Below are 44,317 nucleotides of genomic sequence, written 5' to 3'. Positions count from 1 at the left end.
TTGTTTCTTTGAAAACAAACCGGATGCATTGCAAGGATACTATATTGAGGACTCAAAACAACTGGCCTTATTCTAAACTTATCCCGAACTCAGGTATTTATTATGTAAATAGGCCATTATAAAATATTTTATTAATAAACCTGATTATCTCCATTTATGTACATATGTGAAGGGCGTGAAGAGCAAAAAAGCAACCAAATTTATTATAATCGATGTGGTAATACAAACAAACGCGGATTCATGCAATTATATCTGCACAAATCCGCGTTTACTTACCTAATTTATCTATTAAGAAAAATATGAACCTTTATTTATTCAGCTTCCAGGTAAATCCATCTTTTGTATCTTTGACTTCAAATCCCAAAGCAGCCAATGTATCACGAATCTTGTCACTGGTTGCCCAGTCTTTATTAGCCTTTGCCTGCATACGCTGTTCAAGCAACATATCTACCACTTTGCCAAACGCTTCTTCACGTGCAGCATTGTTTTCAGCCTCAGCCTTCAAGCCAAGAATATCGAATACAAATGTATGGAATACACTCTTCAATTCAGCAAGATCATCAGCACTGATAGTTGCTTTCTTATCGATTACGGTATTAATCATACGAATCGCATCGAACAAATGAGAAATTACAATCGGTGTATTCAGGTCATCGTTCATAGCTTCATAGCATTTTTCGCGCAATCCGGCCGGTTCAATGCCTGTAGTCGTCTTCGAAGGAGTAATACGTTCCAGATTCTTAACTCCTTCCATCAGACGTTCCAAGCCTTTTTCAGCAGCCTGAAGAGCCTCATTGCTGAAGTCAGCTGTACTACGGTAATGTGCCTGAAGAATAAAGAAACGAATCGTCATCGGTGAATAAGCCTGAGCAAGAAGTTTGTTCGATCCGGTAAAGAACTCATCGAGCGTAATGAAGTTACCCAGTGACTTACCCATCTTCTGGCCGTTGATGGTAATCATGTTGTTATGCATCCAGTAACGTACCATGTCATGTCCCTGTGAAGCTACACTCTGGGCAATTTCACATTCATGATGTGGGAAAATCAAGTCCATGCCACCTCCGTGAATATCGAACGTTTCACCCAGATATTTGCGTCCCATCGCAGTACATTCGCAATGCCAGCCCGGAAAACCGTCGCTCCACGGTGAAGGCCAACGCATGATATGTTCCGGCTGTGCACATTTCCAAAGAGCAAAATCGGCAGGATTATGTTTTTCCTGCTGTCCGTCCAGTTCACGGGTTGTATTGATAACATCATCCAGATTACGTCCGGAGAGCTTCCCGTAATGATGATCTTTGTTATATTTTGCCACATCAAAATAAACAGACCCCTGGCTTTCGTAAGCATATCCGTTCTTCAAAATTTCCTTTACCAACTGAATCTGTTCGATGATATGTCCCGATGCATGCGGCTCAATGCTGGGAGGAAGCACGTTCAATGCTTCCATAGCCTTATGATAGCGGTTCAGGTAATACTGAACAACTTCCATCGGCTCCAATTGTTCCAGACGGGCTTTCTTTGCAATTTTATCTTCACCATCGTCAGCATCATGTTCCAAATGTCCTACATCGGTAATATTTCGTACATAACGTACCTTATACCCCAGATGTGTAAGGTAACGGAAAAGAATATCGAATGTAATAGCCGGGCGAGCATGTCCCAAATGGGCATCACCATAAACAGTAGGCCCGCACACATACATGCCTACATGAGGAGCATGCAACGGAACAAACAGTTCCTTGCGACGGGTAAGCGTATTATAAATAGTCAGCTTATTTTCCATAATTATCTCTTTTAGTTAAGTCACAAAAATACAGAAAAAAGAAATAATAAGGAAACAGAGGGTCTTTTTTTTCTCAAACAAGCTGCCAGTGTGGCTTAGCTCCAATAAAAAATGACATACATTTGTCAAAAAAAGAAGCGACACTTTTAGTTAACAAACATAGAACAACGAGGCAAATTCTTAAATCATGTTATAAAACATAGTTTTTTAGTCGTAATATTTGCAGGTTTTCCAAAAGTCCGTACCTTTGCATCGTGTTTTTCATAGTATTAGATTTAAGGTTAACAAAGGTTGGAGTACAGCGGTACTCCTTTTTTTATGCCCATACGTAAAATAATATGCAAGAAAACAAGAAAGTTCTGTTAGGTATGAGCGGAGGAACAGACAGTTCGGTCGCTGCGTTGCTTCTGCAAGAGGCCGGATACGAAGTAACCGGCGTAACCTTCCGTTTTTATGAAAAAGATAACAATACAGAATATCTGGACGACGCCCGTGAATTATGTGAACGGTTACATATTCCCCACATAGCCTATGATGTACGGGAGAAATTCCGCCAACAAATTATTTCCTACTTTATCAATGAATACATGGCTGGACGTACTCCTGTACCCTGTACACTTTGTAACAATTACCTGAAATGGCCATTGCTGAAACAACTTGCCGATGAAAGAGGCATTTATCATTATGCTACTGGCCATTACGTACAGAAGCGGAATATTGACGGATACTGGCACATTACTACCGGGGCCGATAGCGACAAAGATCAGTCATTCTTTTTGTGGGGACTACCACAGGACATTCTGGAACGCATGTTGTTACCTATGGGAGCATTAACTAAAAGTAAAGTACGTGAAATTGCTGCCGAACGAGGACACCTGAAAGCCGCTCACAAACGTGACAGTCTGGGAGTGTGTTTTTGTCCTATGGATTATCGGACCTTCCTCAAGAAACATGTAGAAGCAACATTTATCAGTCCCGGAAATTTCTACGATGAATCCGGAAATTATATGGGAAAACATGAAGGTTATCCTTTCTACACCATCGGACAGCGCAGAGGATTAGGTATTTATCTGAACAAAGCCCTATTTGTTAAAGAAATTATTCCACAAACAAATAGCATTATAATCAGCGATACACTCAGTTCACTGGAACAAACAGAAATGTATCTCACCGATTGGCATGTAACAAATCCTGCTGCTTTATTCGAAACAACAGAGCAAATCATCGTAAAAATACGTTACCGTAAACAAGCCAACCGCTGTACAGTTGCTCCAACTTCCGACGGACGCCTGCACGTCAGGTTGCATGAACCACTGGCCGCCATCGCAGCCGGACAAGCTGCCGCTTTTTATCGGGATGACGTAGTTTTGGGAGGTGGAATCATTTGCTCGACTAAATGAAAAAGAGGAATGATTACTTTACTCTCCTGTTCAGCTGATTATTTGCTTTTTCAGGTTTTGATTTGCCAACACGTTTACCACTCGTTTTTTTCTTTCCTGACTGCTTCGCTTTCCAAGCAAAAGGATTTTTCTTATTCACTACCATATTATCTGTATTTTTTTGCAAAAATACAATTATAATCCATATAGGAAGAGGAAAACACTCTCCTCTCTTATCTTACTTATTGAAAATAACTAACTTTGTTTTTCAAGCTAAAATAAAGTATTATGAGTCTATCCGATTACACACATACCCTGACGCAGGCAGTAAGCGAACTATCCGACAATCGTTCATACGAAGGTTTGTTCCACCAATACAAAGATGGTGATCCATTGCCGTCAGGAAAATCACTCCGCCGTATTGTAGAATTAGCTCGTGAAATTCTATTTCCCGGCTATTTTGGAAACTCCACTGTTCATCGAAGAACGATCAATTACCATATTGGAGTCAATGTAGAAGAACTATTTAGTTTACTGACCGAACAGATTCAGGCAGGATTGTGTTTCGGACTGGAAAATAATCCTTCGGAAGATACAATAAAAAAAATTCCCGACCGAGATACAGCAGCCTCTATCGCAGCTCGTTTCATCAGCAAACTTCCCGAAATAAGGCGTATTCTTGCTACCGATGTAGAAGCGGCGTATTACGGAGATCCGGCAGCCACTTGCTTTGGAGAAATCATCTGTTGCTATCCTATTATTCGTGCAATTACCAATTACCGCATAGCTCATGAACTGTATATGCTGAATGTTCCTCTCATTCCTCGTATTATTACTGAAATGGCTCATTCGGAAACAGGAATTGATATTCACCCGGGAGCACAAATCGGACACCATTTTACAATCGATCATGGTACAGGTGTGGTAATCGGAGCTACATGTATCATCGGTAATAATGTAAAGCTCTATCAAGGAGTAACATTGGGAGCCAAGAGCTTTCCACTTGATGAGAATGGAAATCCGATAAAGGGTATCGCCCGCCATCCGATTCTGGAAGATGACGTCATCGTATATTCTAATGCGACCATTTTAGGACGTATCACTATCGGCAAAGGCGCAACAATCGGTGGTAATATTTGGGTAACGGAAAGTGTACCGGCCGGAGCACGTATTGTACAGCGAAGGGAATAAAAAAGAATCGAATTTACAATAATATCAAGATAAATTCCAAGGATAAGAATCTCTTCATTTAAACTCCTCATTGAAAAATAGCTCTATCAAATTCTTTTGGAAAATGATAGAGCTATTTTATATTTACATTTTATAATGTGACATTGGGGACGTCACTACCTAATGGTAAACTTAACGCAATCTCCCTATTCAATTTATATATTACTTTTCGTCCGGCACCACAGTTACTCCAAGCTCCTCCATTGCCATGACAGCAGGAGCATCATCCGGAGTTGTGGCCTCCAGCTTCACATAACGAACTATCGTTACTGACGGAAGAGCCACGGTCTGGGGCAACGGGTTATGCATGATGTTGCTGAACTCACCATCCGATACCAATACCTTCCACTCCTTTCCGTCCTCACTGACAGAGAACTGGTAATGATAAGCCATCGTCGGTTTTGCCTCTCCGTTCAAAGGAGCGTAGGTGAAAGCCTTCAGACGGACCGGCTTGCCCAAGTCTACTACAAGAGGAGAAGAGGACAGCTGGCTCCACGTACTGCGTGGAAGAGTATTCCAGTCAGCAGCCGAAGACTGGCTCGCAAGAGTTGGAGCATAATAAGCTGAAACATTCGATATATTCGCACAAAGACGACACGAATCAATGTGGACACAGATGGAATCAGCCGTCAGCTCCGGAAAACGAAGCATACGCTTATAACCGATGGTCGTACCTTCACCCAATGACTGCCAGCGACCGTCATGGTAAGCCTCAACCGTAAACTTCTCCACACGCTGACCTTTCGAGATATCTTCCTGAACTTGAACCACGTTCAGCCGACTCTCCGGACGAACAGCATAGGAACGGGATTCACCCGCACAAGCAGTCCACGAAACATTACCGTTCTGAATCTTATCATCCGAAAAGACCTGACGGCGGTAAGCTGCAAATTCCTTTAAACGGGCTACATCTGCTTCGTTCAGCAAACCCCGGCGGTCGGGAGGTATATTCAGCAAAAGGACCGAATTATAGCCTACTGACTGAAAATAAATATCCGACAGTTCTTTCAGGCTCTTCACCTTTGCATTTTCCTCTTCATGCCAAAACCACCCCGGACGAATCGATACATCCACTTCCGATGGATACCAGAAAAGTTCCGTTGCATCCTTCAGTATATTACGACTGCCCAAATCCTTCGCCTGCTGAGTGATATTCAACCGCTCGTTATTTGCGTTACTACGAGCATAGATACCCGGAGTAAGAACCGTTGCGCTCCATTCTGTTTCACGACCGATACCTTTCTCATTGCCAACCCAACGTACATCATCACCCATTATCGCCATCACAGCCTTAGGCTGCAAACGCTGGATCGTCTTATAAAAGGCATCCCAGTCGTACACCTGCTTCTTTCCGTTCGGGCCTTCACCGTTTGCACCGTCGAACCACACCTCATGCACCTCACCGTAATTGGTCAGCAACTCTGTAAGCTGTTCGATAAAGAACTTATTGTATTCAGGAGAATTACCGTAGCAGGAAGCATTACGATCCCAAGGAGACAGGTATACACCGAATTTCATGCCATACTTGGTACATGCATCACGAAGTTCACGTACCACGTCACCCTTGCCGTTCTTCCACGGAGAAGAAGCAACCGAATGAGAAGTCGTCTTGGTTGGCCACAGGCAGAAGCCGTCGTGATGCTTGGCTGTAAGAAGTACCATCTTGAAGCCACACTCTTTCAAGGTGCGTACCCATTGGTCAGCATCCAGTTCTGTCGGATTGAACAAAGAAGGATCTTCCGTACCATCTCCCCATTCACGACCGGTAAATGTATTAATTCCAAAATGCAGAAAGGCTGTCAACTCCATTTGCTGCCAGGATAACTGTTGCGGAGAAGGAACCAGACGGGCTGCCATCGCTACTTTCTGATCTATGCTTTCATTTCCAGAAAACTGTAAATGCTTTACAAAATAGGAAGTGTCCTGCTGAGCCTGTCCTATAACAGGAAAAGCACACAATGAACACGCTACAAGAAACTGATTAATCTTATTCATACAAACGTTATTTATTTAATTCAAAAATAAGAATTAAAACTCATTTTACCTATAACTGTTATTGATTAAGCAATTAACAAAAGTGTATTTTAAGAGCAATACCAATAAGTTCATCTATGAGTTTTTCTTATTTTTTATTCAAAGGCTTTTTTAATACCAATAATCAAAGGAATATACCGTCCCTCGTTGTTGTAACTTTATTCTATATCAAGAATTAAAAATGAGGAGTTATCATCTATCAAAAACATCGAGAAAATAAATTCAAAATCCTTCATAGGAAATTTTCCTCTTCTCATCACCTTTACGCAGCTTTTCAATAAACGCCTTTTCTATCTCGTGCATATCTTACCTTTCTCTGATATAAGTTTGTTTATCGGGACCTACTCCAGTAACTACTATCCGCTTCCAATGAGGAGGAAGTACTGAAGGGAGCTGCACGATGCCATTATCTGTAATCTGCAATCCACAGAAACCATTCAGCACAGCCTGCAGTAAACCTCCTGCTCCAGTCATAAAATAAGGATTGTTACTTGTCGGAGTTTCCGAAATAACTCCAAAAGGTGCTCTCAAATTTGGTTCATAACAACGGCGGAACATTTCATAAGCCTTGCCAGCTTCTCCCATACGAGCATACTGAACACAATAAACAGAATACGACATGGCAGGACCGTCTTTCTGGTCTATACGCTCAGCGTAATATTCCAAATCTTGTTTCTGCCGCTTTTCATCTGTTATCAAACCTAATGGATAAGCCAACAAATTGGCATCGGCTTGCTTTATCATCTCTCCTTTATAAGTAGCATGTTCACGAGTTACACCATTTTCAAACTGTAAAATGCGGATATTTTCTCCAACTTTCCGCCACGCTTCAGGAATTTTCTCACCACAAACTTCAGCAGCACGACAAGCGTACTGTAAAGCAAGTGAAGCTGCACCATTTGTAAAGGCATTATCAGTCACCCCATTTGCATATTCATCGGCCCCTGTTACGTTGTGAATAGAATACGAGCCATCGGGATTATAAGAAGAACGGCTTACCCAAAAATCAGCTATCTCTTTAAGCAGCGGATAACCTTCACGTTGCAACCAATGCATGTCATGAGTTATGCAATAATAATTCCAACAGGCAATTCCTATATCAGCTGTAATATGATGTTCAAACGGTCCGGTTAAAGCAAAAGTTGGAGTTGCCTCTTCACCAGAATCATCGCTTTCCCATGGAAACATAGCTCCCCGATAACCATAAGATAGTGCTTTCTTACGAGCAGCAGGGAGGCGATCGAACCGATAATCGAGCATAGACCGGGCTATATCCTGATTCAATAAAAGCATAGGAGGATACATCCACAACTCTGTATCCCAAAAAATATGTCCATTATATCCCTGTAACGAAAGCCCCATCGGTGGTATGCTCAACCTACTTCCAGCACGACACGAAGCATACAAATTGAATAAGGCAAAACGAACAATACGCTGTGCATTATCATCACCTTCTATACGCACATCGCTTTGCCACAGTTCATTCCACAAACGATAATGGGCCTGCATTAAAGCTTCCCGACCTTCGTGTATCGCATAAATTACCTGACGCTCCGCTTCATTAAAAGGATCAAGGAAATCACGAGAAGAGCAAACACTTCCAATCAAAGAAAAACAAAATGTTTCTCCTTCTTTAACCGAAAGTGAAAAATAAAGTTCATGAGTTGCCTCATCATATATTGGTTTTATTAGGTTACCTTCGAAAAGGAAAGAAGAAGTAGCAGCCACCCGACGATAACCCCAACGGGAAGTTGCATCCGATTCGAGCATGTACATAGGATGCCCCTCAGCCTCCATCTCTCGATAACGGACTGCAGATTTGGCATAATCATCAGGAATATCCATCGCAGAACGGACTTCGAGCATCATATTTTTACGAGCCTGAATCCTTACATGAATCAAACCAGCATATGGCAAATTACGTAATGCACATAATTCATAAGAAATATTTGCCTTGTTCAATGCAGACAAGTCGGTACGATGTATGGCACGGCGCATATCTATTATCTGATGCCAACTGGATATGTTCGACGTATCAACCGCTTCTCCATCTATTTTTACCGATAAACAGAAGGGGTTAATTCCTCTCATCACTCGACTCACCACATGAGGAGCAGCTGCATCAAAAACATGATTCAGCATAACGTGCTCTACTTTAAAAGGCTCCTTCTGGGGCAAAATACCAATACTTCCATTGGCCATCGGAGCCGGAGCATACGGCGCATGAATATCAACAGCTTCCAGCTGCCACAAACTTTCCTCGTCGGCTTTCACCACTGCAACCGACAACAATATACCCAATACCAAACATAAAGTACGTATTCTCATGCTCTAAATTTTTAATATTCCGTATATTCTTATTTGCCAAAACTTACAAAGTACTTATTCCGACTATCAGATTCTTCATTTGCATTACTTTCGGCTAATAATCATGTTTCGACAAAGATACATTTTTTTCTTCTGATTACTAAAATATCAAAACCAACTTCACTCGAAGAAAAACATTCTAAAAGATTTTTTCAATATAAAATGCCATAAACTAAAAAAGAAAATAACAGGCTTGTCAGAAAAAGTATTTTAAACCTTGTCAAACAGTTGACTGACTGACTGAAAATTCATATTTTTGCACAAATAATTGAAATTACGTAATTTAATTAAAATGAATCAAGAATTCGAGCTTATCGCCAAAACCTTCCAGGGACTGGAAGAAGTACTGGCACAAGAACTCACCGAACTGGGAGCCGGAAACATCGAAATCGGACGCCGTATGGTTTCCTTCACAGGTGACAAAGCAATGATGTATCGTGCTAACTTTTGTCTACGCACAGCTATCCGCATCCTGAAACCGATCAAGCATTTTACAGCAAAAACAGCCGATGAAGTATACGACGCTGTCAAAAGTATTGCCTGGGAAGATTACTTAGATAATATGAGCAGTTTTGCTGTCGATGCCGTAGTATTCTCGAATGATTTCCGCCATTCAAAATTTGTTGCCTACAAAGTGAAGGATGCTATAGTCGATTATTTCCGTGAAAAAACAGGCAATCGTCCGTCTGTTCGCATTAGCAATCCGGATTTGGCCATCAACATTCACGTTGCAGAAGACCGTTGTACACTTTCACTCGACAGCTCTGGAGAATCGTTACACCGCCGTGGATATCGCCAGGAACAAGTAGAAGCCCCACTGAATGAGGTATTGGCAGCAGGTATGATTCTGATGACAGGATGGAGAGGTGAATGTGACTTAATTGATCCGATGTGTGGTTCTGGAACAATTCCTATTGAAGCAGCACTGATTGCACGTAACATCGCCCCAGGTGTATTCCGCAAAGAATTTGGATTCGAAAAATGGCGAGATTTCGATCAGGATTTGTTCGACTCAATTTATAATGATGACTCGAATGAACGTGACTTTAAGCATAAGATTTACGGATATGATAATAATCCAAAAGCAAACGAAATTGCTACCCATAATGTGAAAGCAGCCGGAGTTAGCAAAGATGTTATTCTGAAAATACAGCCGTTCCAGCAGTTTGAACAGCCTAAGGAAAAGAGTATTATCATAACCAATCCACCCTATGGAGAACGAATTTCATCGGACGACTTGCTGGGATTATATCAGATGATTGGCGAACGCTTGAAACATGCCTTCTGTGGAAATGATGCCTGGATATTGAGTTATCGTGACGAGTGTTTTGATCAAATCGGTTTGAAACCATCGGTTAAAGTTCCTTTATTCAATGGCTCTCTGGAATGTCAATTCCGTAAATATCAGATTTTCGACGGAAAATACAAGACTTTCCGCAGCGAAAACAGTGACAAAGAATTTAAGCCCAAGCGGGAAGGAAACGAAGCACGTCCACGAAAACGTGCAGAAAGAGTGGAATACAAAGGAGATAGAAAACCTGGGTTCCGGACAGAACGTAAAGAAAATGATAAGAAAAACTTCTCTCGTGAGAACCGCCCTTCACGCCCATCTACCGATGACGGACGTCCAAAGCAGGCACCGGCACCTCGTTATATGCACCGTCGCCGTCCAAATGAAGAAAATACAGAGAACGAATAACTAAAAAGATGAAACGAATTTTTCAAATTATAGCTTTATTCTGTATGATTGCAACTGGCTCATCTGCCCAGGAAAAAAAAGCTTTTACTCTTAACGATGTCATACCGGGTGGAAGCAATTACTATAATCTTGTGCCGAAAAGTCTGCCAGGCTTACAGTGGTGGGGAGATGTATGCGTACGTGCAGATATAGAAAATATCAAAAAAATAGATTCTAAAAGCGGAAAAGAAACTATAATAGTTACTTTGGAAGAAGTAAACAAGGCTTTAACAAACAGTGAAATGCCTTATAAACTTACAGGACATATTAAACCGCTTCGCACCCTGATGTATGCTTCACTTCCATGGAGTGACCGTAATGTAATTACTTTTACACAGTATGATGATTGTACTCCCGGACAGAAATACATGGTGTGGTATGATTTCGATAAAAAGAAAATTGTCAACCTATTCAAAATACAAGGAGAAGGAGCGACTAATTTTGACTTCTGTAAGGAGAATGGTTACATGGCCTATACCATCGGAAATGATTTATATATAGCACATGAAGGAGACTTCAGCAGCATGGTTAATTCTAAAGTTGCAGAGAATCAAGAATCAGAGAAGAATGTTGTATATGGTCAGGCCGTTCATCGCAATGAGTTCGGCATCATGAAGGGGACTTTCTGGAGTCCGAAAGGTACATATCTGGCTTTCTATCGTATGGACCAAAGCATGGTAACCGATTATCCACAGGTAAATACGACAGCCCGTATTGCAGAACTTGTGCCCGACAAGTATCCAATGGCCGGCATGACAAGTCACAAAGTAACAGTCGGAATATATAATGTAAAAAATGGTAAGACTATTTATTTACAGGCCGGCGATCCTACTGACCGTTATTTTACCAACATCAGTTGGAGTCCTGACGAAAAGAGTGTATTTGTAATTGAATTGAACCGTGATCAGAACTATGCACAGCTCGTTCAGTACGATGCTGTAAGCGGAAAGAGAACTGGTATACTCTACGAAGAAAAGCATACACGCTATGTAGAGCCTCAGCACCCTCTGATATTTCTACCTTGGGATGACAGTCAATTTATTTACCAGACTCAACGTGATGGCTTCAATCATTTGTATCTTATGGATACAAAAACTAAATTGAAAGGTGAGTGGAAGACTGGTAAGGATAACGAAGACCAATATTGTGAATACTTGAAAACGACTCCACTTACAACTGGCGATTGGCTGGTTCAGGATGTTTTGGGCTTCAATACTTCACGTAAGGAAATAATCATTGCAAGTACAGAAATATCTCCTTTGCAGACTAATATATTCAGTCTGAGTGTAAAAAATGGGAAACGTACATTGATTGGCATAGCAGACGGTACTCATCAGGCCAAACTATCAGCCAGTGGAACCTATCTTATCGATTACTTTACTTCGAATGATGTTCCACGTGAAATCAGTATTCTTCCTACAACAGGGAAAAAAGGTATAACCCTCTTTACTGCAACCGATCCGTTGAAAGAAGGCTATAATTTACCTGAAATTACTATAGGAACAATTAAAGCAGCGGATGGAGAAACAGATTTGTATTATCGTTTGATAAAGCCTGTCAACTTCGATCCGAACAAAAAATATCCGGCTATCATTTACGTATACGGAGGTCCGCACGCACAGATGATACACAATACTCGTTTTTACGATGCACGTGGATGGGATCTTTACATGGCACAACAAGGTTATGTAATGCTGACCGTTGACAACCGCGGAAGTGATAATCGAGGTATCAAGTTTGAAAATTGTACGTTCCGCCATTTAGGAGTAGAGGAAATGAAAGACCAGGTAGAAGGTGCCAAGTTCCTGCAGTCACTCCCCTACGTTGATGCCGACAAGATTGGTGTTCATGGATGGAGCTTCGGAGGATTTATGACAACAAACCTGATGCTGACTTATCCGGATATCTTTAAGGTAGGAGTAGCTGGCGGTCCAGTTATTGACTGGCAGTTCTATGAAGTGATGTACGGCGAGAGATATATGGATACTCCAGAAACAAACCCTGAAGGATATAAAGGTTCTAATCTGCGGTTAAAAGCAGGAAACCTGAAAGGTCGTTTAGAAATCATTATCGGGGGAATGGATCCGACTTGTGTTCCACAGCATAGCATCAGTTTCCTGCGTGCTTGTATCGATGCAGGTACTCATCCTGACTTCTTCATCTATCCTGAAGACGGACATAACATGATGGGACGTGATCGCGTTCATTTGCATGAGCATATTACCCGTTACTTCCTTGATCATTTGAAATAAAATAAAGACAACAAATCATAACATTATAAGAATATGAAACTTTTACTGTTAGGCTCAGGCGGACGAGAACATGCACTGGCTTGGAAAATTGCCCAAAGTCCGAAAATCGAAAAGTTATACATTGCACCGGGTAATGCTGGTACACGTGAAGTTGGCGAAAATGTAGCTATAAAAGCTGATGATTTCGAAGCTATCAAACAATTCGTTTTAGCAAATGATATCAACATGGTAGTAGTAGGTCCTGAAGATCCATTGGTGAAAGGTGTCTACGATTTCTTCAAGAACGATGCAGCTTTAGCAAATATTCCAGTAATCGGTCCGTCAAAAGCAGGTGCCGTACTCGAAGGTAGTAAAGAATTTGCCAAAGGCTTCATGCAGCGTCATCATATTCCAACTGCCGGATATAAAAGCATTACTTCTGCCAATCTGGAAGAAGGTCTTGCTTTTCTCGAAACCTTACAAGCTCCTTATGTACTAAAAGCTGACGGCCTATGCGCTGGTAAAGGTGTACTGATAGTTCCGACACTGGAAGAAGCTAAAAAAGAGTTGAAAGAAATGCTGGGTGGCATGTTCGGCAACGCTTCAGCAACAGTTGTCATCGAAGAGTTTCTGAGCGGCATCGAATGTTCTGTTTTTGTGCTGACTGACGGAAAGAATTATAAGATTCTACCTGAGGCTAAAGACTACAAACGTATTGGCGAAGGAGATAAAGGCCTGAACACGGGTGGTATGGGATCGGTTTCACCTGTACCTTTTGCAGACGAAATCTGGATGAAAAAAGTAGATGAGCGCATTATTCGCCCCACTATAGAAGGTCTTGCAGCAGAAGGCATTGACTATAAAGGTTTTATTTTCTTCGGACTGATTAATGTAAAAGGTGAACCTATGGTTATCGAATACAATGTCCGCATGGGTGATCCAGAAACAGAAAGTGTCATGCTACGTATCAAGAGCGACCTTGTAGAATTGTTTGAAGGAGTAGCTGCAGGCAACCTTGATGAAAAAATACAGGAAATTGATCCACGTTCAGCTGTATGTGTTATGCTGGTATCAGGCGGATATCCGGAAGCTTATGAAAAAGGCTATCCGATGACAGGTATCGAAGATGCAAAAGCTGGAGGCAGTATTGTATTCCATGCTGGAACAGCCTTGAAAGACGGTCAGGTTGTCACTGCCGGAGGACGTGTCATCGCTGTCAGCTCGTATGGAGCCAATAAAGAAGAAGCATTAAAACAATCATTTACCAATGCTGGAAAAATTTCGTTCGAGAAGAAATATTTCCGTTCTGATATCGGCTTCGATTTATAATATATAGTTCACCACAGATTACATAGGTATACCAATAGTTCTATATTAACTAAAATAACCTGTGTAATCTGTATAGTGAATTTCCTGTAATGAAACATGCCGTAATATGATCCAGACAAAAAACAGATTCCAATATGAAGCATCAACGGGACGTATCACATTACCCGTAGTAGCTATACTGACACTATTCTTATGGACCATATCTACTCCACAACTATGGGCAAATATAGGTTCTTTATTAAGTTTCGGCCTTGCTACGTATCTGCTTGTAGAGATTGACACAAAGTTTGCACTAATACGTACCCGAACTTCACTTCCGGCATCTTTGTTTCTCTTGTTTTATGCAGCAACACCTTTCTTGCATACATGGAATATAGAACTGTTACTTCCTGTTTTTTTTATATGTATGCTATATTCATTATTTCAAAGTTATGAATCATTGCATGCTTCAACTCCCATCTTTCACGCATTTTTCTGGATGGGATTAAGTAGTTTTATTGTCCCTTGTATCGCTTGGATAGCCCCATTGCTATATATCCACATGATTAATCTTCGTTCACTCGAAGGGAAAACATTCTTTGCCGGCATTATAGGCTTTACCTTACCATACTGGTTTCTGTTTGGATACTATCTATATTCTAACCAAGCTGCAGAGTTCTACGTTATAGCCTCACGACTTATACAGTTTGACTCTATTGACTATACAACAATAGATATCAGCCGTTACGTCTTATGGGCTACAATAGTTGTACTTTGGATTATATACAGCATACCTTACCTGCGAACCGCTTACAAGGATAAAGTACAAACCCGCATTTTATTGCAAGTCATACTCTTTATGGGAATATGGATCAATATCCTTATTGCTATACAGCCCTCACACATTGATGCATTATTACCTCTATCTATTATTCCAATGGTATTTATGGGAGGACATCTGTTTCCACTAACCTTTACACGGTTTACTCGTATATTATTCATTGCAACCCTATTAATATGGCTTGTACTTTGCTTATTTAATTTATGGATACATTTCTTCAACTTCTAACCGAATGGGGGTACATTGGCATGTTCCTGTCAGCTTTTTTGGCAGGGACCATACTCCCTTTCAGTTCTGAAGCTGTCTTGCTTGCATGCGTAGGATTAGGACTTGATCCTATATGGTCCACAATTTCTACAACGGCCGGTAACGTATTAGGCGGACTAACATGTTACTGGATAGGGCATCTCGGAAAAATGAAATGGATAGAAAAATATTTTGGAGTGACTCCTCAACAGATGGAACGTGCTACCCGATTCATTCACGGAAGAGGAGCATGGATGGCATTGTTTTCTTTCCTTCCCGTTGTAGGGGATGCTATCTTAATTGTGTTGGGACTAATGCGTGCACACATCGGTATTGTCACTTTATCAATAACTATCGGGAAGTTAACTCGCTATGCCATACTGGTAGCCGCGACATTAGGAGTCATTAGTCTTTTCTGATACTATTTTTATATCAAAAAATTATGATAAAACTGGAACAAACTGCCGACGGGAGTTATACTCTTTTCGTTCCTGAACTGGATGAACATTATCATTCCATAAAAGGAGCATTGACTGAGTCGGAACATATTTTTATAAACATGGGCTTGAAACACCATCCGTCCTCCACCCCGCGAGTATTGGAAATCGGTTTTGGAACAGGCTTGAATGCCTTTTTATCCCTTCTGGAAGCTGATTCGAGCCAACGAAATATACATTATACCACAATCGAACGTTATCCAGTGTCTGACGACATTATTCATCATTTGAAATATCCAGAATTGATTTGTCCTGAACGCAGTAACGATTTTTATGCATTACATTCTGCCGAATGGAATACTGATGTAATGATTACTCCACACTTTACATTACATAAAATAATGGATGACTTCACAAAGTATGATTTTCAAGGGGAATACGACGTTATTTACTTCGATGCATTTGCTCCAGAAAAACAGCCGGAAATGTGGAGTCAAGAACTTTTTAATACACTATACAGCCGACTTTCTTCTAATGGAATTCTCACAACATACTGTGCCAAAGGTGTAATACGCCGTATGCTGCAAACAGCAGGTTTTACAGTAGAACGTCTTCCTGGCCCTCCGGGCGGTAAGCGTGAAATTTTAAGAGCTTCAAAATAAATAAAAATCCCTTTATGTTCATTACCATCTGAACCGGTTAATGCCATAAAGGGATTTTATTATATATCTATAGAAGATAATTTATCACTTCACAATATCCTTCAATTTTACACATTGGAAAGTCATATGTGCCGCACTACTTTCATAAAGAATACCTATTGTTTCCTTATCAATCATTGTAAGGCACGAATATCCCCAATTCTCTCCTTCATCCAAAAGTAGCTGATGCTCCGGACTCCAACTATTTCCTCCATCAAGACTTATTTTGATTGTAATATCCTTACGGGCGCTGGTCGTATTAGGATTAGAGAAAACCAAGATATCCTTACCCAGAACATTATCAGCAGCTTTCACACTGATAAGACTTGCCATACAAACAGGTTCTGGCAGTGCCGTACGCGATGATTCGTGTTCTTTCCATGTCATACCCAAATCAGAAGTTGTATACACGGCACGACTTCCACCACGATTATCTCTCATATTCAGCATCAGCGTTCCAGGACTCACTTCCACTACTTGTGCTTCGGTAGTATTAGTACGAGCATGATTGTGAATTGTCCATGTTTTTCCACCATCTTTGCTATACATGATTCCAGCATTAGGAATACGGTCCTTACCTATATATTGAATAGGAAAGACCAAGGTACCATCACTCATTGTTATTCCTCTACCCGGTCCTTGAAGCAAGAAGTACCATTCCGGGCGCTTCACCTGTTCAGTAATATTAATCGGTTCCGACCAAGTCTTACCATCATCTGTACTCTTTACAAGAACTAACTGAGCCGTATGATTTAAATCCATACCCTGCTGCGAGCTCCACCATGCCCGCTGATTACCCATACCATGTGTCCATGCAGCAACAATCCAAACTGTATTTGTTTTAGTATCAACTAAAATAGAAGGATCTCCCACACCGTTTTGAGCAGACGGAAGACCACCATATTCACCGAAAGCTAAAGGCAAACGCATTTTTTCCCAAGTCTTTCCACCATCAGTACTTCGACTTAGTCCCACATCCACATGCTCCTGCAAGTCAACACTGTTATTATAGCGAACATCATATACCCCCAACAGAGTCCCTTTATTTGTTGTTACTAATCCAGGTATTCGAAAAGCTGCTGCTCCATCATCTCCTGCATGACGTACTCCTACTCCCATTCGACGTACAACATCCGGTGCAGATACACACTTAACAGGTAACGACTTACCCTCAGCTTCCACGCGAGTAATCTGAGCCGTTACCTTTGTCAGTAATGAAGCATCCTGGTTCATTTCGATACTAACCCAGAAAAAATTAGTACCTGGAAATAAATTCTGATTGCCTGTCAACAACACGGTATTTCCCTCTGGGGCAGTTTCAGACTTTTTAATAGCATACGAAGGATTAGCTGACAATGTTTTACCCGGAGTATGACTGGAAATATAATCAACAGGAGCAAAACGTTTTTTCCCTCTGTCCTGAAAAGCCTCTGTTCCTCCATAATATAACTTGACAGATTTAATCTGTGATAAAGGTACATTTTTTCCAAAGGTTACTGATACATTATCTAACACTTTACTTTCTCGTGCGTCAAGACGCATGTAGAACAAAACATTATCATGCCGTTCTATCAAGACCGGCACCTGAGGTGCTTTTATATAAACAGTATCTGTAGCCTTTAATCCAGCGACAGACATAAATCCAACTAAAAGAACAAATAATTTTCTCATAGCAAATAAAAATTTATGAAACTATCCTGCAATAGTTTCTGTTAATACCAAGGTTTCAAACAATAAAAGTCAGGAGTCGAAACAGATAAAAGGATTATTATTTTAGCACTCTCCTAAAATCTGTTTTGACTCCTGGCTGAAATGCTCTTATTTATTCAGAGAACAAGCAGAAAAGCGCAGTTTATACTTAGTGTCCTGCTGTGGAACACGATAAATAGGCAATGTATCTACATCTTGCCCACAGCTGGCATTACCTACTCCCCGATGGACAGCATCCAAATGAAGCACAATATACGGACGTTTAGTCAACTCCCATGCATGTTGTCCGTCCATCAAATCTTTATCTGTATACCAAAGAGCAGAAAACGAAACATTTCCTTCGGTCTGAATATTCACACCTTTACCATCAGTATCACGTAAAGTCAACTCACGTAAGCCTTCACGATTACCCATAGACTGAGGTTTCATATAAGGAACTTCCATACCATCTACTGTTGTGGTATATCGTCCTACCATGCAACCATCTTTACGGTCATTATAATTCTCCCACGGACCATATGCATAATAATCGACATTACTTAATGTAGAATCAATATTTGCAACCAATCCGCAACGTCTCAAATCAGCAGTATGTGGACGGAAAAGGACCTCCATATCCATCACACCAGCTTGTGTAAAAGTATAAGTAATATCAGTGCTGCACAAATTCCCTTCACGAGTTGTTGTAACAATTACGTTACCCTTATCTTCAGTTACCGTACAAGTACCTTTATCCTGCAACCCATTACCAGTTTCTGTGAATCTGTCATTCTCTATCCAACGATGATTATCGTATACAAATCCTACACCCTGACTGATAACTTGTTTCCCATTCATAATCAATGAAACCAACTGTCCATTTGTCTTATTGAACGCAGCTTCTATATTTTTATTCTTCACTGTCAGCAAATTCTCACTATCCGAAACATCCAATTTCAGTTTTTTACTATTCTGCTTTTTCAGTTCAGGCAATCCACAACGAGATAACAATTCATATTGCTGTTTTGCAACTTCATGCCCAGCACCAGCCCAACTTTCAGTATCCGTACAACATACGTATAAATCAAGCATAACTTCTTCACCTTCTTTAGCTGCCTTTTTTAAATCAATATCTTTCAACTTTAAAGTAACCAACAATGAATCATCAGGCATCACAACAGGAAGTTTCATGCTATCCGGCGTAAGACAAACACCATCCTTCACAACCTGCCAACGCAAATAGAATTTATCAAGCGAAAGAAAATCATATGTATTTTTCAACAAAACCTTTGCTTCATTCCGTTTTAAATCAACTCCTTTATCAGCAAAATGCACATATTGATATACAGCCTTTACCTCCTTCAACTTAGGCGATTCCTCACGAGTAGCAGGAATAATTCCATTCGAACAGAAATTACCTTGATGAGGACCAGGGAAATCATAGCCTGTATGTAAACGATAAATACCATTTTTTATCTCATGAGGTTCATAAATAGCCTGATCTACCCAGTCCCAAATAGCTCCACCAATAGTAGCTGAACTACTTTCAATACTTTCCCAATATTCCTTCAGATTACCGATGGCATTTCCCATGGCATGAACATACTCACAAATAAACATCGGTTTATCCAGTGAACTTACGTAAGTATTCATCCATTTCATACCAGGATACATCTTCGAATACAAGTCACTGAAGCGATTGCCGCCATAATCTTTTCCATCACGTGTACCTTCATAGTGTATGGGGCGGTTGTCTAATTGTCTTGCAGCATCGTAACAAGCTTGGAAATTATTTCCTCCTCCAGCTTCATTTCCCAAACTCCAGAAAATAACACTTGGATGATTGCGATCTCGGAGGATCATACGGTCAATACGATCGACAAAAGCAGGAATCCAAGAAGGCATATCACTAATAGACTGATTGGCATGATCTTCCAAATCCGCCTCATCCATTGTATAAAGTCCAAAATAATCGAACATAGCATACATCTTCGCATCATTTGGATAATGAGAAGTACGAATGGTATTAATATTATTCTGCTTCATCAATGTTACATCACGCAACATTGATTCAACCGTTACAGCTCGTCCATAAACAGGATGTGTATCATGACGATTAGTTCCTTTAAAGAATACCCGTTGTCCATTAATATAGACCAATGTACCTTTTAATGCAATGTCACGGAATCCATACTTGGTAGAAAATGCCATTTCATCTTTATCCCCGTTTCGCTGAACCACATGCACAGTATATAAGTTAGGAGTTTCTGCAGTCCAAGGAAGAAGATTTTTCAGTTTAAAGGCTACCTTTGTCTGAATAACTTCTTTATTTTCCGAATAGTTCACCTGCTGCTCTGTCTCAGCAACTAATTTTCCTGCCGGGTCGAATAACTTTACAATCAAATTCTTTGCACCTTTCATTCGGTCACGGTTATCGAGTGCCAAATCAACACGCATTTCACCGTTAGTATATCCTGAAGCAGCATCCAGCTTAGAAGTTATATAATGATCACGCACACTTACTAAAGGAACATTATACAAATAAACATCACGGAAGATACCACTCATACGGAACATATCCTGACATTCCAGATAAGAACCGTCACTCCAGCGAAAGACCTGAACAGCCAAGCGATTCTTACCTGTATGCAAATATTTCGTCAAGTCAAATTCAGCAACATTGTTCGATCCTTGCGTATATCCTACATATTCTCCATTCAAATAAACAAATGCAGCACTATATATTCCACTAAAATGAATAAATGTACGTTGTTTTTCCCATCCGGCAGGTAAATCGAAGAAACGTACATACGAACCGACTGGATTGATACCATAATTGGCACCACCATCATTGAACCCTTTCCGAGCATCAATATAAGGAGGTGTATTAGAGTGAGGATATTCTACATTCGCATAAATAGGACGGTCGTATCCTTGCATTTCCCAATTAGAAGGAACCGGTATAGTTTCCCAATTAGAAACATCATAGTCCTCTTTATAGAAAGATACCGGACGCTGAGAAGGTTCAGAAACAAAATGGAAGAGCCAATCTCCATTCAATAACTGAAAAGCAGAACTTTTACTATATAGCCAGGGAGTACGATAAAAATCTTTATCCGACAACATTTCTTTTTCCGTCATATAAGGAATATAAGTTGCACAACCTGGCTCTTTATGTTCTGCAAACATTGTTTCATCTTCCCAATAAACTTTAGGACGAACAGAAATATCTGAAGTCCCCTCTGCTGGCATCACAGCTTTACTGACATTTATATAAAAATATGTTTCTGGACTATTAGAAAACTTTGCTTTATCAGCCAATGTAAACTGCCCGTTTGTACGACAAAATAAAATCAATTCTGGACTATTGGAAGGAAATATCTGCAAATATTTGCCATTCTTCTTTATAATCCATAACTGAGATTCATCAGAACCATTATTTTCAGTTATTCCCAATGTTTTATCGCTTTTCGCATGAACAGCCTTATTCTCAAAAGGATTTATAAAACGAAAACTACCGGACAAATTAGTAATGCTCCATTGTTGCAGTTTATCAGTTTCACTACTATTACTTAATAACACACGCTGACTACCAGCATCATATCCCAACACTTTTCCCGGATGATTAACTGGTACAATATTGTACAATTTATTCCGAGCAAACCCAACCTGTGCATGCACTGTACCAATAGCACAGATCCATACACACACTAAACAAACAAATATATTTCTCATAAAATAAAAATTTCATTAATAATATCTTACTTTTGGAGCTTTATCTCGATTGTAATTATCGTTAACATAAACACGTACCCAATCAATATACATGGAAGGAGGATTTTGCTTACTCCATTTTTGTGAATCAACGGCTCCCGGCCATGCCTCCGGATTGACAGATAATCCCGTACTAAATATCAGATAAAATCCGGCAAGATCACTCCACGGCCAATCAATGTTGCCATTCGCCCCTTTTTTATGTTCAAAATAAGCTTTACCATTCACTCCTCCCACAATCCTGTCCGGATACCATTCCAACCAATAAATATTCCATTGACTCATATCCCCTAGGTTAATGCTAGAGGTAACACTTCCTTTACCTCCTACCACACCAGCATAATAGTGTTCTGAATGAAGAGTAAAATGAGCACGCTGATTTATTTGCTTTTTGGGATTTTCCAATAAATCAATTTCTCCATTCTTTGGCCATGGTCCTTTGTTTCCCATAAACCACAGAGCGTCATTAAACCCTTCTGCAGCTGTACGTTTAAAACGGATTTCTATTCGCATATTCTCTGTAAACTTACACCAAGTCTGTTTTCCGGAAGTTACCGAACGATAAGCCGCATGTGAAAATTTTACGTTTTTTCCGAAACCGTTATCTATTGAATCCGTTTCTTCCACTGGCCACATATGTAATACACCATTTTCCACCTTAGAGCACCTTGCATTATTCACACAAGCCGCCTTACTCATCGTTTTAGTCTTATGCTCTTGAAAACCTAAAGGAAGTCCCTTCTTTGTATACTTATCCAAAAACTCATGGGCGGTATAAAAATGCCATCCTTTCTGGGTAGGATGAGCATCACCCGGTTTAAGCTTCAATGTTTCATCCGGATGAGGGTATACTTTCGTTTCATCATCTTTATCATCAACCACAGTTACTCCCAACTCCTCCATCTCAATGACAGCAGCCGAATCGTCCGGAGTCGTTGCTTCCAGCTTTACATAACGGGCTGTCGGTACCGACGGAAGACTTACGGTCTGGGGCAACGGATTATGCATGATGTTACTGAACTCACCATCCGATACCAATACCTTCCACTCCTTTCCGTCCTCACTGACAGAGAACTGGTAATGATAAGCCATCGTCGGTTTAGCTTCTCCGTTCAAAGGAGCGTAGGTGAAAGCCTTCAGACGGACCTGCTTGCCCAAGTCTACCACCAAAGGAGAAGATGACAACCGGTTCCACGTATTGCGCGGAAGCATGTTCCAGTCAGCAACTGCCGCCTGATTTGCAAGAGCTGGAGCATAATAAGCAGATACATTCGATATATTCGCACAAAGACGACACGAATCAATGCGGACACGGATGGAATCGGCCGTCAGGTCCGAAAAACGAAGCATGCGCTTATAGCCGATAGTCGTACCTTCACCCAATGACTGCCAGACACCGTTACGGTAAGCCTCAACCGTAAATTTCTCCACACGCTGACCCTTCGAGATATCTTCCTGAACCTGAACCACGTTCAGCCGACTCTCCGGACGAACAGCATAGGAACGGGATTCACCCGCACAAGCAGTCCACGAAACATTACCGTTCTGAATCTTATCATCCGAAAAGACCTGACGGCGGTAAGCTGCAAATTCCTTTAAACGGGCTACATCTGCTTCGTTCAGCAAACCCCGGCGGTCGGGAGGTATATTCAGCAAAAGGACCGAATTATAGCCTACTGACTGAAAATAAATATCCGACAGTTCTTTCAGGCTCTTCACCTTTGCATTTTCCTCTTCATGCCAAAACCACCCCGGACGAATCGATACATCCACTTCCGATGGATACCAGAAAAGTTCCGTTGCATCCTTCAGTATATTACGACTGCCCAAATCCTTCGCCTGCTGAGTGATATTCAACCGCTCGTTATTTGCGTTACTACGAGCATAGATACCCGGAGTAAGAACCGTTGCGCTCCATTCTGTTTCACGACCGATACCTTTCTCATTGCCAACCCAACGTACATCATCACCCATTATCGCCATCACAGCCTTAGGCTGCAAACGCTGGATCGTCTTATAAAAGGCATCCCAGTCGTACACCTGCTTCTTTCCGTTCGGACCTTCACCGTTTGCACCATCGAACCATACCTCATTCACCTCACCGTAATTTGTCAATAATTCCGTGAGCTGTTCGATAAAGAATTTATTGTATTCAGGAGAATTACCGTAGCAGGAAGCATTACGGTCCCAAGGAGACAGGTATACACCGAATTTCATGCCATACTTGGTACATGCATCACGAAGTTCACGCACCACGTCACCCTTGCCGCCCTTCCACGGAGAAGAAGCCACCGAATGAGATGTCGTCTTTGTCGGCCACAGACAGAAACCGTCGTGGTGCTTGGCTGTAAGCAGTACCATCCTAAAGCCACACTCTTTCAAGGTGTGTACCCACTGCTCAGCATCCAGTTCCGTCGGATTAAACAAAGAAGGATCTTCCGTACCATCCCCCCATTCACGACCGGTAAATGTATTAATTCCAAAATGCAAAAAAGCCGTCAGTTCCATCTGCTGCCAGGCTAACTGCTGCGGAGAGGGAACTAAACGGGCCGCCATTGAAGCTTTCTGCTCCAAGCTTTCATTTCCAGAAAACTGCAAATGCTTTACAAAATAAGAGGTATCCTGCTGAGCTTGCCCTCCAATAGGGAGGGCAAGCAATGAACACGCCATTAAAAACTGGTTTATTTTATTCATGCTGTTTATTTATATGTCAAATTATTACTCAATCATCACTTCATCAAGATAAACTTTAGACGCTTGTCCCGGACGAACATGATTATCTGGACAATTTCCTGGAGTTTCCAGTGTAAATTTAATATAACGTCCGATAATATCAACATTTTCAATCGATAAATCTTCAATAAAATTACCTTCCTTAAAAATTTCATCATCCGTAAAGGTCAACTTTCCTATTTCTTTAAATGTCTTATTATCGTCCGAAGCTTCTACTTTCATCATTCGAGGCTTATGTACAGCCATACCATAATTCGTAATGCAACCAACTGCAAAACGTTTCATCTTTTCAGGCTTCAACAAATCTATAACAAAAGAAATAGGTTGTGATAGTCCTCCCGTATACCATTCAAAATCAGTCTGCTTCAGACTTCCACGTAAGCCATTGACTAATATTCCCATTTCTTTCGGAGCACCCACTAACGGTTTAGCCGTAGCCTTGTTCCAATGAATAGGTAATATAAGCGTTTTTCCCATCTGTTTACCTTTAGTAAAAGTGGCGGCTTTTATTTCTACATCCTTATCAACGACAAAAGCAGAATCATATACAGCAGATGTTTCCATAGGTTCAGTACCATCCAACGTATAATGTATTTCCATATCAGGACGTTCGCATTCCAGTTCCACTTTTAATTTTCCAGATTCTTCCGGTGTAACCTTATGCTGAATATTATACATAGAACGTGCATAGATAATTCCCTTCTGCTCCAGATGTTTGTCGAAATTATCTAATCCTTTCAAAAATTCATTCCAGTTCTTTTTCCCTTTTGGAACCCATGCTATTTCTGCCAAAGCAGCCAATCTCGGGAAAGTCATATAAAACACATCTTCGGGTACATTACAAAATTCAGTCCACATGCAGGCTTGAACTCCCATCAACAAAGATTCGTATTCAGGCTTCCAGTCGCTCTGAACAGGCTCATACTCAAACAAATTCTTTAATGTATTATTACCAAAATAAGTAACAGGCTCAAACCATTGAGGTCCCTGATATCTGATTAAATAAGCAATACGGGCAGGTGCCATTATAAACCGATGTCCCTGTTCCGCTGCTTTCAGTGCAGCCTTTCCATATCCTTGCCAACCTAAAATAATAGCCTCTTCTGGCAACTTACTATTCGTCAGTTCATCCCAACCCATAACTTGCTTACCTTTACTACGGACATAATCTCCTATGCGTGACATAAAATATCCCTGTAAAGCTTCTTCATCAGCTAAATGTTCTTTACGAATACGTGCCTGACACAAAGGACATTTTTCCCAGTTGGTTTTAGTGGCTTCATCCCCTCCTAAATTGATATAGTGGGAAGGAAATAATGCAATCACTTCATCAAGAATATCCTGTAAGAAAGTAAAGGTTTTATCATTTCCCGCACAAAAGATTATTTCAGCATTCTTTCCACCCAGACCAGGCAATACCCCGATAAAATCTTTTACAACCGGACACGCATATTCCGGATAGGAAGCCAAAGCAGCATTCGAATGAGCAGGAATATCTATTTCCGGAATAATTTCCACCTGACGTTCGGCTGCATAACGGATAATCTCCTTCATATCTTCTTGAGTATAAAATCCACCTACAGTGGCAGGCTCTCCCTTTTTGGGATTCCTTCTATCAGGAAAAGGAAACTTCTGACGATCTACCCTCCACGCCCCGACTTCTGTCAGACGAGGATATTTCTTTATTTCCAGACGCCATCCATTATCATCTGTGAGATGCAAATGCAAACGATTAATTTTCAACATAGAAATACAATCAATCATTCGAATCACATCTTCCTTCGGTAAAAAATAGCGAGAAACATCCAACATAAAACCTCGATAATCAAAACGAGGCTTATCTTTAATAGTAATAGCAGGTACAGCCCATGTTTCCACAGTATGCTTCTGCCCTTCTATTGCAGGGGGAAGCATCAGACGAATATTTTGCAAGGCATAAAAGAAGCCTTTCACATCGGCTGCCTTTATCGTTATTTTATCAGAAGTTATCTGTAATTCATAGGCGTCTGTTTTCATCGACTGATCAATAGAAAAAACGATATTGCCATCTTTTGCCTTTTCAACCTTAGGAGTGAAACCCGCCGATTTAGTAAATAGCGAAGCAAAGTTTTCGGCCACGATACGTTGTTCATCATCAGCTACAGCAATAACAGTCTTTCCACTAAAAGAGAAAGAACCGCTTCCCTTTTCAACAGACAACGGCTGAGGAACAATAACCACATCCTCAAGTTGTTTTGGAGAATGACATCCAGCCATACCCAGTGCCAAAGCAGCAATACAAGCCATTATCCATTTCCTCGACTGAAAATATATCTTAACCATATCTCTCTATTTTTATTCTTTATCACGATCTGGAGAAAAACGTACAGGATCATTATATTTTTCCTGCAGTTCCAATAATTGTTTCTTTAAGTCAGTGACAATCGAATCATAGTCACTCTGACCATACAAATTATGTAGCTCATTAGGGTCCTTTTGCAAATCATAAAGTTCCCATTCATCAATATCATTATAGAAATGAATCAGTTTATAACGGTTAGTACGGATTCCATAATGACGCTTTACCATGTGCTCTGCAGGATATTCATAAAAATGATAATACAAAGCTTTACGCCAGTTGGCTGGATGTTCTCCTTTCAGCAATGGCAACAAAGAAACTCCATGCATATCCTCCGGTACCTTTGCTCCGGCAAGTTCCAAAAACGTTGGAGCATAATCAATGTTCTGTACCAGTTCGGTAATATCTCCTCTGCGATTGAATCCTTCAGGTAAACGCATAATCAGAGGTGTATGCATCGATTCTTCATACATAAAACGTTTGTCAAACCATCCATGCTCTCCCATATAAAAGCCTTGATCGGAAGTATAAACCACCAACGTATTGTCCAACAGACCTTTTTCTTTTAAATAATCCAATACACGTCCTACATTATCATCCAGCGACTTGACCGTCTTCATGTAATCACGCATGTAACGCTGAAACTTCCAGTTTGCCAAATCTTTACCCTGAGGATTTTTCTTATAGAAATCTTCAATAATCGGACCGTAAAATTTATCCCAAGCAGCTCTCTGCTCTTTATCCATACGTCCTAGGAATGATTCATATAATGTTTTCAAACGTGAATTTTTGTCTGGACGCAGCATCTTCAGATCGTAAATCATATCCATATCTTTTACGATACTCATTTCTTGTGCGGCAGCAGCCGGACGACCTTCATAATCATCGAAGAATGTTTCTGGAAGCGGGAAAGTCTTATCTTCATACAATGCCAAATTACACGTATCAGCCATCCAGTTACGATGAATTGCCTTGTGGTGGATCATCAGGCAGAAAGGTTTATCCTTATCTCGTTTATTTTCCATCCAGTCTATCGCATCATCTGTTATCAGGTTAGTTATATAACCATGTTTCTGGATAGTATCATTATTCTGAGTAATAAAATCCGGATTATAATAATCCCCCTGTCCCGGCAATATTTCCCAATAATCAAATCCGGTAGGCAAACTCTCCAAATGCCACTTACCTATCAGAGCTGTCTGGTATCCCGCTTTCTGAAGCAATTTAGGAAAAGTCTGTTGGGCACTGTCGAACACACAGGTCGTATTATCATAAAATTTATTTCCACACGAATGTTTGCCTGTAATCATACAAGCGCGACTCGGACCGCTCAACGAGTTAGCCACAAAACTATTCGTAAAACGTACCCCATCGGCAGCAATACGGTCCAGATTAGGTGTTTCCATATACCGCGTATCATAGCAACTCATCATCTGAGCCGTATGATCATCGGTCATGATATAAACAATATTATAAGTTTTTTTTGCTTCCGACTTATTCTGCTGGCAAGAAGACGCTGTTGCAGCCAAAGCACTCAATCCGGCCATAGAATAAAATAAATTCAGGTTTTTCATATTTATATATTAATTATTCGGAGTAAAATCATTACAAACATTGAGTCTGTAGTGCTACTAAAGATTACGTAAAAATATGAGGCAGAAAATACTTCACCATCATTCAACTAATACAGAAGGGAATCAAAAATTTATTAAATAAGCCCGCACAATTACAATAAGCTTTATAATAAAAGAATGTAATTATGCGAGCTTTCAAGAGTCTGTTTTCAATTTTACCCTTTTCTTCAGGAAACCCTTAAAAGAAACTTTAACCAACAATCAGGCTATTTTTCAACAGACTCCAATTATATAGCTTTTCAATAACCAAAGTTATTATCCGTGATACCCGGATTTGCATCTCTTTCCGTATCAGGAATCGGTAATAACAAGTTCTTCTTCAGAAAGTCTTCTGTCAGATTACCCTCATTATAAAGACGGTCGGTCCATTTCTGAGCAGCAGTCTTATAGTACGCATCCGAAGCCTTTGTAAACTCATGATTATTATGATATTGTAAAGCTTTCTTCAAGTACTCAGTACCTTTGATACGAAGTAGTTCATACATTGACGGTTCACCATCCAGTTCGAACAAGAACTCGAAATAAATCTTTTCACTGACTTGATCCTTGGTCAATTGTTGAGACCATGCCTTCGGTTCAACGCCGTTACCACCAGCTGATTCACGTGCACGTTTCAGTACCTCTTCTACCAGTTGAATAGCTTTCGAAGTATTATCAAGTTCATTATACACATCAGCCATCAGTAACAACATCTCAGCATAACGATATACCATCAGATTCTTATGAGAAGAAGTTCCCTGCTGGTTAGGATCATACAACTTCATGTGAGCAGGCCATGCCTTCTGATTACCCCTCTCTGCATATTTTTTCTGTATACCCTTCAAAGCTTTAATATATGCTTTTTCTTGTGGAGTCTTACCATCTGCTTCATTCAGATTATTCAGATAATTTAAATCCGGATTAGTTGGATCTTTAAATTTCTCATAAGGCAATCTACCTACATACAATTTCGCAGCAACAGCTTTTCCATTTTTATAGATAGAATCGTATACAGCTACCTCTTTACCATCTACCATTTTTGTATCTCTCTGAACAGTATATGTAAAATAAGGATAATAATAGACAGAATCGTTTGCCGACGGTTGATCGCCTACCTGAGCTTTAGGTTCTGGCTTATTGTTTCCTCCACGATCTCTATGTACAGTCAAGAATGTAGCAGCTATACGAGGATCATCCGGATAAGTACCCTGATGCATATCATAAGCAGCTTTTGTCGCACGATATGTACTCCAGCATACACCCGGTGTTGAACCTGTCGGTGAGAAACGATTGCTGGCACGGTTAAAGCAAGAAGGAGAGTTCAAAGCAAAGTTCAACTGGAAAATAGCTTCTTTCGAGGTAGTCACCCAGTCACCAAACAAATCTGCAAAATTCTTTTCCAGTTCATATACATGCTTGTTATAAACTTCATCGAACATCTCCTTCGCATTTTTCAGATTATTGTTAGTATCAATACCAAGCTTTGCCATTCGATAGTACACTTTTCCCAAAAATGCCTTTACAGCCCACGAATTGACACGTCCAACCTCAGAAGTTTCACTGATGCTCATAGCTTCTTTCAAGTCTGTCACAACCTGATTTAATACTTGCTCTTTCGGAGTACGAGGCATCGAGATACCCTCTGAAGTAGAAGCAACAGTTTTCAAAGGCACATCTCCCCAAAGAGATACCAAATTATAATAAGCCATGGCACGGAGGAATTTCGCTTCACCACCATACTGGTTCTTAATATCATCACTCAATCCACTGGATGCCAAATTCTCCAGGAAGGCATTGGTTTCAGAAATCACTTTGTACATTCCATTCCAGGTAGTAGAAATCAATCCGTCACTTGAAAGTGCCTGCAACGAAACAATACCATCACTACCACTACGTTTCGACCATGCGAATCCGGCACCGCTAATAGGAATTTCCTGATAATGCTGACCATACGCCGATGTAGAAGTCATATACGCATAGCATCCCAGCAAAGCCAACTGCGCACTCGATTCAGACGAGAAAACGACTGTATTATTCTGTGAATATAACGGATCCTCATCCAAGCAAGACGAAAAGCTGGAAGCCGCTACTATAGATAATATCAAATATTTATATAGTTTCATAATATAATCTTTATTTAAATCCAATTTATTAGAATGTTACATTCAGTCCAAATACAAACTGACGAGGAGTAGGATAAGAGCTCATGTCTACACCCGGACGCAATCCATCGAAAGCAAAACTGTTAACTTCAGGATCATATCCACTATAATCTGTAATGATAAATGCATTCTTTACAGAAGCAAAAATCGATGTATTCTGGAAACCGATTTTCTTCATCCATGCTGAAGGAAGTGCATAATTCAATGTAATATCTGAACATCTCAAGTGGCTTGCGTCTTCTACGTAACGATCCATTACCATGTTCTGAACAATAAAGTTAGAAGAAGGATACAAATTTGAGTGATTTTCAGGTGTCCACATACCTTCGAAAGCTTTCTTCGATACTGCACCAGCCTTCTGTCCCGGAGTATTGATATAACGGTTATTTACATTGATGACATCACGGTCTTGCACACCATTAAAGGCAGCACTTAAGGTCAATCCCTTCCAAGACAAAGAAGTCTGGAAACCATATGTAAATCCAGGATTCGGGTCACCGATAATATCTCGATCAGAAGTATTTACAGTTCCATTGCCATCTCTATCTACAAATTTAATATCTCCTGCAGCAGGAATGCTTCCATTTACATCTTTATAGTAGCCAATGGAGCCATCTTCTTTTATAAATTTCACACCTTGATCTGTAATATCTTCGGGCTGTACGATTCCCTGTGTAACATACCCCAGAAACAATCCCGGAGCTTCACCTTGCAAGAATACATGTCCTACGCCAAAGTGATCACCCAGTGAATTTCCATAATAACCGATACGTTCACCTAAACACCCAAAATCAGTAGGCAGCAAACCAAGATTTACAATCTTACTCTTATTTTTTCCAATATTACCTGTAATACTCCATTTCCAATCTTTTGTATCAATAACCTGAGCAGTCAAAGAGAATTCTATACCTTTGTTGTCCAATGATCCTTGATTATAATAGGTAGAACTAAATCCTGCAGAGCCCGGTAAAGAGCGTGATATAAGCAAATCATTTGTCCGTTTTACATAGAAATCAAGTGTACCACTCAAACGTGAGCGCAACAGACTAAAATCGAAACCAGCATTCCATGAAGATGTTTTCTCCCAAGTTAAACCATCATTTGGTAAATTTGTAATCTGTAATACAGATTCTTGTTCACCATTTCCATTTCCATAATGATAATTACCATTTGAGCCATACATGGAGAATGTAGAATAAGGATCGATACTCTGGTTACCTGTTACACCATAACTTAAACGAACCTTCAACTGATTCAACCAATCAACATCTTTCAGGAATTCTTCCTGTTCCATACGCCATGCAACAGAAGCTGAAGGGAAATACCCCCAACGGTTTCCTTTACCAAACTTACTAGAACCATCGGCACGTAAGGAAGCTGTAATCAAATACTTGTCGAGGAAAGTCAAGTTTAGACGTCCCAGATAAGAAAGTAACTGATAGTCTTTTTGAGTCGGAGCTAAGTGCTGTACATTACCAGCCATATGAAGTCCGTTTTCTCTCAAATCGAACATTGTAAACTGAGTACCATTCGTATTTTCATTCAAGAAATTATAATCATCATAAGTTACACCCACAGTAGCATCCAAAGTTGCAATTGAGCCCAGTTTGGTATTATAGTTCAATACATTTTCAATAGTAACGTTACTTTTGTTCAAATTTGTCAGTGCCAGGTAACCATTATTATTCATACCTTGATACAATTGTAATCCATACCAACGTTTACGGTCATTCATGTTCAAGTTACCACCCACACGCAAGTTATAACGCAAACCTTTCACAATATTCCAGGACAAGTCCATAGAAGCATTGAATGTTTTATCATTAGCAACATCCACATAGTCATTCAACCAACTGAATATAGTTGTCTTATTTTCAGAACTAAAAGAAGGGTCATCTTCCGGCATTTCAAACGGAGCATAATCAAGAGCAGTACGAGAAATAGCTGTTGTAGAACCACCCAATGTACTACCGCCAGCCATCATGTTATTTTGACGAAGAGAACCACTCAATGTCATGTTCAAGTGTACAGTTTTCGACAAGTCCATACCGATATTAGCACGCAAGTCACCTTGTTTTAAACCGGTCTGCTTTACAGTACCGTTGATATCTTTGAAGTTTGCAGAAATATAATAGGTTGTTTTATCACTACCGCCACTTACAGACAATGAATAATTCTGAGAAAAAGCAGATGTATAAATCTCCTTCTGCCAATTACGATAACTAATTATATGATAAGTTTCCGGATTATTGGGATCATAATTTGCCAAAGCATCATTGTATACATATCTCACTTCGTCACCAACAATATAGAAAGGATATTGACCATTCGAAATACGTGAATTGATGTAAGCTGCATGTTCGTAAAGATTAGTCATCTCCATCAGTTTTGATGGCTCAGCTATTGTAAAGTTAGCAGAAACATTTACCTTTGCTTTACCTTGTTTACCTTTCTTAGTCGTAATCAAGATGACGCCGTTTGCACCACGAGAACCGTAAATAGCAGTAGAAGAAGCATCCTTCAAAATTGTAATATCCTCAATATCAGACGGATTTAATGAAGCAAGAGGATCCTGATTAATTTGAAAGTCACCACTGATACCAGAAGAAGCAAATTCACCTGCAGAAGCTTGCGGCACGTTATCAATAACATACAATGGCTGATTATCACCACGTAAAGAGCTGGCACCACGAATTGTGATAGAAGATGCAGAACCTGCCATAGCAGAAGAAGCACTAACTACCAATCCAGCAACTTTTCCTGACAAGAGATTATCAAGTGAAGTAGCTTTTGCAGCATCATTAGCATCCGGTTTCATGGTAGTTAATGCACCAGTTAAATCACCTTTACGCGCAGTACCATAACCTACTACTACAACTTCATCAAGAACTTCCGTATCTTCTTTCAACACAATACGGTTTCCTGTCATTTTAGAAATTTTCACATCTTGAGTTGAATAACCCACATAAGAAACTACGAGTGTATTACCAACCTTACCTTTTAAAGAAAAGTTACCATCGAAATCAGTAATTGTACCATCCGAAGTACCCTTTACTTGGACAGTAGCACCAATTATGCTTTCACCTTTTTCATCAACAACTTGTCCTGTAATCATTCCTTGTTGAGCAAAAGCTCCAAATGGAACTATTAACAAGAGCATTAAGAAGATACAAACCGAATGCACCTTAAATTGTATTTGTTTCATAGTTTTAAAGTTAATAAACGTTTTAATACCGCGGTTTAATAAACTCAAATTTTGTATAGCAAAGATGAGATATTCAGTTTTCTTCAATGTTCTAAAATCAATAATTTATTTCTAAAAATCAATAAAAGCATATTTCTGTATAAGAGAATAAGCTAATTAATCAAAATCGAACAACATTTAGACAAAAATGGAAGAGGAGTCACCAATCATTAAAGAAGACAGTCCAATGCACCAAGACCCAAACCGAGGAAATCCCATTTTTAGAAAATTATACAAGCTATTATCTATTTCAACCAAATTTAGTATTTTTGTCCTCAAAGTTTTACAAACGCTATGAAAGTCCATACTATACAATTTCTTTATTTTATACTTCTCCTGCTAATACCAACAAATATACAAGCAGATGAGTACTTATATAAGCAATTGTCCATATCGGATGGGTTTCCACCCTATATACAACATATCTATGCAGAAGAAAATGGTTTTGTATGGATCAGTAGCAAACAAGGGCTTGGCAAATTTAATGGTTACGAACTAAAGAGTTATTTTCATGAAGAAGGAAACCCTTTTTCTTTACCAGGCAATGAAATTTATCAAATAGAAGAAGATAGTTTACATAATCTTTGGATCCTAACAAATAACGGAACTGTAAACTACCAGCGAAACACAGATCATTTCACTCCAGTATTGGACGAAAATGGAAACATCATCAAAGCTACGGCATTTTGTAAATTGCCTGAACAAGTTTTACTGGCTGATTACGCTAATCTTTACCAATACGATTATCGTAAAAAGCAGATAAAAACATTAACGCATCTCAAGTTGACTGACTCTTTCCCTATACGTGAAATAATACCATGGGACAATCATACTCTACTCTGTATCAGCCAGTGGAAAGGTATAATCCTGCTTGATATACAAAGTGGAAAGAGAAAAGAATCTCCTTTACCCAATGAAAAAGAAATTACCCAAGTTCTAATAGATCGCAAAGGATATATATGGATTACAGCCTACAACCGAGGTATAACTTGTTTCGACCGGCAAGGTAACATTCAGGCAATTTATAATACCGAAAATCAAAAACTAAGCCATAATGTCGTTTTATGCCTAAGTGAACATGAGGGAAAGATATGGGCTGGAACCGATGGCGGAGGGATCAATATTATTAATCCTCAAACAGGGAATGTAAAAATTTTAAAACATTTATCAGGCGATAAAAACTCATTACCCATAAATTCCATACAAAGTCTGTTCCAACGCGACGGACAAGAAAATACATGGGCAGGAAGTGTTAAAGGAGGACTTATTAACATTCGTCACTACATTGTACATTCATACTCAGATGTTCCATTAGGATATACCAATGGACTTAGTGAAAAAGCTATACTTAGTTTTTTCCAAGAAACAGGGTCTGAGGACATATGGATAGGAACAGACGGAGGTGGCGTAAATCGTTTTAATCCACATACTAAGCAGTTTATACACTATCCAGCTACTTATGGAGAAAAAGTTGTATCTCTCTGCAGATATTCCCAACAAGAATTGCTTATTTCTCTATTTTCAAAAGGGGTATTTTTCTTTAATAAGCAAACAGGGAAAATACGTCCTATCAACGAAGGTAGTGCCGTTATCAATCAGATAGCATTATATGGTAGAAAAGGAATCAATCTATATCAAGATGAAACAGAATCAGTGTTATTGCTTTCGTCTGAAATATATAGATATTATTTGAAAAGCGGAAGACTACAACAATTGAGTGACAGCCAAATTTCAATTGAAGGACAAACTCTACCTATCGGATATGATAGTTTAAAAACTTATTTATATGATTTAAAGCACATCTATACCATAGACCATCGCAACAACAAAATAGAAACTATTTATACCTCGACCCAAGAAAACTATATAGAATGTGTCACAAAAAATGCAAAAGGTATTTTCTGGATTGGATTTAGTGATAAAATTCTCCGATATGATTCTTCTACACAATTGGAAACACAGATAGATGCTCCTCAACTAAAAAAAATCACCGCTCTTATTTCCGATCAGCACCAGCAAGTATGGATAGGAACCAATGAAGAACTTTTTGTATGGCTTGACAATGAAAATAAACTTATTTCCTTAGACGAATCTGACGGTGCCGAAGATAATGAATTTTTAAAAAAGGCAGTATGGGCTTCTCCACAAGGTGATATCTACTTGGGAGGTATTAACGGCATGTTGTATATTGATGGTAATAAAAGTAGCATCACCATCCCTACTTCTCCAAAACTCAAACTAACAGACATTATCAGTAACAATAAAAGTTATCTGTCCGATATCGACCAAGATGAGAATTCTCTCGATTTGTCTTTCGACAACAAAACGGTCATTATAAAGGTGATGGCTTACGAAAGTAATATTTTCAGGAAAAAGGTATACCGATGGTATATTGACGGTAAGGAAGAATCAACCACAGACAGCAAACTTCCTGAACTGACACTTCGCTCACTTACTCCCGGAACTTATCATATTTCGGTTTCCTGTAGCACTAAAGATGGCTCATGGACTACTCCACAGCAAGTCATCACTCTCCATATTCCGCCCGTATGGTATCAGACATGGTGGTTCAATTTATTATGGATACTCTTGGCCGCAGCATTGCTTATTGCGTTCATTCTCTATTTGTTAAATCGCAAAGAAGAACGGATGAAAGCTGATTTACAAGAGCATAAGCAGAAAATCTATGAAGAAAAGGTACGCTTTCTGATAAATATCAATCATGAATTGCGTACACCTCTAACACTGATTTATACACCACTGAACCAACTGGTAAAAACAATACCTCAGGATAATCCTATATATCCTACCCTCAGAAGTATTCTGAAACAGTCCAAACGAATGAAGGAACTACTGAATATGGTATTGAACCTGAGAAAAATGGAAATAGAGCAAAGTAAACTTAATATACAATCTTATCCACTGAATGAATGGATAAAGGAAATTGCAACTGATTTCAAATACGAGGAAGAAGATAAGCATATCACTATACTCTATGACCTGTCGCCCGAAATAGGAGAAGTAGAATTCGACCAGGAACGCCATATTATCATTCTTACGAATTTGATAGTAAACGCATTTAAACATAGCTCTACAGATAGCAGCATCACGCTACGTACAGAATTGACCGAAGACAAACAATCGGTACGAATCTCCGTCATTGATCAAGGACCCGGTTTGCAAGGAGTAGATACCGAGAAACTCTTTACACGTTTTTATCAAGGTGTGAACGAAAGGAACGGAAGTGGAATTGGACTTTCCTATTCTAAAATTCTGGTAGAAATGCATAAAGGAAAAATAGGTGTATACAACAATCCCGACAAGGGAGCATGTTTCTGGTATGAATTACCTGTCCATGCCCAATCATCCGAAATTTGCCCTCCACGTGAATATCTGAATGTTCTCACAGAAGCAGCTCCAGAAGAAGAGAAATATACGCCGATAGCCAACTCAATAAATACCAAAGACTATTCATGCCTATTTGTCGATGACAATGAAAGTATCCGGCAAATGGTAACGGAAGCTCTGAAAGACAATTTTAAGAACTTATACATTGCCTCAAACGGGAAAGAGGCTCTTCAAATAGCTCTTAAAGAAATTCCTGATATTGTTATCAGCGATATTATGATGCCAGAAATGAATGGATACGAACTATGTCGTAGAATCAAGGAAAATCTGAATATTAACCATATTCAGGTTATCCTGCTTACAGCACGTACTGACGAACAAAGCCATTTGGATGGATACAAAACCGGAGCTGATGCCTATATGGAAAAACCATTTGAGATCAATTCTCTTCTGGAAAACGTACGAAACCGGCTTTATTTACGTGAACAAATAAGGTTAAAATACACACACAATTCTATAACTGCCGAAACAGAAAAGCCCATAACTTCGGTTGACGATGCATTCCTATTCAAACTAAATAAAGTCATCGTTGAGAATATGGAAAACGATGAGTTAAATGTAGAATTTATCAGTCAGGAATTAGGCATCAGCCGCGCGTCATTATATAACCGTTTAAAAGCTCTGACTGGTATGGGAGCCAGCGAATATGTAAACAAGCTTCGTATAGAAAAAGCAATGGAATTGCTTCGGCAAACAGAGTTGAATATGACTGAGATAGCCGAACGTACCGGTTTCTCAACAAGCCGATATTTCAGTACAGCTTTTAAAAAATACACAGGTATTACTCCAACTCAATACAAAGAGTCACCCGACAACCTTAACACCCCATCGGGCAAATAAGATTTTTTCGTATCTTTGCCAAACACAATTAGTGGTAATTTTATGAAAAAATATATCATACTCTTTCTAAATCTGCTTGTATTAATGGGATGCAGCAGCCGACAGCAACAAACGCAACAAGCTACCCTGACAGTAAGCATTGAACCACTCCGTTATTTCACAGAAGCAATTGCCGGAGATAAATTTCAAGTAACCAGCATGGTACCGGAAGGAAGTAATCCAGAAACATACGATCCGACTCCACAACAACTTGTTACTTTGAGTCAAAGCGTGGCATTCCTGCGCATCGGTTACATTGGTTTTGAACAAGTATGGGCTGAGAAGCTCCAAAGTAATGCACCGAATGTTAAATTCTTCAATCTATCGGAAGGCGTAAACCTGATACGAGAAGATGACATTCATCATGGCAACCATTCGCATCCCGGCGGTGTAGAGCCTCATATATGGAGTTCTACCCAAAATGCTTATATCATAGCTGACAATATTTTCCATGCATTGTGTACACTGGATGCGGACCACACAGCATATTACAAAGAAAATCTGGCAAAGTTAAAGCAAGAGATAACACGTACTGACAACGAAATCCATACCCTCCTGCAAAATACATCGTGTGCCTTTCTTATTTATCATCCGGCACTATCCTACTTTGCACGCGATTATGGACTGGAACAAATCTGTATCGAAGAAGGAGGAAAGGAACCTTCACCCGCTCATTTACAGGCTTTAATCCGCCGCTGTAAAGAAAAACAGGTACAAGTTATTTTTGTTCAGAAGGAATTCGACACACGCAATGCCGAAATTATAGCCAGGGAAACCGGAGCCAAAATTGTATCCATCAACCCGTTGAGTTATAAATGGCAGAAAGAAATGACAACAGTAGCAAAGGCTTTAAGCGAATAAAGAGTATTATGGACAAACAGCCAATTATACAATTAAATCATATTTATGCAGCATACGAACGTAAGCAAGTGCTGGATGATGTCAATCTGACGGTATACGAAAAGGACTTTCTGGGAGTTATCGGCCCTAACGGTGGAGGAAAAACAACCTTGATAAAAATCATTCTTGGATTACTTCATCCTATTTCGGGGGAAATGTGTTTCTACAATGCAGGAAAGCAAGTACCAGAAATCAGTATGGGTTACTTGCCACAATATAACTCTATCGATAAGAAATTTCCTATCTCTGTATACGATGTCGTATTATCCGGACTGAACAAACAAAAATCCTTATTACGTTCGTTCACTGCCAAACAACATGAACAAGTACGAGCTATCATAACCCGCATGGGACTTGAAGGTCTGGAAAACAGAGCTATCGGACAATTAAGCGGCGGACAATTACAACGTGCACTATTAGGCCGTGCACTGGTTTCAGATCCTCAGGTCGTGATTTTGGATGAACCCAATACGTATATAGATAAGCGCTTTGAAGCAAAACTTTATTCTCTTTTAGAGGAAATAAACAAGGAACGAGCTATTATTTTAGTCAGTCACGATATTGGTACAGTATTACAGAATGTCAAATCGATAGCCTGTGTGAATGGCACATTGGATTATCATCCCGATACGGAAATTCCTACAGAATGGCTGGAAGAGCACTTCGGTTGTCCTATTGAATTACTGGGACATGGCAACCTGCCTCATCGGGTATTGAAAAGTCATCATCACGACTAAATAAACAACAAACTCGTTTTTACTTTTCCCTCTTTTATAAAATTTCCTCCTTATCCTTTTCTTGCAAAAAGGTCAAGCCTTCATGAATAAAAATGACGGATAAAAAAGATAAAGAGTGAAATCAATATGCTAAAAACCATGAAAATCCGTGTAATCTGCAATGAGAAAAAAGATTATCACTATCTTTGCGGACAATGAACTTTAATGAGAAACAAAATAACTCACATGAAACAGTACAACAAGATTAACAATCTGGTCGGGTGGCTGGCGTTCGTGATTGCAGCTTTTACATATTGCTCTACGATAGAACCAACCGCCAGCTTTTGGGACTGTCCCGAATTTATTACAACAGGATATAAACTGGAAGTAGGTCACCCGCCCGGCGCACCTTTCTTCATGCTTACGGCTAATCTTTTCAGCCAGTTCACAAGTGATCCTTCGCAAGTAGCCCGCATGGTAAATACCATGAGTGCATTGATGAGTGCAGCATGTATCTTGTTTTTGTTCTGGAGCATTACTTGTCTGGCTAAAAAGCTGATATGTCCGCGAGAAGAAGACATGACAACAGGCCGCCTGATTGCCATCATGGGATCAGGACTGGTAGGCGCACTTGCCTATACCTGGAGTGACACATTCTGGTTCAGCGCGGTAGAAGGTGAAGTATATGCATACTCCAGCTTGTTTACGGCCTTGGTATTCTGGCTGATACTGAAATGGGAAAACCGGGCAAACGAAGCCCATAGCGACCGATGGTTAATCCTGATTGCTTACCTGACAGGACTTTCTATCGGTGTGCACCTGCTGAACTTGCTATGTATTCCGGCAATTGTACTGGTATATTATTACAAGAAAAACCCCAATGCCAGCCTGAAAGGTAGTCTGATAGCACTTATCGGCTCCATGGTACTCGTAGCTGCTGTATTATATGGTATCGTACCGGGTATCGTAAAAGTAGGTGGATGGTTTGAACTCTTGTTTGTAAACGGACTGGGATTCTCATTCAATACCGGACTGATTATCTACATTATCATACTGGCTGCCAGCATCATATGGGGAGTATACGAAAGCTATACAGTCCGTAGCCGCAAACTCATGAATATCTCATTCCTCACAACTGTGGGTCTGGTAGGTATTCCATTTTACGGACACGGCTGGAGCAGTGTACTGATTGGCATCATCGTATTGGTTATATTGGCCATTTATTTGTTTGCCGACCTGCCCGAAAAACTTCGTGTAAGCGCACGTACACTGAATACCTCTCTGCTCTGCCTGATGATGATTGTAGTAGGATACTCTTCGTATGCCGTAATTGTAATCCGTTCATCAGCAAATACCCCGATGGACCAGAATTCACCTGAGGATATCTTTACACTGGGTGAGTATCTGGGACGTGAGCAATATGGTACACGCCCGTTATTCTACGGTCAAACGTATGCCTCAAAAATTGCACTGAAAGAAGTAGATGGCGGATGTACTTACGATATGACCGAAGGTGCACCGGTATACCAGCGCAAAGAAAAAGAGCGCCCGGATGAAAAAGACAGTTACGAGGTTGTACGTAATAAAACGGAATATAAGTATGCACAGAACATGCTTTTCCCACGTATGTGGAGTTCCGATCACGCCAAGGCTTACGAAGATTGGCTGGGAGGAGTAGAAGGACGCCAAGTTCCTTACGACCAGTGTGGAGAAATGCTGATGGTCAAGATTCCGACACAATGGGATAACATCAAGTTCTTTTTTATTTATCAGTTGAACTATATGTACTGGCGTTACTTTATGTGGAATTTCGCAGGACGTCAGAATGACATTCAGGGACAAGGAGAAATAGAACATGGTAACTGGATTACAGGTATTTCATTCATCGACAAGTATCTTGTAGGTGACCAAAGTCTGTTACCATCCGACTTGAAGAACAATAAAGGTCATAACGTCTTCTATTGTCTGCCGCTGATACTGGGACTGATTGGTCTATTCTGGCAGGCATACAAAGGAGAGAAAGGCATACAGCAGTTCTGGATTGTTTTCTTCCTGTTCTTTATGACAGGACTTGCCATCGTTCTGTATCTGAATCAGACACCTCAGCAACCGCGTGAACGTGACTATGCATACGCAGGTTCGTTCTATGCCTTTGCTATCTGGATTGGTTTGGGTGTAGCCGCTATCTCCGAATGGCTGAGCAAGCGTATGAGCGAAAAACCGGCAGCAATCTTGGCAAGCATCGTCTGCCTGCTGGTACCTGTACAGATGGTAAGTCAGACGTGGGATGATCACGACCGTAGCGGACGTTATACCTGCCGTGATTTCGGACAGAACTACCTGAGCACCGTACAGGACAAAGGTAACCCGATTATATTCACCAACGGTGATAACGATACATTCCCGCTCTGGTATAATCAGGAAACAGAAGGATTCCGCACCGATGTACGTGTATGTAACCTCAGTTACCTGCAAACAGACTGGTACATCGACCAGATGCGCCGTCCAGCTTACGATTCTCCGTCGGTTCCTATCAACTGGGAACGTATAGATTATGTACAAGGACACAACGAAGCTGTATATGTACGTCCGGAAGCAATGGAAACTATAAACAATTTCTACAAGCAAAATCCGGAAGAAGCCAAGAAAGAATTTGGTGATAACCCGTACGAACTGAAGAATATCCTGAAATACTGGGTACGCTCGCCGAAAGAAGGTTTACAGATGATTCCGACAGACAGTATTGTTATCAAACTGGATAAAGAAGCTATCAAACGCTCCGGTATGCTGACTCCTGATTCAATTCCTGATTATATGACTATTTCGCTGAAAGGTAAACGTCTGTTATATAAGAGCGAATTGATGATGCTGGAAATGCTTGCTAATACCAACTGGGAACGTCCGATGTATATGGCTATCACAGTAGGAACCGAAAATCAGCTGAATCTGACAAACAATTTCTTGCAGGAAGGTCTTGCTTATCGTATCACTCCTTTCGATAATGTCAAGTTAGGACGCCGTATCGATAGCGAAAAGATGTACACCAACCTGATGACCAAATTTAAGTTTGGCGGTATCGACAATCCTGATATTTATCTGGATGAAACGGTACTCCGAATGTGTGATACACATCGCCGCTTGTTTGTCCAGCTTGCCAGCCAACTGATAAAAGAAGGCAAGGCAGATAAAGCACTAAAAGTGTTGGACTACTGCGAAAAGGTTATTCCTAGTACGACCGTTCGTCACGACTATATTTATAGCAGCTCGAAGGAAATGGCAGACGATTATGCTCAATTGGGACAGACCAAAAAAGCAGAAAATATACTTGAACAATTGGCAAACAATTCTGTAGAGTATGCAAGCTGGTATCTGAGCCTTGACGAAGAACGTTTTGCCGGCTCGTACGAAGAATGTATGCGTCACTTCTATATTCTGGATGACGTATGCAAATCTCTGGCAAATCTGAAAGATGCCAAGACTGGCAAGGAACTGGAATCGGCTGCTCATTATGCACAGAAGTTCGAGCAACTTTATCAATTACTGGAACGCCGTGTAGGTAGTACACATCCGGAAAGTAAATAAAGATTATAATATAACACTATTTCATAAAACCACAGAGGGACAGAACTTGTAACCTTATAAGCTGTTCCCTCTGTGATTTTCTTTTTCGTGGCACATCAGAATCATGCTAATAGAACAACCACCCCAGATATTACGCCTGCTATACCCAAGTGCATTATGGCGTATGAACAAGAATGAAAAATCTGTTTATCTGACATTCGACGACGGACCTATTCCCGAAATAACACCATGGGTTCTCGACTTGCTCGACAAATATGGTATTAAGGCTACCTTTTTTATGGTAGGCGACAACGTACGCAAGCATCCTGAAGAGTTCCGCATGGTAGTAGAACGAGGACACCGCATCGGGAATCATACATTCAACCATATCAGAGGATTTGAATTCTTAAGCAAAAACTATCTTGCCAATACTGATAAAGCCAACGAATATCTGCATACAGATTTATTCCGCCCTCCACACGGACATATGCGGTGGCTGCAATACATGGTGCTAAAAAGGAAATACCGCATTGTGATGTGGGATCTGGTGACCCGCGATTACAGCAAGCGTTTAAATGGAAAACAGGTATTCGAAAACGTAAAGCGTTATGTCCGCAACGGATCCATCATCACTTTCCACGATTCTATCAAGTCGGAACCACGTATGAAATACGCCCTTCCCCGCTCTATAGAGTGGCTGCTGGCACAAGGATATACCTTCAAAGTATTCGACTAAAACAGCATAATACCAACATTTAGGTATTGCTGTTTTAGCTATATCCGGAAAATTCAGTCCGACAAATACCAAATTTTGGTGATTGATTCTTCTTCCTTACCTGAATAACTTTGCACCATCGAATAGAATGGCTTTTAAAAGGTATAATAGGTATAATATTTAAGGAACGTGAGTTCGATGAATTATAACTATTTGTAAATTTGGTGATTAGCGAAAATTGTTGTAACTTTATAGTGTTCAATTACAAAGTATTACAAACAATAATC

The 44,317-nt window shown here is 40.1% G+C and carries 24 protein-coding genes and 1 pseudogene; 14 read left to right on the top strand and 11 right to left on the bottom strand.

What is annotated here, in order from left to right; all coding sequences use genetic code 11:
* Positions 1-307 precede the first annotated feature (307 nt).
* Positions 308-1,786, bottom strand: coding sequence for a cysteine--tRNA ligase (gene cysS / locus ACZM60_RS06510; protein WP_489521087.1), 1,479 nt, complete (start codon positions 1,784-1,786; stop codon positions 308-310).
* Between the two features lie 338 nt (positions 1,787-2,124).
* Here cysS and mnmA point away from each other — a divergent pair, with 338 nt between their 5' ends.
* The gene (mnmA, locus tag ACZM60_RS06505; protein WP_021969887.1) at positions 2,125-3,186 is read left to right on the top strand and encodes a tRNA 2-thiouridine(34) synthase MnmA; all 1,062 of its coding nucleotides are present in this window, start codon (positions 2,125-2,127) and stop codon (positions 3,184-3,186) included.
* Positions 3,187-3,199: 13 nt separating this feature from the next.
* Here the strand turns inward: mnmA and ACZM60_RS06500 are convergent, their stop codons facing one another.
* Positions 3,200-3,331 carry a hypothetical protein gene (locus ACZM60_RS06500; protein WP_021969886.1) on the bottom strand — a complete coding sequence of 44 codons (132 nt, stop codon included), beginning with the start codon at positions 3,329-3,331 and terminating at the stop codon, positions 3,200-3,202.
* A 122-nt stretch (positions 3,332-3,453) separates the two neighbouring features.
* Here ACZM60_RS06500 and ACZM60_RS06495 point away from each other — a divergent pair, with 122 nt between their 5' ends.
* Entirely contained in the window at positions 3,454-4,356 is a 903-nt protein-coding gene (locus tag ACZM60_RS06495) for a serine O-acetyltransferase (protein WP_021969885.1), read from the top strand.
* A gap of 201 nt (positions 4,357-4,557) precedes the next feature.
* Here ACZM60_RS06495 and ACZM60_RS06490 read toward each other — a convergent pair whose 3' ends face one another.
* The gene (locus tag ACZM60_RS06490; protein ID WP_489521086.1) at positions 4,558-6,390 is read right to left on the bottom strand and encodes an alpha-L-fucosidase; all 1,833 of its coding nucleotides are present in this window, start codon (positions 6,388-6,390) and stop codon (positions 4,558-4,560) included.
* A gap of 345 nt (positions 6,391-6,735) precedes the next feature.
* Positions 6,736-8,757, bottom strand: a complete 2,022-nt coding sequence (locus ACZM60_RS06485) for a kojibiose hydrolase (RefSeq protein ID WP_489521085.1) — start codon at positions 8,755-8,757, stop codon at positions 6,736-6,738.
* 331 nt (positions 8,758-9,088) lie between these two features.
* Between ACZM60_RS06485 and ACZM60_RS06480 the strand changes: the two genes are divergently transcribed.
* The 6 genes from ACZM60_RS06480 to mnmC2 all read left to right on the top strand — a co-directional run bounded on the left by ACZM60_RS06480 (position 9,089) and on the right by mnmC2 (position 16,259).
* Entirely contained in the window at positions 9,089-10,495 is a 1,407-nt protein-coding gene (locus ACZM60_RS06480) for a THUMP domain-containing class I SAM-dependent RNA methyltransferase (protein WP_021970516.1), read from the top strand.
* 8 nt (positions 10,496-10,503) lie between these two features.
* Complete coding sequence (locus tag ACZM60_RS06475) at positions 10,504-12,786, top strand: S9 family peptidase (RefSeq protein ID WP_489521084.1); 2,283 nt, start codon at positions 10,504-10,506, stop codon at positions 12,784-12,786.
* A gap of 33 nt (positions 12,787-12,819) precedes the next feature.
* Positions 12,820-14,094, top strand: a complete 1,275-nt coding sequence (purD, locus tag ACZM60_RS06470; RefSeq protein ID WP_489521083.1) for a phosphoribosylamine--glycine ligase — start codon at positions 12,820-12,822, stop codon at positions 14,092-14,094.
* A 106-nt stretch (positions 14,095-14,200) separates the two neighbouring features.
* Positions 14,201-15,142: a hypothetical protein gene (locus ACZM60_RS06465; protein WP_340318613.1), complete on the top strand. Its 942-nt coding sequence runs from the start codon at positions 14,201-14,203 to the stop codon at positions 15,140-15,142.
* Complete coding sequence (locus ACZM60_RS06460; RefSeq protein WP_489521082.1) at positions 15,118-15,579, top strand: YqaA family protein; 462 nt, start codon at positions 15,118-15,120, stop codon at positions 15,577-15,579. Before ACZM60_RS06465 ends, ACZM60_RS06460 begins: the two co-directional genes overlap by 25 nt.
* 26 nt (positions 15,580-15,605) lie before the next feature.
* The gene (mnmC2, locus tag ACZM60_RS06455) at positions 15,606-16,259 is read left to right on the top strand and encodes a tRNA (5-methylaminomethyl-2-thiouridine)(34)-methyltransferase MnmC2 (protein WP_489521090.1); all 654 of its coding nucleotides are present in this window, start codon (positions 15,606-15,608) and stop codon (positions 16,257-16,259) included.
* 84 nt (positions 16,260-16,343) lie between these two features.
* Here mnmC2 and ACZM60_RS06450 read toward each other — a convergent pair whose 3' ends face one another.
* The 7 genes from ACZM60_RS06450 to ACZM60_RS06420 form a co-directional block, all read right to left on the bottom strand.
* Complete coding sequence (locus ACZM60_RS06450) at positions 16,344-17,969, bottom strand: sialidase family protein (RefSeq protein WP_021970510.1); 1,626 nt, start codon at positions 17,967-17,969, stop codon at positions 16,344-16,346.
* Between the two features lie 147 nt (positions 17,970-18,116).
* A complete protein-coding gene (locus tag ACZM60_RS06445) occupies positions 18,117-21,722 on the bottom strand; it encodes a glycoside hydrolase family 2 TIM barrel-domain containing protein (RefSeq protein WP_489521081.1) in 3,606 nt (1,201 codons plus the stop codon).
* A 15-nt stretch (positions 21,723-21,737) separates the two neighbouring features.
* Complete coding sequence (locus ACZM60_RS06440; protein ID WP_489521080.1) at positions 21,738-24,455, bottom strand: alpha-L-fucosidase; 2,718 nt, start codon at positions 24,453-24,455, stop codon at positions 21,738-21,740.
* 24 nt (positions 24,456-24,479) lie between these two features.
* Positions 24,480-26,750, bottom strand: coding sequence for a glycoside hydrolase family 20 protein (locus ACZM60_RS06435; protein WP_489521089.1), 2,271 nt, complete (start codon positions 26,748-26,750; stop codon positions 24,480-24,482).
* A 78-nt stretch (positions 26,751-26,828) separates the two neighbouring features.
* On the bottom strand, positions 26,829-28,406 hold the full coding sequence (locus tag ACZM60_RS06430; protein WP_021971633.1) for a sulfatase family protein: 1,578 nt from the start codon (positions 28,404-28,406) through the stop codon (positions 26,829-26,831).
* Positions 28,407-28,705: 299 nt separating this feature from the next.
* Complete coding sequence (locus tag ACZM60_RS06425; protein ID WP_489521079.1) at positions 28,706-30,568, bottom strand: RagB/SusD family nutrient uptake outer membrane protein; 1,863 nt, start codon at positions 30,566-30,568, stop codon at positions 28,706-28,708.
* Positions 30,569-30,596: 28 nt separating this feature from the next.
* On the bottom strand, positions 30,597-33,812 hold the full coding sequence (locus ACZM60_RS06420) for a SusC/RagA family TonB-linked outer membrane protein (protein WP_489521078.1): 3,216 nt from the start codon (positions 33,810-33,812) through the stop codon (positions 30,597-30,599).
* 333 nt (positions 33,813-34,145) lie between these two features.
* Between ACZM60_RS06420 and ACZM60_RS06415 the strand changes: the two are divergent.
* The 6 genes and pseudogenes from ACZM60_RS06415 to ACZM60_RS06390 all read left to right on the top strand — a co-directional run.
* Positions 34,146-34,445: pseudogene (locus tag ACZM60_RS06415) on the top strand (two-component regulator propeller domain-containing protein); the annotation flags it as partial.
* Positions 34,446-34,499: 54 nt separating this feature from the next.
* Positions 34,500-38,099, top strand: a complete 3,600-nt coding sequence (locus ACZM60_RS06410; protein WP_489521088.1) for a hybrid sensor histidine kinase/response regulator transcription factor — start codon at positions 34,500-34,502, stop codon at positions 38,097-38,099.
* Positions 38,100-38,141: 42 nt separating this feature from the next.
* Positions 38,142-38,999, top strand: coding sequence for a metal ABC transporter solute-binding protein, Zn/Mn family (locus ACZM60_RS06405; protein ID WP_489521077.1), 858 nt, complete (start codon positions 38,142-38,144; stop codon positions 38,997-38,999).
* A gap of 8 nt (positions 39,000-39,007) precedes the next feature.
* Positions 39,008-39,775, top strand: a complete 768-nt coding sequence (locus ACZM60_RS06400) for a metal ABC transporter ATP-binding protein (protein ID WP_021971628.1) — start codon at positions 39,008-39,010, stop codon at positions 39,773-39,775.
* A 225-nt stretch (positions 39,776-40,000) separates the two neighbouring features.
* The gene (locus ACZM60_RS06395; protein WP_021971627.1) at positions 40,001-43,336 is read left to right on the top strand and encodes a glycosyltransferase family 117 protein; all 3,336 of its coding nucleotides are present in this window, start codon (positions 40,001-40,003) and stop codon (positions 43,334-43,336) included.
* 103 nt (positions 43,337-43,439) lie between these two features.
* Complete coding sequence (locus tag ACZM60_RS06390) at positions 43,440-44,051, top strand: polysaccharide deacetylase family protein (RefSeq protein WP_340319928.1); 612 nt, start codon at positions 43,440-43,442, stop codon at positions 44,049-44,051.
* The last annotated feature ends 266 nt before the right edge of the window (positions 44,052-44,317 follow it).

Source organism: Phocaeicola sp., assembly GCF_057861905.1.
The sequence above is the reverse complement of the archived record's forward strand: the minus strand, read 5'-3'. Positions and strand labels throughout refer to the sequence as shown.

What these genes read in the sequence shown, in the direction of transcription:
- cysS (WP_489521087.1), bottom strand. Translation starts at nt 1,786, where the DNA reads ATGGAAAATAAGCTGACTATTTATAATACGCTTACCCGTCGCAAGGAA.
- mnmA (WP_021969887.1), top strand. Translation starts at nt 2,125, where the DNA reads ATGCAAGAAAACAAGAAAGTTCTGTTAGGTATGAGCGGAGGAACAGAC.
- ACZM60_RS06500 (WP_021969886.1), bottom strand. Translation starts at nt 3,331, where the DNA reads ATGGTAGTGAATAAGAAAAATCCTTTTGCTTGGAAAGCGAAGCAGTCA.
- ACZM60_RS06495 (WP_021969885.1), top strand. Translation starts at nt 3,454, where the DNA reads ATGAGTCTATCCGATTACACACATACCCTGACGCAGGCAGTAAGCGAA.
- ACZM60_RS06490 (WP_489521086.1), bottom strand. Translation starts at nt 6,390, where the DNA reads ATGAATAAGATTAATCAGTTTCTTGTAGCGTGTTCATTGTGTGCTTTT.
- ACZM60_RS06485 (WP_489521085.1), bottom strand. Translation starts at nt 8,757, where the DNA reads ATGAGAATACGTACTTTATGTTTGGTATTGGGTATATTGTTGTCGGTT.
- ACZM60_RS06480 (WP_021970516.1), top strand. Translation starts at nt 9,089, where the DNA reads ATGAATCAAGAATTCGAGCTTATCGCCAAAACCTTCCAGGGACTGGAA.
- ACZM60_RS06475 (WP_489521084.1), top strand. Translation starts at nt 10,504, where the DNA reads ATGAAACGAATTTTTCAAATTATAGCTTTATTCTGTATGATTGCAACT.
- purD (WP_489521083.1), top strand. Translation starts at nt 12,820, where the DNA reads ATGAAACTTTTACTGTTAGGCTCAGGCGGACGAGAACATGCACTGGCT.
- ACZM60_RS06465 (WP_340318613.1), top strand. Translation starts at nt 14,201, where the DNA reads ATGATCCAGACAAAAAACAGATTCCAATATGAAGCATCAACGGGACGT.
- ACZM60_RS06460 (WP_489521082.1), top strand. Translation starts at nt 15,118, where the DNA reads ATGGATACATTTCTTCAACTTCTAACCGAATGGGGGTACATTGGCATG.
- ACZM60_RS06450 (WP_021970510.1), bottom strand. Translation starts at nt 17,969, where the DNA reads ATGAGAAAATTATTTGTTCTTTTAGTTGGATTTATGTCTGTCGCTGGA.
- ACZM60_RS06445 (WP_489521081.1), bottom strand. Translation starts at nt 21,722, where the DNA reads ATGAGAAATATATTTGTTTGTTTAGTGTGTGTATGGATCTGTGCTATT.
- ACZM60_RS06440 (WP_489521080.1), bottom strand. Translation starts at nt 24,455, where the DNA reads ATGAATAAAATAAACCAGTTTTTAATGGCGTGTTCATTGCTTGCCCTC.
- ACZM60_RS06435 (WP_489521089.1), bottom strand. Translation starts at nt 26,750, where the DNA reads ATGGCTGGATGTCATTCTCCAAAACAACTTGAGGATGTGGTTATTGTT.
- ACZM60_RS06430 (WP_021971633.1), bottom strand. Translation starts at nt 28,406, where the DNA reads ATGAAAAACCTGAATTTATTTTATTCTATGGCCGGATTGAGTGCTTTG.
- ACZM60_RS06425 (WP_489521079.1), bottom strand. Translation starts at nt 30,568, where the DNA reads ATGAAACTATATAAATATTTGATATTATCTATAGTAGCGGCTTCCAGC.
- ACZM60_RS06420 (WP_489521078.1), bottom strand. Translation starts at nt 33,812, where the DNA reads ATGAAACAAATACAATTTAAGGTGCATTCGGTTTGTATCTTCTTAATG.
- ACZM60_RS06405 (WP_489521077.1), top strand. Translation starts at nt 38,142, where the DNA reads ATGAAAAAATATATCATACTCTTTCTAAATCTGCTTGTATTAATGGGA.
- ACZM60_RS06400 (WP_021971628.1), top strand. Translation starts at nt 39,008, where the DNA reads ATGGACAAACAGCCAATTATACAATTAAATCATATTTATGCAGCATAC.
- ACZM60_RS06395 (WP_021971627.1), top strand. Translation starts at nt 40,001, where the DNA reads ATGAAACAGTACAACAAGATTAACAATCTGGTCGGGTGGCTGGCGTTC.
- ACZM60_RS06390 (WP_340319928.1), top strand. Translation starts at nt 43,440, where the DNA reads ATGCTAATAGAACAACCACCCCAGATATTACGCCTGCTATACCCAAGT.